The organism is Streptomyces sp. NPDC030809 (assembly GCF_055572195.1).
In genome coordinates this window covers 1-54,195 of sequence record NZ_JBVIDV010000039.1, presented here as the reverse complement: position 1 = coordinate 54,195, position 54,195 = coordinate 1, and the positions used below count along the sequence as shown (strand labels likewise).

Below are 54,195 nucleotides of genomic sequence, written 5' to 3'. Positions count from 1 at the left end.
CGGGTCTTCGCCACCCACCCCCGTGAACCGCAACCACCCCGGCGGCTCCGCCCCCGCACCCCGCGCCTCAAACGCCGGCGGGGCTTGATTTGGGGGCTCCGCCCCCGGGCCCCCGCGCCTCAAACGCCGGCGAGGCTGTTTTGCCCCCGCAGGGTCGGATTGGACCCGCAGCGGCGGATTGGACCCGCGGAGACGGATGGGCCCCGCAGGGGCGGATCGGACCTGCAGAGTCGGGTTGGACCCGCAGGGTCGGATTGGACGCGCAGGGGCGGATTGGACGCGCAAGGGTTGGGGCGGCATGTTGGGGAGGGGTGGTGGAGAGGGGGAAGGGTGTTTTATCTGCGGTTTGGGGAGGGGGATCTGCTCCGGTGCCGTTTCGCCGTCTCCCCCCGCTGGGAAACGCAGGAGGCCGTCCGCACCCTCCAGCGCCCGGCCCGCCAGGGCCACCACCTCCCCTGGCTGAAAAGCATCCGCGCATCCGCCACCGCCGAATCCCTCGACCTGCACCCCCTGTGGCTGCTGATGCCCCTCCGCGGCCACAGCCCCGACTTCCTCGGCCCGCCGCCCCTCGGCCCGGCCGCCCCGATCGGGCAGGAGCTGGAACGGATCCGGGCCGCCGCGGCCGACCCGGAGGCCGTGCGGGCGGACCTCGCCCGGTCGCTCGCCTGCACCCCCGGCGCGCTGCAGTCGGACACCGGCCGGGCCCTGCTCGACGACCCGGTGTCGGCCGTGGCCAGGCTGGCCGATCTGACGGAGCAGGCCTGGCACGTGCTGGTCGAGCCGTACTGGCCCCGGCTGCGGGCCCTGCTGGAGGCGGACGTGGTCTTCCACTCCCGGCGGCTGGCCGCCGAGGGCCTGGAGGGCCTGTTCGCCGGGCTCCACCCGGACCTGCACTGGGACGGGCCGGCCCGCACCCTGGTCCTGGACCGGCCCGCCCACCACGACCGGGAGCTCGGCGGCCAGGGACTGGTCCTGATGCCGAGCGCCTTCGTCTGGCCGGAGGTGGTCGGCGGCTTCGACCCGCCCTGGCAGCCGACCGTCGTGTATCCGGCCCGCGGGATCGGCGCCCTGTGGAGCGAGCCGCGCGAGCGGACCCCGCAGGCGCTGGCCCGGCTGCTGGGCCGGGCGCGGGCCGACGTGCTCTGCGCACTGGTGGAGCCGGCCTCGACCACCGCCCTCGCCGGACGCCTGGGCCTCGCCCCGTCCACGGTCTCGGCCCACCTCAAGGCCCTGGCCGGCGCCGGCCTCCTCCTCCCCCGCCGCCACGGCCACCAGGTCCTGTACGAGCGCACCCCCCTGGGCATCGCCCTGTCCGGGGACCCGGCCGCCCCCTGAAGGCCCCCCGGCGGGGGACGGGCGGTGTCGCGGGGCCCCGCCGGGGGTGATGCGTGTCACGATGAGCCGGTCCGCTACCCGCCCTGCCGCCCCGAAGGGTCCCGGATGTCCGGCCACCGACGCCACCGCCCCCTGGTCCTCGCCCTCGGCCTCGCCCTGCTGCTGCCGCAGGCCGCCGCCTGTTCCCGGGAGGAGGCGCCCGCCGGGCCCCGCCCGGCCGGCCGCACCCCCGCCGCAGCCGTCTCCCCCGGTGCGCCCGAGCCCCCCGAGTCCCCGTTCTGGGTGGACCCGGAGAGCGACGCGGCCCGCCAGGTGGCCCGCTGGGAGGCCCAGGGCCGCAACAGCGACGCCCAGGTGCTGCGGCGGATCTCGGAGCGGCCGATGGCGCTGTGGGGTGCGGGCGAGGACCCGGGGCCGGAGATCCGGCGGGCGGCGGCCGCGGCCCGGGCGGCCCGGCGCACCCTCGTGCTCACCGCGTACAACATCCCGTACCGGGACTGCGGGCAGCATTCGGCGGGCGGGGCCCCGGACGGCGAGGCCTACCGCCGGTGGATCGGCGCCTTCGCCGACGCCATCGGCGGCACCCCCGCGATCGTGGTGCTGGAGCCCGACGCGATCCCGCACATCATCGACGGCTGCACCCGGGCCGACCACCACGGCGAGCGCTACGCCCTGCTGGCGGAGGCGGTGGCCCGGCTGAAGCAGCAGCCGAGGACCCGGGTCTACCTGGACGCCGGCAATCCGGCGTGGATCCCGGACCCGGAGAAGCTGGTCGAGCCGCTCTTCAAGGCGGGGCTGGAGAAGGCGGACGGCTTCTCGCTGAACGTCTCCAACTTCCAGCCGGACGCGGCGGGCCGGGCGTACGGGGCGCGCATCTCGAAGGCCACCGGCGGCAAGCACTTCGTGATCGACACGAGCCGCAACGGGGACGGCCCGCTGCCGGGCGACCGCGCCGAGGCCTGGTGCAATCCGCCGGGGCGGGCGCTCGGGGCCCCGCCCACGGACCGCACGGGCGACCCGCTCGTCGACGCCTACCTGTGGATCAAGCGGCCGGGCGAGTCGGACGGGCAGTGCCGGGGCGGTCCGCAGGCGGGGACCTGGTGGCCCGACTACGCCCTGGGGCTGGCCCGCCGGGCCAAGGAGTGACGGCCCCGGGCGGCCCGGCCTACCGAGCGGCCCCGGGCGGCCCGGCCTACCGAGCGGCCCGGGGAGCCCGGCGTACCGGACCGCCCGGACCGCCCCGGCGCGCGGGTCCCGCGTACGCCGTCCGCCTGCTCAGAGCCCCGGCCGCAGCCGCCGCGGCCGGTCGTCGCTGCCCGGGGCCACCGGCTCCGCGGGCCTGACCTGGATCCACTTCGCCACCGAGGGCGTGCCGTCGGCGTCGGTCACGAACAGCATGTACCAGCCGGGCGGGACCAGGGTCGGGTCGCCGGGCACCTTCACGGTCACCGAGCCGGCGCTCTTGGTCAGTTCCAGCTCGATGGAGCGCTGCTCCACGTCGGTGGTGTGGGTGACGGCGCTGGGCCGCATCAGCCGGGCCCGTTCGATCCGCGCCGGGTCGGGGGTCTTGAAGGTGGCCCGGCCGTTCTGGTCCACCTCTTGCGGCCCGTCGCCCAGCCGGGGCCGGCGCTTCGGGTCCCGGTGCAGGTAGGGCGGGGTGTAGACCTCCAGGCGGGTGTCGAACTTGCCGAGCTTGGTGTTGTCCTTGTCGGCGAAGAGCGGGTCGGATCCGAAGGTGGCCACCCGCCCGTCGGGCAGCAGCAGGGCCTCGGAGTGGTAGTTGCGGCCCACCGTGGGGGCGGCCGCGGCCGTGAAGGCGTTCCTCCGCGGCCAGTAGAACTGGGCCTTGTGGATGTCGCTGGCCCCGCGGCCCCGGTAGTCGGAGGCGCCGCCGGTGGTGAACACCGAGTCGTCCGGCAGGATCACGGAGCTGAGGTAGCGGGTGCCCTGCGGCAGCCGCGGCCCGTCCTTGAAGGCGGGGGTGCCCTCCTTGAGGTCCACGATCGAGGTGCGGCCGGTGGCCTTGCGGGACTCGCCGACCCCGCCGCCGCCGAGCACCATGAGGCGCTGGTCCTGGGCGGGCGGCAGCAGCAGGGAGGAGGAGGTCTCCAGCTGGTCGGGGTCGGTGAGGCCGGGGAGCTTGCGGAAGGTGTTGGTCTTCAGGTCCCACAGGCCCGGTTCGCGGCCCTTCTCGGCGGGCCCGTAGCCGGCGTTGGAGCCGGTGTAGAGGAGCTTGCCGCCCTTGGTGAGGAAGAGGGCCGGGTAGGTGGGGAAGTACCGGAAGGGCCCCTTGGTCCACTTCTTGGTCTTCGGGTCGTAGATCTCGTTGTCCCCGGGGACCACGTCCCCGACGTCGTTGAGGCCGGAGACCGCGAGCACCCGGCCGTCCTGGAGGGTGACGAGGGTGGGGTACCAGCGGGCGTCCTTCATGGGGTCGACCGGGATGTACTTCTCCGCCTTGGGGTCGAACTCGTAGGCGGCCTTGATCCCCTGGAAGTCCTGCTTGTCCACGCTCAGCCGCTCGGCGAGCCCGTACACGTTGTCGGCGTCCTCGCCCTTGAGCCCGACCACCTCGTACTGCGCGGCCTGGGTGGTCAGGCCCTGCGGGCCCTCGGCCACGGCCTCCACGAAGACCCGGGCCTCGGACGCGGTCACCTTGGTCTTCCAGGGCAGCATGCGCCCGCTGCGGGCGTACGTGATCTCGAACTCGCGCTTGGCCTTGGGGACGGTGACGTCGAAGCGGGAGACGTACTCGACCCCGGAGGGCGAGCGGAAGACCGTGCCCTTCTTCAGCGTCACCGCCTTGTCGGGGCTCTCGTTCTTGACCCGCATGCCGCCGCCCGCGCGGGTGACCTTGCCGTCGAGCACCTCGTAGCGGGCGGTGCCGCCGGCCACCAGCAGCCGGCCGTCGGGCAGCTGGCTGTGGCCGGAGCAGAAGAAGTCCTCGGGGGTGGGGATCTTCTTGAAGGTGTCGGTGGCCGGGTCCCACAGGACGGTGTCGAAGGTGCCCTTGTCGAAGTTCTTCTGGTTGTTGCCGGACCCGGCGATGAGCAGCACCTTGCCGGTGTGCAGCAGGGCGGCGTGCATGGCGTTGACGCGGTACCCGGAGGGCATCCCGACCATCGACCAGGACCCGTACTGGATCTTGTAGCTGGCCTGTCCGGTCTTGTACGCCGTGTAGCGGTCCTCGGCGAAGGAGAGCGCGGCGGGGGCGTTGAGCCCGGCGAGGACGATCACCGCGCCGGCGCCGAGTGCGGTCTTCTTGAACTTCTTGGAAGGCCGGTAGGCCATGGCTCAGTTCCCTCCGGTCGTCGTGGCGAAGGCCGGCTCCGGCTCGTCTCCCGGCTCGCCGCCGAGCACCAGGGCCCGGGCGCGGGCCCGGCGGTCGCGGACGAGGGTCGCGGTCCACACCGCCACCGGCGCGAGCGAGATCAGGAGCGCGAGCACCGCCCAGATCCGCATCGCGGCGTGGGTGTGGCCGTAGCGGAGCGAGGCCGCCAGGGAGACCACGAGTACGGCGGCCCAGTAGAGGTGGATGCGGAAGGTGGTCATCCGGTCGGGGCTGGCGCCCTCCCCCTTGGGGGTGACGACGAACCGGCCGGGGGTCCGCAGCAGCGCGGCGCCCAGGGACTTCAGGTAGACGGGGGCGCAGATCGCGGACATCGCCATGCCGGCCAGGCCGCCCGAGCCCTCGGGCTCGTGGGGCGAGACGTTGTGCCGGCGGTTCCAGAGGTAGAGCCCGATCTGGAGGGCGGCGGCGTCGCTGTAGAGCATCAGCCAGACCGAGGAGGAGACCTGGGTGCCGGAGGCGCCGAACCACAGGAACAGGACGCAGCTGAGGATGCCGAGCAGCCAGTTCACCGCGGTCATCGGGTAGTAGACGAGCATCAGCGTGTAGTTGAGCCAGCGCCCGGGCGGCATCCGGAAGAAGCTCTTCCAGTACTGCTTGACGAGGGTCTCGTAGGTGCCGCGGGACCAGCGCAGCTGCTGGGTGAAGAAGTCGGTCCAGGAGGCCGGCCCCTCGCCGACGGCGAGCACGTCGGGGGTGTAGACCGAGCGCCAGAACCGGCCGGTGGCCCTGTTGCGCCGGCGGTGCAGCTCGAAGCCGGTGGCCATGTCCTCGGTGATGGAGTCGTACAGCCCGCCGACCGACTTCACGGCGCTGATGCGCACGGCGTTGTTGGTGCCGACGAACATGGGGGCGCCGTAGCGGTTGCCCGCGCGCTGGATCAGCGCGTGGAACAGGTACTGCTGGGACTCGGCGGCCCGGGTGACGTACTCGGTGTAGTTCCCGTAGACCTGCGGGCCGACCACGAAGGCCACGTCCGGGTCGCGGAAGTAGCCGAGCATGCGCTCCAGGAAGGCCGGCAGCGGCGCGTGGTCGGTGTCGACGGAGGCGAAGAACTCGTAGTCGTCCCCGTGCATGGCCAGCCAGGCGTTGTAGTTGCCGTGCTTGGTCTTCGCCCGGTGCGGGCCCTTGGCCCGGTTCCACTCGGGGACGCCTTTGCGGGTGAAGTGGCGCACGCCGAGCTCTTCGCACAGGAGGCGGGCCTCGGGGTCGTCGCCCTCGTCCAGCAGCCAGACGTCGAGGTGCCCTTCGTGCCGGACCCGGACGGCCGCCTCCAGGGTGGCCCGGACCATGGCCAGCGGCTCCTTGCCGGGCACGTACGTGGTGAGGAAGGCGACGCGGGTGCCCGGTTCGGGGGTGACGGGCACCGGGTCCCGGGCGACCAGGGTGGCGTGGGCGATGGAGAGCACGTTGACCACGGTGAAGAACATGATCAGCGCGATCGACCCGAGCATCACCCAGTCCAGGGCGACCAGCCACTGCTCGCCGCCCTCCCGCCGGGTCCAGTGCGTGGGCCAGACCAGGTAGAGGAGCAGCCCGGCCGCGGCGATCGGGGCCAGGGCCATCAGGAGGACCGCGCGTATTCGGTGCGGCCCCTGCGACAGCAGGGAGCGGTACTCCACCCGGTACCCGGCGGGATCCGGCTCCCGCAGCGGGCCGGCGAGTCGGCTGTGGGTCTCGTAGTCGTAGCCGTCCGGCTGCACGGCCCCTCCTGAGCTCGAACCCGAAAGTTGATACCCCTACAAAAATGGACGTACTGGGGCGTGTCGAACGGGATTCGGCCGAGCGGGGGAGTCTGACGCGAAGGCCCCGCGCACCGCCGTCCGGGTGTCCGGAAGGCGGTCTGCGCGGGGCCGGGGCGTACCGGGAGGGGCGGCGGTCAGGCCGCGGCGCCCTCCTTGCGGGCGCGGGCGGCGATCACACTGTCGGCCTCGTCGCGCTTGAGCAGCCTGTCGCCGTACAGCCCGCCGAAGGGCACCAGCGCGAGGAGGAAGAAGAGGGCCGCCTTCTTGAAGGGCCACTTCGCCTTGTTCCACACGTCGAGCAGGAAGAGCGCGTAGAGCACGAAGAGCACGCCGTGCAGGGCGCCGAGCGGCATCATCAGGTAGTCGATGTCCGAGATCCGGCTGAGCAGCGATCCGAAGATCAGCAGGGCCGGGAAGGACAGCGCCTCCGGTATGGAGACCAGGCGCAGTCGGTGCAGGGCGGAGGCGGTCTTGATGTCCACGGGGAACCTTCGGGCCGGGGGCTGGGGCCCCGCCATTCTCCCAGCCGGTTTGCCCGATCTTGACCGAGGGGTCCCGGTCCCGGTGCCGTGCGGGCCAATAGGCCGGGTGCCCCTGTTCGCGCGGGCCGGGGGCCGTTAACGTCTCCCCGTGGCTCAGTTCCGACTCCAAGGCAGCAAGGTGCTCGCCGTCGACCTCTCCGGCGATGCCGTCAAAGCGAAGAACGGCTCGATGGTCGCGTACGACGGCCAGATGGCCTTCAAGAAGATGACCGGCGGCGGTGAGGGCCTCCGCGGGATGGTGACCCGCCGGCTGACCGGCGAACAGATGACCGTCATGGAAGTGCAGGGGCACGGCACCTGCTACTTCGCCGACCGCGCGAGCGAGATCAACCTCGTCAACCTGCACGGGGAGAAGCTGTACGTAGAGTCCAGCAACCTCCTGTGCACCGACGCCGGCCTGCGCACCGGCACGACCTTCACCGGCCTGCGGGGCGGAGCGACCGGCAACGGCCTCTTCACCACGACCGTGGAGGGCACCGGGCAGGCCGCCATCATGTCCGACGGGCCGGCGGTGGTGCTGCGCGTCAGCGCCCAGTACCCGCTGTCCGTGGACCCGGGTGCGTACATCGCGCACACCGGCAACCTCCAGCAGCACTTCCAGTCCGGCGTGACCTTCCGCACCTTCATCGGCGAGGGCTCGGGCGAGGCCTTCCAGATCCGCTTCGAGGGCGAGGGGCTGGTGTACGTGCAGCCCAGCGAGCGCAACACGATCGGGGGCGACGTCTGATGCCGTTCCGCGAGATCAACTCGAAGATGATCGAGGCGCAGCTGGTACCGGGCCAGCGCGTCTACAGCCAGCGCGGCGCGATGCTCGCGTACCGCGGCGAGGTGTCCTTCACCCCGGACATCACGGGCGGCCAGGGCGGCGTCATGGGCATGATCGGCCGCCGGGTGGCCAACGAGCAGACCCCGCTGATGACCGTCGAGGGCCAGGGCACGGTGATGTTCGGGCACGGCGGCCACCACATCCAGGTGATCAACCTCCAGGGCGACACCCTCTACGTGGAGGCGGACCGGCTGCTGGCGTTCGACGGGACCCTCCAGCAGGGCACGATGTTCATGGGCTCGCAGGGCGGGGTCATGGGCATGGTCCGCGGCCAGGTGACCGGCCAGGGCCTGTTCACCACCACCCTCAAGGGCCACGGCGCGGTCGCCGTGATGGCCCACGGCGGGGTCATCGAGCTCCCCATCACCCCCAACCGGCCGGTCCACGTGGACCCGCAGGCGTACGTGGCCCACCACGGGGACGTACGGAACAAGCTCTCCACCGCGCTCGGCTGGCGGGACATGGTGGGGCGCGGCTCGGGCGAGGCGTTCCAGCTGGAGCTGTCCGGACACGGAGCCGTGTACGTCCAGGCCTCGGAGGAGAAGCTGTGAACTACGGACCCGCACCCTCCTACGGACCCGGCCCCGGCTACGGCCCCGGCCCGGGCGGCCCCGGCCCCGGCGGTCCGGGCTTCGGCGGCCCGGGCGGCCCGAACGTCCTGGACCCGTACTCGCTGCCCTCCGACGACAACGTCAACCCGTACACCTTCTGCGTGGAGCTCCAGGGCAGCCAGTGGTTCCTGCAGAAGGGGAAGATGATCGCCTACTACGGGCGCATCGAGTTCAACGGCATCGGCCACGGCCGCTTCGACCGGCTGCTGCGCACGAGCTTCCACTCCCCGCTGCACGCGAGCGACTGGGTGGTGGCGGAGGGCTCGGGCAAGATGCTGCTCGCCGACCGCGCCTTCGACGTCAACTCCTACGACCTGGACAAGGGCAACCTGACGATCCGGTCCGGCAACCTGCTCGCGTACCAGCCGAGCCTGGCGCTGAAGCAGTCGATCGTGCCGGGATTCCTGACCCTGATCGGAACCGGGAAGTTCGTGGCGGCGTCCAATGGTCCGGTGGTCTTCATGGAGCCGCCGCTGCGGGTGGACCCGCAGGCGCTGGTGGGATGGGCCGACTGCCCGTCCCCGTGCCACCACTACGACCACGGCTACATGCAGGGCGTGATGGGCGGCCTGCGCCAGCTCACGGGCATCGGGGGCACCTCGGGCGAGGAGCACCAGTTCGAGTTCGTGGGCGCGGGCACGGTCCTGCTCCAGTCGACCGAGCTGCTCATGGCCGAGCAGCCGGTGGGCGCGGTGCACGCCGAGCCCGGGGTGCCCGGACACGGCCAGGGTCCGCTGGGGCAGCTCGGCAACCAGCTGGGCGTGCCCCGGATGCCCGGGCAGCTGGGGGACCTGCAGCGCCGCTTCGGACTGTGACCGGTAGCCTGCCCTGGGTTACGGGACGCGGTCCGGGGATCGTTCATCTTTGTACGGAATTCAACATCTTAGGGTAGAGTCCTCATATGGAGACTGAGACGGCAACCCGTTGGCTGGACGACGCCGAGCAGTGCGCCTGGCGCACGTACCTGGACGTCAACAGACTGCTGACGTACCAGATGGAGAAGGATCTCCAGCCGTTCGGACTGACCAACAACGACTACGAGATCCTGGTCAACCTCTCGGAGTCCGAGGACCACCGGATGCGGATGAGCGACCTCGCGACCGCCACGCTGCAGTCGAAGAGCCGCCTGTCCCACCAGATCACCCGCATGGAGTCGGCCGGGCTCGTGGTCCGCGTGAACTGCGAGTCCGACCGGCGCGGGCTGTACGCGGTGCTGACCGAGCAGGGCATGGAGACCATGCGCAAGGTCGCCCCGCACCACGTGGCCTCGGTGCGCCGGCACTTCATCGACATGCTGAGCCCCGAGGCGCTCGCGGGCCTGCACGCCTCCCTCAAGCCGGTGGCGGAGCAGCTGCGCGACAGCCGCGGCAAGATCTGAGCCGGGCGGGACCGGGCGCGCGAACCTAGACTGGCGTACGCCCGTAATGTCCCGGATGAGGGAGATCTACGCCATGTCGAAGCGCGGCAACAAGCGGCGAGCCCGCAAGAAGAAGGGCGCCAACCACGGCAAGCGCCCCAACACGTAGCGGCTCCGCCGCACCCTGCCGAAGGGGCCGGACCCGTCCTCCGACGGGCCCGGCCCCTTCGCGTTCGCCACACGCCGTCCGCGTCGCCCCTTCGCGCAGTTCCCCGCGCCCCGGACGGGCGCCCCCGGGGGCCGGGGAACGGCGCGGAGCAGGGGGTGCAGGACGCGGGGTCAGGCGGCCGTGAGGTGGGACAGGAGTTCGTCCGCCGCCGCGTACGGGTCCAGACCCCCCGCAACCACCCGCTCGGCCAGCGCATCCAGATGCGCATCCCCCCGCAGGTCCCCGATCCGCGACCGCAGCGCGGTCACCGTGATCGTCTCGATCTCGTGCGCGGCCCGCGCCCTCCGCCGCGCGGCCAGCACCCCGTGCTCCTCCATCCACGCCCGGTGCTTCTCGAGCGCCTCGACCACCTCGTCGACCCCCTGCGCCCGCGCGGCGACCGTCTTGACGATCGGCGGCCGCCAGTCCGCGGGCCCGCGGGCCTCGCCCAGCCCCAGCATGTGGTTCAGCTCGCGGGCGGTCGCGTCCGCGCCGTCCCGGTCCGCCTTGTTCACCACGTACACGTCGCCGATCTCCAGGATGCCCGCCTTGGCGGCCTGGATGCCGTCCCCCATGCCCGGGGCGAGCAGCACCACGGACGTGTCGGCCTGCGAGGCGATCTCCACCTCGGACTGCCCGACACCGACCGTCTCGACCAGCACCACGTCGCAGCCGGCCGCGTCCAGCACGCGGATGGCCTGCGGGGCCGCCCAGGCCAGCCCGCCGAGGTGGCCGCGGGTGGCCATGGAGCGGATGTAGACGCCGGGGTCGGAGGAGTGCTCCGACATCCGCACCCGGTCGCCGAGCAGGGCCCCGCCCGAGAAGGGCGAGGAGGGGTCCACGGCGAGCACGCCCACCCGCTTGCCGGCCCGCCGGTAGGCGGTGACCAGCGCCGAGGTGGACGTGGACTTGCCGACGCCCGGGGACCCGGTCAGGCCCACCACGTACGCGTTGCCCGTGAGCGGCGCCAGCGCCGCCATGACCTCGCGCAGCTGCGGGGACGCCCCCTCCACCAGTGAGATCAGCCGGGCCACCGCCCTCGGCCGGCCCTCCCGGGCCTGTGCCACCAGCTGGGGGACGTCCACCGCCATGCCTGCCTGCCTCCTCGTCCGGGTGTTACGGGGTCACGCCTGCGGAACGCGCACGATCAGGGCGTCGCCCTGGCCGCCGCCGCCGCACAGGGCGGCCGCGCCGACGCCGCCGCCGCGCCGCTTGAGCTCCAGCGCCAGGTGGAGCACCACCCGGGCGCCGGACATGCCGATCGGGTGGCCCAGGGCAATCGCGCCACCGTTGACGTTCACCTTTTCCGGGGTCACGCCCAGGTCCTTCATTGACTGGACGGCGACCGCGGCGAAGGCCTCGTTGATCTCGATCAGGTCCAGGTCGGAGACCTCCAGCCCCTCCTTCTTCAGGGCGTGCAGGATCGCGTTCGACGGCTGCGACTGGAGGGAGTTGTCGGGGCCGGCCACGTTGCCGTGGGCGCCGATCTCGGCCAGCCACTCCAGGCCCAGCTCCTCCGCCTTGGCCTTGCTCATCACGACCACCGCGGCGGCGCCGTCGGAGATCTGCGAGGAGGTGCCGGCGGTGATCGTCCCGTCCTTGGCGAATGCGGGGCGGAGCTTGCCGAGGGACTCCGCCGTGGTCTCGGGGCGGATGCCCTCGTCCTGGGCGAAGACGACCGGCTCGCCCTTGCGCTGCGGGATCTCCACGGGGGTGATCTCGGCCTCGAAGACGCCGTTCTTCTGCGCGGCGGCGGCACGCTGGTGGGAGGCGGCGGCGAACTCGTCCTGCGGGGCGCGCTCGATGCCGAGGCGGCCGTTGTGCTTCTCGGTGGACTCGCCCATGGCGATGTTCTCGAACGCGTCGGTCAGGCCGTCGTACGCCATCGCGTCGAGCATCTCGATCGCGCCGTACTTGTAGCCCTCGCGGGACTTCGGGAGCAGGTGCGGGGCGTTGGTCATCGACTCCTGGCCGCCCGCGACCACGATGTCGAACTCGCCGGCGCGGATGAGCTGGTCGGCGAGGGCGATGGCGTCGAGACCCGAGAGGCAGACCTTGTTGACGGTCAGCGCGGGGACGTTCATCGGGATGCCCGCCTTGACGGCCGCCTGGCGGGCCGGGATCTGGCCCGCGCCGGCCTGGAGCACCTGGCCCATGATCACGTACTGGACCTGGTCGCCGGAGACGCCGGCGCGCTCCAGAGCGGCCTTGATGGCGATCCCGCCGAGCTCGGCACCGGAGAACGACTTGAGGGAACCCAGAAGACGTCCCATGGGCGTGCGGGCCCCGGCGACGATCACCGACGTGGTGCTGTTCGTTCCGGACATGAGGCGAATCCCCTTTCAACTGGGGAGACTGAGGAGTGAACGAGGGTTTACCTGAATGTACTCAGCGGTACCACCGCCGTCACCGGGCAGCCGGTGTGATCGCCCGCACGTTGCGTAACCGCGGGCCGACCGGTCCACTGGGGGCATGCTGACAAGGATCGACCACATCGGGATCGCCTGCTTCGACCTCGACAAGACCGTCGAGTTCTACCGTGCCACGTACGGCTTCGAGGTGTTCCACACCGAGGTCAACGAGGAGCAGGGCGTCCGCGAGGCCATGCTCAAGATCAACGAGACCTCCGACGGCGGGGCCTCCTACCTCCAGCTCCTGGAGCCCACCCGCGAGGACTCCGCGGTCGGCAAGTGGCTCGCCAAGAACGGCGAGGGCGTCCACCACATCGCCTTCGGCACCGCCGACGTGGACGGGGACGCCGAGGCCATCCGCGGCAAGAACGTCCGGGTCCTGTACGACGAGCCCCGCACCGGTTCGATGGGCTCGCGCATCACCTTCCTGCACCCCAAGGACTGCCACGGCGTCCTCACCGAACTGGTCACCTCCGCCCCCGGCCACTGACCTCTCCGCCCTGAGCACTGACCCCCGGATTCCACGGCCGGTAGAGTGGCCGTGGCTCGGCCGGGGTTTGGTGCTGTGTTGCGGGGTTGGGACCTCCTGACCGGCAGCGGGAATCTGACACCATGCCCCGGGGGCGCCGTTCAGCGGGCGGACGGCGCTCTTGGGAGAGAGCTTGCGACCAGGGGACGGATGGGACCGCGCCGTGCGGGGCTACGAACGCCAGGAGAGCCATCAGGCTGAGGCCGACCATCTCTCGCGCTTCGAGGCCGAGATGGAGCGGCTGAAGAAGGAGCGCGAGAAGGCCGTCCAGCACGCCGAGGACCTCGGCTACCAGGTCGAGGTGCTGCGCGCGAAGCTCCACGAGGCGCGCCGCAACCTCGCCTCCCGGCCCGCCTACGACTCCGCGGACCTCGGCTACCAGGCCGAGCAGCTGCTCCGCAACGCGCAGATCCAGGCCGACCAGATGCGCACCGACGCCGAGCGCGAGCTGCGCGAGGCCCGGGCGCAGACCCAGCGCATCCTCCAGGAGCACGCGGAGCACCAGGCCCGGCTCCAGGCCGAGCTGCACGCCGAGGCCGTCAGCCGCCGCCAGCGTCTGGACCAGGAGCTCAACGAGCGCCGCCAGACCGTCGAGTCGCACGTCAACGAGAACGTGGCCTGGGCCGAGCAGCTGCGCGCCCGTACGGAGGCCCAGGCGCGGCGCCTGATGGAGGAGTCCCGCGCCGAGGCCGACCAGGCCCTCAATGCGGCCCGCGCCGAGGCCGCCCGCGTGGCCGAGGAGACCCGCCGCCGGATGTCGGCGGAGGCCGAGGCGGCCCGTACCGAGGCCGAGGCCACCCTCGTCCGCGCCCGCAAGGAGGCCGAGCGGCTGCTGACCGCCGCCTCCGCGCAGGCCCAGGAGGCCACCGAGCACGCCGAGCGGCTGCGCTCCGCCACCTCCGCCGAGGCCGAGCAGACCCGGCAGCAGACCCTCGACCTCGGCCGGGTGGCCGAGCAGCGGGTGCAGGAGGCCGACGGGACGCTGCGCGAGGCGCGCGCCGAGGCGGAGAAGCTGCTCGCCGAGGCCAAGGAGACCGCCGAACGGCAGCTCGCCTCGGCCGAGTCCGTCAACGAGCAGCGCACCCGCACCGCCAAGGAGCAGGTCGCCCGGCTGGTCGGCGAGGCCACCAAGGAGGCCGAGACCCTCAAGGCCGAGGCCGAGCAGCTCGTGGCCGACGCCCGGACCGAGGCCGAGCGCATCCGCGTCGAGGCCGGCGAGCAGGCCCGTACGGCCGCCGCCGAGGACACCGCGGCCCAGCTCGCGAAGGCGGCCCGCACCGCGGAGGACGTGCTCAACAAGGCGTCCGAGGACGCCCGGGCCACCACCCGCGCCGCCACCGAGGAGGCCGAGCGGATCCGCCGCGAGGCCGAGGCGGAGGCCGAGCGGCTGCGCACCCAGGCCGCGGCCACCGCCGAGCAGCTCAAGGGCGCGGCCAAGGACGACACCGAGGAGTACCGGGCCAAGACGGTCGAGCTCCAGGAGGAGGCCCGCCGGCTGCGCGGCGAGGCCGAGCAGCTGCGCGCGGAGGCGGTCGCCGAGGGCGAGCGGATCCGCGGCGAGGCCCGCCGCGAGGCCGTCCAGCAGATCGAGGAGGCGGCCAAGACCGCCGAGGAGCTGCTGACCAAGGCGAAGTCGGACGCCGACGAGCTGCGCGCCGGGGCCGGCGCCGAGAGCGAGCGGGTCCGGTCCGAGGCCATCGAGCGGGCCACCACCCTGCGCAAGCAGGCCGAGGAGACGCTGGAGCGGACCCGGGCCGAGGCCGAGCGGCTGCGGACCGAGGCCGAGGAGCGGGCCGAGGCCGTCCGCGCCGAGGCCGAGGACGCGGCCCGCGAGCGCCGCGAGGAGACCGACCGGGTGCTGGCCGCCCGGCGCGAGGAGGCCGCCGCCGAGCTGGCCCGCCTCCAGGAGGAGGCCGAGGGCCGGCTCGCCGGCGCCGAGGAGACCCTGCGCGATGCCCGCGCGGCCGCCGAGGGGATCCGGCGGGAGGCCGCCGAGGAGGCAGAGCGGCTGCGCACCGAGTCCGCCGAGCGGATCCGCACGCTCCAGGGGCAGGCCGAGGAGGAGGCCGTACGGCTGCGCGACGAGGCCGCCGACGACGCGGCCCGGTCCCGCGCCGAGGCCGAGACCGCCGCGGTGCGCCTGCGGGCGGAGGCCGCCGCCGAGGCGGAGCGGCTGCGCGCCGAGGCCCAGGACACCGCGGACCGGCTGCGCGCCGAGGCCAAGTCGGCCGCCGAGCGGGTAGCCGAGGAGGCCGCCGAGGCGCTGGCCGCCGCCCAGGAGGAGGCCGCCCGGCGCCGCCGCGAGGCCGAGGAGACCCTGTCCGCGGCCCGTGAGGAGGCCGGAAACGAGCGCGCCCAGGCGCGGGAGCAGAGCGAGGAGCTGCTCGCCGCGGCCCGCAAGCGGGTCGAGGAGGCCCAGGCGGAGGCGCAGCGGCTGGTCGAGGAGGCCGAGCAGCGGGCCGCCGAGCTGGTGTCGGCGGCCGAGACCACGGCCCGCGAGGTCCGCGAGTCGGTGGCCGGGCTGCACGAGCAGGCCGAGGAGGAGGTCGCCGGGCTGCGCAGCGCCGCCGAGCACGCGGCCGAGCGCACCCGTGCCGAGGCGCAGGAGGAGGCGGACCGGGTCCGCGCCGACGCGCACGCCGAGCGGGAGCGGGCCGCCGAGGACGCGAACCGGATCCGCACCGACGCGCGGACCGAGACGGACGCCGCGAAGGCGCTGGCGGAGCGTACGGTCACCGACGCGATCGCCGAGGCCGAGCAGCTGCGCAGCGACACCGCCGAGTACGCGCAGCGGGTCCGCACCGAGGCCACGGACGCCCTGGCCGCCTCGGAGCGCGATGCCGCGCGCACCCGTGCCGACGCCCGCGAGGACGCCAACCGGATCCGCTCCGAGGCCGCCGCCGAGGCCGAGTCCGTACGGGAGAAGGCCGCGGAGGACGGCGAGGCCGTGCGCGCCGAGGCCGCGCAGGTGCTGGAGGACGCCCGTGCCGAGTCCGCCCGGCTGATCGGCGAGGCGACGGCCGAGACCGAGCGGATGACGGTCGAGACGCAGGCCGCCAACGACCGCACGGTCGGGGAGGCCGCCGAGGAGGCCGAGCGGCTGCGCACCGAGGTCCGCGAGGAGGCCGAGCGGCTGCGCACCGAGGTCCGCGAGGAGGCCGAGCGGCTGCGCACCGAGGCCGCGCAGGCCCTCGACGAGGCCCGCGCGGAGGGCGGCCGGATCATCGGCGAGGCCACCGCGGAGGCCGAGCGGGTCACCGTGGCGGCCGGCGAGACGCTGGCGACGGCGGAGCGCGAGGCGGAGCAGACCCTCGACGAGGCCCGTGCCGAGAGCAACCGGCTGCGCACCGAGGCCGCCGAGCAGGCCGACCGGCTGGTCGCCGAGGCCACCTCGGAGACGGACCGGCTGCTGGCGGAGACCCGCAAGGCGAACGACCGCACCGTCGGCGAGGCGGCCGCGGAGGCCGAGCGGCTGCGCGCCGAGGCGGCGCAGACCCTGGCATCCGCCCAGGAGCACGCCACCCGTACCCGCGAGGAGTCCGAGCGGCTCAAGGCCGAGGCGGCCGGCGAGGCCGAGCGGCTGCGCACGGAGGCCCGCGAGGAGTCCGAGCGGCTGCTCGACGAGGCCCGCGAGGCGGCGAACAAGAAGCGCACCGAGGCGGCCGAGCAGGTGGACCGGCTCATCGGCGAGACCGCGGCCGAGGCGGAGAAGCTGACGGCGGAGGCGCAGAAGACGGCGCTGGCGACGACCACGGCGGCCGAGGAGCAGGCCGATTCGATGGTGGACGCGGCCCGCAAGGAGGCCGCGCGCATCACCGCGGAGGCCACCGTCGAGGGCAACTCGCTGGTGGAGAAGGCCCGTACGGACGCGGACGAGCTGCTGGTCGGTGCGCGGACGGACGCCGCGGCCATAAGGGAGCGGGCGGAGGAGCTGCGGTCCCGGGTCGAGTCCGAGGTGGAGGAGCTCCACGAGCGGGCCCGCCGGGAGTCGGCGGAGCAGATGAAGACCGCGGGCGAGCGGGTGGACAAGCTGGTCAAGGCGGCCACCGAGCAGAGCGAGGAAGCCGAGCGCAAGGCGAAGAACCTGGTGTCGGAGGCGAGCAGCGAGGCGAGCAAGGTGCGCATCGCCGCGGTCCGCAAGGCCGAGCAGCTGCTCAAGGAGGCCGAGCAGAAGAAGGCCGAACTGGCGCGCGAGGCCGAGCGGCTGCGTGCGGAGGCTGCGGCCGAGGCCGAGCAGATGGTCGCCGAGGGCCGGCGCGAGCTGGAGGTGCTGGTGCGCCGCCGGGAGGACATTCAGGCGGAGATCTCCCGTGTCCAGGACGTGCTTGAGGCGTTGGAATCATTCGAGGCGCCTACGGGTGGCGGGAAGACCATCGGTTCGCAGGGCGGTCCGGCCGGGGGCGGGGTCAAGGCCGGAGCGGCCGCGGGTTCCACTCGTTCGGGTGGCAAGTCGTCTGACGGCTAGCCAGCGAGACTGGATGTGTGCTCCTGATGAAGTTTCAGTCGAACGAGTGACAAGCATTCCGTCGCCTTGCCACTCAAAAGGGGTGTCATTGTCCAGATCAAACGCGGATTGACTCGATGACACGCCGTCCCGGCGCCTAGGATTCCCCTTAACACCTCACCTAGCACCCTCATCGGTCTCATTCGACAGGAACCCCATGAGCGACACTTCCTCCCCCTTCGGCTTCGAGCTCGTGCGGCGTGGTTACGACCGCGGTCAGGTGGACGACCGCATTTCCAAGCTCGTCGCCGACCGTGACAGCGCCCTGTCCCGCATCAACTCCCTGGAGAAGCGCATCGAGGAGCTCCACCTCGAGACGCAGAACGCCCAGGCCCAGGTCAACGACGCCGAGCCGTCGTACGCCGGTCTCGGCGCCCGGGTCGAGAAGATCCTGCGGCTCGCCGAGGAGGAGGCGAAGGACCTGCGCGAGGAGGCCCGCCGCGCCGCGGAGCAGCACCGCGAGCTCGCCGAGTCGGCGGCCCAGCAGGTGCGCAACGACGCCGAGTCGTTCGCCGCCGAGCGCAAGGCGAAGGCCGAGGACGAGGGTGTCCGCATCGTGGAGAAGGCCAAGGCCGACTCCGCCACCCTGCGGGCCGAGGCCCAGAAGGACGCCGCCTCCAAGCGCGAGGAGGCGGACGCGCTCTTCGAGGAGACCCGCGCCAAGGCCGCCCAGGCCGCCGCGGACTTCGAGACCAACCTGGCCAAGCGCCGCGAGCAGTCCGAGCGCGACCTGGCCTCCCGCCAGGCCAAGGCCGAGAAGCGCCTCGCCGAGATCGAGCACCGGGCCGAGCAGCTGCGCCTGGAGGCCGAGAAGCTGCGTACGGACGCGGAGCGCCGGGCCCGCCAGACGGTGGAGACCGCGCAGCGCCAGGCCGAGGACATCGTGGCCGACGCGAACGCCAAGGCGGACCGCATCCGCAGCGAATCCGAGCGCGAGCTCGCGGCCCTCACCAACCGCCGCGACTCCATCAACGCGCAGCTGACCAACGTCCGCGAGATGCTGGCCACGCTGACCGGTGCCGCCGTGGCGGCGGCCGGCTCCCCGATCGACGACGAGCCGGTCACCCGCGGGGTCCCGGCGCAGCAGAGCCGCTAGCCCCCCGCCGTTCGCGGCACCACACCCCCGTGCGGCCAAGGGCCCCCTACGTCACTGCGGTGGCGGGGGGCCCTTGGCCGTTCTAGCGTGAGCCGCATGATTGAGCTGGAGGGCCTCACGAAGCGATTCGGGACGAAGACCGCGGTGGACCACCTCAGCTTCCAGGTCAGGCCGGGGGTGGTGACGGGCTTTCTGGGGCCCAACGGGGCGGGCAAGTCGACGACGATGCGGATGATGCTCGATCTGGACAATCCGACCAGCGGAACGGTCCGGATTGACGGCCGGCACTACCGGGAGCTGGACGAGCCCCTCAAGTACATCGGGGCCCTCCTGGACGCCAAGGCGATGCACGGCGGGCGCAGCGCCTACAACAACCTGCTGTGCCTGGCCCAGTCCAACCGGATCCCGGCGAGCCGGGTGGCGGAGGTGCTGGACACGGTGGGCCTGACGGCGGTGGCGCGGAAGAAGTCGAAAGGTTTCTCGCTCGGCATGGGACAACGGCTGGGAATCGCCTCCGCGCTGCTGGGTGATCCGGAGATCCTCATGTTCGACGAGCCCGTCAATGGTCTGGACCCGGAGGGAATTCACTGGATCCGCAATCTCATGAAAGGGCTCGCGGCCGAGGGGAGAACGATCTTCGTTTCCAGCCATCTCATGAGCGAAATGGCACTCACCGCAGATCATTTGATCGTCATCGGCCAGGGACGGCTGCTCGCGGACACCTCGATGGCCGATTTCATCCACCGGAACTCGCGCAGTTTCGTGCGGGTGCGCTCCCCGCAGCAGGAGCGGCTGCGGGACCTGCTGCACGCGGCCGGGGTCACCGCGGTCGAGGCCGGCGGCGGGGCGCTGGAGGTGGACGCGCTCACCGCCGAGCAGGTGGGTGAGCTGGCGGCCCGCGACGGGCTGGTCCTGCACGAGCTGAGCCCGCAGCGGGCTTCGCTGGAGGAGGCGTTCATGCGGATGACCGCGGGCGCGGTCGAGTACCACGCCCACTCCCCCGGCGCCGGTCCGGAGGCCGGTCCGGACGGGCTGCCGCTCCCGGCGGCGTCCGGACCGCCCGGGTCCGCCCCCGCGGCCGCGGACACCCCGCGCTGGGGTTCCTCGTACGACGAGCGGTTCGGGGGGAACTGACCGATGGCCTCCGTACCCGCCGTCCTCGCCTCCGAGTGGACCAAGATCCGCACGGTGGCCTCGACCACGTGGACGCTGGTCAGCGCCCTCGTGGTGACCGTCGCGCTCAGTGCCGCGCTGTGCGCCCTGACCAGGTCCCGGTTCGAGCACCTGTCCGAGCTGGAGCGGGCCACCTTCGACCCCACCCTGGTCAGCTTCTCGGGGATGGTCCTCGGGCAGCTGGCGATGGTGGTCTTCGGGGTCCTCGTGGTCGGCACCGAGTACAGCTCGGGCATGATCCGCACCTCGCTGGCCGCGGTCCCGCAGCGCACCCTCTTCCTCTTCGGCAAGATCGCGGTGGCCGCCGCGCTCGCGCTGGTGATCGGGATGGCGACCAGTTTCCTGTCCTTCTTCCTCGGCCAGGCCCTGCTGGGCGGCCACCGGACCTCGATCGGGGAGCCGCACGTGCTGCGGGCGGTGGTGGGCGCCGGGCTCTACATGGCCCTGATCGCCGTCTTCTCGATGGGCGTGGCGGCGATGCTGCGCAGCTCGATGCTCTCGCTGGGCATCCTGATGCCGTTCTTCTTCCTCGTCTCGCAGATCCTGGCCGCGGTGCCCGGGGCCAAGGAGGTGGCCCGCTACTTCCCCGACCAGGCCGGCTCCAAGATCATGCAGGTGGTCCCGCAGGCCATGGGCAGCGACCCGGCCCCCTACGGGCCCTGGGGCGGGCTGGGGATCATGCTGCTGTGGGTGGTCCTCGCCCTGCTCGGGGGCTGGCTGGTGATCAAGTACCGGGACGCCTGAGGGGGCCGGGCGCGCCCGGCTCCCCGGGGCCCGCCCCCTAGGGATGTCAGGGACAGTTCAGGGTTGTATCAGGGTCTTCCCCCGCCTTCGGGACGGGACGGAACCGTCAGCCCGCAGATAAGCTCTTAACCCTTACGCGGACGAAAGCCGTCCGGGCCTGGCACGGGGCAGAGCAAGGGCAGAGCAATGATCGAGGCAGTCGGCCTGACCAAGCGCTTCGGCGCGAAGACCGCCGTCGACCAGCTGTCGTTCCAGGTCAGGCCGGGTCTCGTGACCGGCTTCCTGGGGCCGAACGGCTCGGGCAAATCGACCACCATGCGCATGATCGTCGGCCTGGACCGGCCCACTTCCGGTCAGGTCACGATCAACGGGCAGCCCTTTCGCGAGCTGCCGAACGCCCAGCGGCACGTCGGCGCCCTCCTCGACGCCAAGGCGGTCCACGGCGGCCGCCGGGCCCGCACCCACCTGCTCGCCCTCGCCCAGCTCTCCGGGATCCCGGAGCGCCGCGTGGACGAGGTGCTGGGCGTGGTCGGCCTCCAGGACGTGGCCCGGCAGCGGACCAAGGGCTTCTCCCTCGGCATGGGCCAGCGGCTCGGGATCGCGGCCGCCCTGCTCGGCGACCCCCAGGTGCTGCTGTTCGACGAGCCGGTCAACGGGCTCGACCCCGAGGGCATCCTGTGGGTGCGCAACCTCATGAAGCAGCTGGCCGCCGAGGGCCGCACCGTCTTCGTCTCCTCGCACCTGATGAGCGAGATGGCGCTGACCGCCGACCACCTGATCGTCATCGGCCGCGGCCGGCTCCTCGCCGACATGGGCGTGAGCGAATTCATCTCCCGCAACTCGGCCGACTTCGCCCGGGTGCGCCCGGCCGGCTCCGGCCGGGAGGAGCGGGACGCGCTCGCCGCCCTGCTCGACGGCGCGGGGGGCCGGGTGCTCACCGAGCCGGACGGCGCCCTGCGCGTCACCGGCATCCCGCTGCCGCGGATCAGCGACCTCGCCCACGAGGCGGGCCTGCGGCTGTGGGAGCTCTCCCCGCACCGCGCCTCCCTGGAGGAGGCGTACATGCGGATGACCCAGGGCGCGGTCGAGTACACCTCGTCCGAGGACCCGCGCGCCGAGCTGTGGGAGCCGGAGCCCCAGGGGCTGCGGCCCTGGCCCGAGGAGGAGCCCCCGCAGGTGCCCGCGGAGGGCTGGTACGCGCCCCCGCCCCCCGGCAGCGGCGGCAAGCCGTTCCTGATGCCGGCCCGGCCCGGCGACCTGGCCCAGGCCCCGGCCTCCCCCGCGGCCCCGACCACCCCCGAGGACCCCCGATGACCGCCCCCGCCGCCGGCGCCCGCCCCGACGGGTACACCTCGCCGCTGCCCGCCACCCGGCCCACCCTGGCCCATGCCGTGGCCTCGGAGTGGACGAAGATGGTCTCGGTCCGCTCCACCCTGTGGACCCTGGGCTCGCTGGCCGGGCTGGTGACCGGGATCGGCGCGATAGCGATCCTCAACACGGCGGACACCGACTACGCCCAGGTCCCCTTCCTCACCCCGGCACTCTTCGGCCTCTTCGTCGGCCAGCTCAGCGTGATGGTGCTCGGCGTGCTGACGATCACCTCGGAGTACGGCACCGGACTGGTGCGCACCACCTTCACCGCGGCCCCCGAGCGGCACCGGGTGCTGACCGCCAAGTTCCTCGTCTTCACGGGTCTTGCGTTCTCGGTGACCGCCGCCTCCGTGCTGCTGGTGGGCCTGGCCACGGCCCTGTTCCACAGCGGGCCGGGCGCGGGCCGGCACGGGGCCGAGGAGTGGGTGCACGCGCTCGGCGGCAGCCTGTACGTGACCCTGCTCGGGGTGCTCGGCCTGGCGGTGGGCGCCATGCTGCGGCATTCGGCGGGGGCGATCGCGGTGATGCTCGGCGTGGTCACGCTCCCGCCGGTGCTCGGCGGGTTCCTCACCGTCTGGGAGAGCACGCAGGGCCTGTCCCGGCTGGTGCTGCGCTACAACGCGCCGGTGGCCCTCGGCGACATGTTCGGGCTGCCGATGGCGGGCGAGGACGCCGGGGCGCAGCCGGTGCGGCAGCTGGTGCTGCTCGCGCTGGTGACCGCGGCCGCGGTGGCGGGGGCGTTCGCGGTGACGGCCCGCCGGGACATCTGAGGCCGGGCGCCGCCCGGGGGCCGGGCGCCCCGGCTCAGTGGCGCGGAGCGTTGCGGGACCGCTGCACCCGCGAGGTGCGGCGGTCCTTCGCGTTCCAGCAGGCCTTGTGCCAGTGCCGGCGGTCGTCCACACCGCCGTACTCCGGCCAGGCCACCACGTGCGGCACCCCGGAGGGGATCTCCTGGTCGCAGCCCGGGCAGCGGTACCGCTTGCCCTGCGCGCTCGCGCCGGACACCTGCCGGACCTTCCAGTCCTCGCCCTGCCACTCCTCCGTGCGCTCCAGGCCGTAGCGGTCCACGCCGGCGCTGTCGCGCTCCGGCGGATTCTCGCCGCCCCGGGGGCGGTTGTGGCGCGGTGACACGTATACCTCACGTAGCTGCGGCGGACGGGGATTTTCCTCCAGACTACGCGGCGCGGTCCCCGGTGCCCCCATCGTGGCAGGCGGAGGGCGGCACTCCGCAGCTCTCCCAGGAGTGATTCCCCGACAATCTCAATAACTTCCGTCTCCACCCGTGCCCTTGGCACGTGTCAGACGTTGTTGCCATCGGGGGGAACCCGCGTCAGCCGCAAGGAGGCAGAGGGCGATGCGTGTCGGAGCTTTTGTACTGGCGGCCCAGTTCCCGGGCCAGGGGCAGGGGGAGGCGCTGCACCGCGCGGTGCGGACCGCCGAGGTGGCCGAGGAGGCGGGGCTCGACTCCGCCTGGGTCGCCGAGCACCACTTCATCCCGTACGGGGTCTGCCCGTCCGCGGTGACCCTCGCGGCGCTGATGCTGGGCCGCACCCGGCGGCTGCGCGTGGGCACGGCCGTGAGCGTCCTGCCCACCCAGCACCCGGTGGCGCTCGGCGAGCAGGCCGCACTGCTGCACCTGACCTCGGGGGGCCGGTTCACGCTCGGGGTGGGCCGCGGCGGGCCGTGGGTGGACCTGGAGGTCTTCGACGCCGGGCTCGGCGCGTACGAGAACGGCTTCCCCGAGTCCCTCGACCTGCTGCGGCGCTGGCTGGCGGAGCCCCGGGTGGGGGCCCGGGGCGACCGGTACTCCTTCCGCGAGGTGGCTGTCGTACCGCGGCCGGCCGAGGCCCTGGACAGGGACGGCAGCGGGCCCGAGGTGGTCGTCGCCTGCACCTCCCCCGCCTCGGTGCGGCTGGCCGCCGAGCGCGGGCTGCCGATGCTGCTGGGCATGCACTGCGGGGACGAGGACAAGGCCGGGATGGTCGCCCTGTGGCGGGAGACCGCGCTCGCGGCCGGGCACCCGCGGCACGCCGTGGCCGCCGCCGGGCACGTCTCGGCGGGGGTGGCCCAGCTCGCCGACCGGACCGAGGACGCGGTGGAGACCCTGGTGAAGGCCATGCCCGGCTGGCTGCGGCAGGGCCTGGCGGCGTACGAGACCGTGGACGGACGGCCGCGCACCATGCGGGACCCGGTGGAGTACACCGAACTGCTGTGCCGACTGCACCCGGTGGGCACTCCGGAGCTGGCCGCCGACCGGCTCGCGGCCACGGCCGAGCGCACGGGGATCACCCGCTTCGCGCTGCTCGTCGAGGGCTCGGGGGACCTGGCCGCCACCGAGGAGAACGTACGGCGGCTGGGGGCCGAGGTCCTGCCGCGGCTCGGCTGAACAGCGCGCTGAAGGGGGTGTGCCCGGAGCACACCCCCCGGGGACCGCCACCCTCGTCCCGCGCGTTCCGCGGGCCGCGAGCAGCAGCGGAGTACTAGCAGTCCCGCAGTTCCGGCGACTGGTTGAGCAGCTGTCCGCGGATGGACGTGAACTTGGCCAGCCTGTCGTCAGCCGCCGGGTCCAGCGGGAACACCGCCAGCCGGTGGCAGTTCTGGAACGCCAGGCGCACCCCGAAATGCCGCTGCAGGGCACCGCGTATCGCGTCACTCGCAAGGGCGCGCAGCAGCTGGCCGCGTGCCTGCTCGTCCGGCGGGGGCGTCTGGTTGTCGGCGAACTCCCCGCCGTCCACCTTCAGCCGGTCCACCAGTGAGCTGACCATCTCCCATGCGTACGGCAGGGAGGTCCGGACGCAGTCGACGAAGGCGGCTTCGTCGACCTCGCCTCGCTCGGCCTGTTCGAGTAGGGCCGGTGAGACGTCGAGCGACATGAGTTCTCCTCTCGCGACCCCGGGCGACCGAGGTCTTACGGGCAGGGAAGGAGGCGGCGACGCAGCGTGCACGGCCGACGACCTCCCGCTTACACGGTAGGCGCCCCTCGGGTGCGGCACCAGGAGAATGCGCATACAACGAGCCACCAGCGAAGGGGGCTTTCAGGGGCGAATCGCGCCGGGGCGGGTCGGTCGAGTAGCGTTGCGGACCATGCGTCTCGTCATCGCCCGCTGCTCCGTCGACTATGCGGGCCGGCTCACCGCCCACCTGCCCTCCGCACCCCGTCTGATCCTCGTGAAGGCCGACGGCAGTGTGTCCATCCACGCGGACGACCGGGCGTACAAACCGCTCAACTGGATGTCCCCGCCGTGCACCCTCAAGGAGGGCAGCGGGGACGAGGCCGGCGTCTGGACCGTCGTCAACAAGGCGGGCGAGAAGCTCATCATCACGATGGAAGAAGTCCTGCACGACTCCTCCCACGAACTTGGCGTGGACCCGGGCCTGATCAAGGACGGCGTGGAAGCGCACCTCCAGGAGCTGCTGGCCGACCGGATCGACACCCTCGGCGAGGGCTACACGCTGATCCGCCGCGAGTACATGACGGCGATCGGGCCGGTGGACATCCTGTGCCGGGACGGCGAAGGGGCCACGGTGGCCGTCGAGCTGAAGCGCCGCGGCGAGATCGACGGGGTCGAACAGCTCACCCGCTACCTGGAACTGCTCAACCGCGACCCGCACCTGGCGCCGGTGAAGGGCATCTTCGCGGCCCAGGAGATCAAGCCCCAGGCGCGCGTGCTGGCGAACGACCGCGGGATCGAGTGCGTGGTGCTCGACTACGACGCGCTGCGCGGCATCGAGGACGACAAGCTGCGGCTGTTCTGAGGCGCTTGCGGCGTACGCCCGGCACCCCGTAGTCCCCCGGCCCCGGCCGGGCGGCGACTACGGGGTGCTGCCGTTTCCGGCGGAGGTGCCGGAGGCCGTGCCGGTGCCGGTCGTGGTGCCCGTACCGGTGCCGGTGCCCGTGCCGGTGGTGCCTGCGGTGTCGGTGCCGCCCGTGTCGGTGCCGCCGGTGTCCGTACCGCCGGTGTCGGTGCCACCGGTGTCCGTACCGCCGGTGTCGGTGCCCCCGGTGTCCGTACCGCCCGTGTCCGCACCGCCCGTGTCGGTGCCCCCGGTGTCGGCGCCGCCCGTGTCCGTACCGCCGGTCCCCGGCGTGGCCGTGCCGCCGCCCGGGGTGCCGGTCGTGGCCGGCGGGCTGGGGTGCGAGCTGCCGCCCGGGCCGGACGGGCTGGGGCTGGTGCCGGGCCCCGTGGCGCTCGGCGAGCCGCCGGGGCCGGGAGTGCCCGAGGGGCCGCCCGTGGAGCCGCCCGCGTCCCCGGCTCCGCCGGACTGGCCGGCCGCGCCGGCGCCGGGGGTGAATCCGCCCTCGGGCTGCCGGGTGGTGGCGTTCTCCGGCTCCTCGGTGCCCGGCTTGCCGCTCTGTCCGCCGCTCACCGACTGGCCGCTGCGCTGCCCGCCGCCCGAGGGCTGCTCCGCCCCGCCGAGGCCGAGCGCGACCACCGTGCCCAGGACGGCGACCACGACGGCCGCGCCCGCGGCCGCGAACAGGTTGCGCCGGGTCCCGCGCAGCAGGGACGGGCGGGCGGAACCGGCCGGCCCTTCGGGGGGCAGGACGGGCACCACGGGGCGCGGCGGGGTGGCGGTGACCTCGCTGGGCGGGGTGAGCGTGGGGAACGCGTGCTTGACGGGTTCCGGGGCGGGCGGGGTCTCCTCGCCCATCGGCGGCAGGCCGGTGAGGCCGGTCCGGGGCAGGGCCTGGGTCAGGGCCTCGGAGGGCTTGGGGGCCTCCAGCACCAGCGGCGGCGAGAGGGGGGCGGAGCCGCGCGGCCCGCCCTCGCGGTCGTCGACCAGGGCCAGGGCGCGGCGGCCGGCGACGGTGCCCCGCTTGTCGGAGAGCGCCCCGCGCAGGCCGATGGAGGCCTCCAGTTCGGCGCGGGCCCGGTCGAGCTGGCCGTTGCAGAGGGCCAGGATGCCGCGCTCGTGGTGGAAGTAGGCCTCCTCCGCGACCTCTCCGGCGATCCGCGCGGCCTCCTGCCCGGAGCGCAGGATCCGCTCCCACGCGCCCCACTGGAGTCCGGCGGCGAAGGCGGGGGCGGCGGTGCGGGCCAGCTCCAGGGCGGCGGCGATGCCCTCCTTCTCCTGCTCGGGGGCGCCCGGGACCAGGGCGGCGAGGACGGCCAGGACGGCGTCGGCCTCGGCGGCGGCCCGCTCGGGGGTCACCGAGCCGTGCCCGGTCCACCAGGCGTAGTGCCGGGCCGCGGTGAGGGCCTGCTCCGCGGCCTCGTCCCCGTACCCGGCCTCCTCCAGCTGCGGGAGCACACCGGGGGCCAGCCGGTGGCGGGAGCCGACCGGGGTGAGCAGTCCGCAGGCGAGGAGTTCGCCGACGGCGGCGTCGGCGTGGGTGTCGCCGACGAGCGCGGGCAGGTGGGCCTGGTGCGGGACCTCCCCGCCGAGCGCGACGGCGAAGCGGAGGGTGGCGCGGGCGGACTCGCTGAGGCGGGAGGCGAGCAGCACGGCGGGCGCGGCGGCCTGGCCGAGGGTGGGCAGGCCGACGTGGGCCCGCTCGCGGGTGCGCTCCCCGAAGACCCCCGGCTCCTCCCCGTCCTCGTCCTCGTCCACGTGGTTGATGGCGTCGCGCTGCCGCAGCAGGGCGGCGGCCTGGACGAAGTGGCGGGGCAGGCCCTCGGAGGCGAACCAGAGGTCCCCGGCCCAGTCCTTCTCCTCGTCGGTGAGCGGCCGCATCGCGGCGCGCTCCAGGAGTTCGGTGGCGGCGGCCTTGGTGAGGCCCGCCAGGGTGAGGTCTTCGAGGTGCTCGGCGGGGCCGGTGTCCCCGGCGGCCGGGCTGTCGGGGGCGACGGCGAGCAGGAAGGCGCACTCGGGGGTGGCGCGCAGCAGCTCCTCCAGCCCGGTGCCGCCGAGCTCCAGGTCGTCGATGACGACGACGGCGCCGATCTCGGCGGTGCGGGCGAGGAGTTCGGCGAGGTCGGGGCGGCGCAGCGGGGCGTCGAAGACCGCGGCGTACAGGGCGTGGAGCAGGTCGCCGGCGGTCTGCCGGTGGCCGGAGAGCCGGACCACCCCGTCGGGGGCGAGTCCGGCGCAGTCGGCGGCGACCGCGTCGAGGAGGGCGGACCGGCCGGATCCGGCGGGCCCGAGGACGCGTACGGAGCGGCCGCGGGCGAGCAGGCGCAGCAGGCGCTCGCGGTCCTCGTCGCGTTCGAGGAGGGGCAGGGCGGGGAGGAGGGTGCCGGCGGGTACGGGCGGCAGCGCGGCCTCGGCGCGGGCGGCGCGGTCCTCGGCGGTGCGCCGGGCGGCGGTGAGCGCGGGGGCGTCGGGCCGGCGCGGTTCTATCTCGCTGCCGTCGACGGGGTTGACCGTCAGGGATATGTCGCCGCAGTCGAGCCGGGTGATCCGGGCGGGTCCGGGACGGCGCGCCTGCGTCGCGTCGCCGCCGTCGCCCGCTGCCCCGAGCCCCTGTATCCGGTCCATGACCAAAGCCCCCCGATCGCGTCGTGCGCCGTCGTTCCTCCCGGCCTTCGCACACTCCGCTGTCGCATCTGGTCCGGCGTCCGCCCGTGGGTTCACCAAGAGCCGACGGCCGAACCCTAGACGTACGCCCAGTATCCGGGAACAGCCGGGGTCCCGTCCGCACGGGACCATCACGTTACGGACTCGGACGTGCCGGCGGGGAGGAGGCGGTGCGGAGACCGCGCAGGGGGGCGGCGGGGAGCCCGCGGGCTCAGACCCGGGGCAGGGACTCCGCCGCCAGTCCGCCTTCGATGGCGAGGATCCGGTGCAGCCGGGTGGCGACGAGCAGCCGCTGCATCTGCGGGGGCACCCCGCGCAGGACGAGCCGGCGGCCGGTGCGCCCGGCCCGGCGGTGGGCGCCCATGATGACGCCGAGTCCGGTCGCGTCCCAGGAGTCGAGCCCGGTGAGGTCCAGGACGAGGTCGCCGACTCCGTCGTCGAGGGCGGAGTGGAGGGCCGTTCGGGCGTCCGCCGCGCTGCGCACGTCGAGGCGGCCCCCGACAGCGAGTTCGGCGTGGTCGCCCCTGATGTGCATGTGTGCTCCCCGGCAGGTGCTGCGTACGTGTGGTCCGTAGGTCGGCAACTCTCACTGGAAGTGACTGCCTTGCGGGCAGGGAAGTTGCCGACCGTGAGCGAACCGATACTTAATTCACCCTCCAGGGTGAGGCAGTCGAACGGTCGCGCTCGCTCAGTGCTTGTAGAAGCCCTGTCCGCTCTTGCGGCCGATGTCACCGGCATCGACCATGCGCCGCATCAGCTCCGGCGGCGCGAACTTCTCGTCCTGGCATTCGGTGTAGATGTTGCTGGTGGCGTGCATCAGGATGTCGACGCCCGTCAGGTCTGCGGTCGCCAGCGGCCCCATCGCGTGGCCGAATCCCAGCTTGCACGCGATGTCGATGTCTTCGGCGGAGGCCACGCCCGATTCGTAGAGCTTTGCCGCTTCGACGACGAGGGCGGAGATCAGGCGGGTGGTGACGAAGCCGGCCACGTCGCGGTTGACGACGATGCAGGTCTTGCCGACGGACTCGGCGAAGGAGCGGGCGGTGGCCAGGGTCTCGTCACTGGTCTTGTAGCCGCGGACGAGCTCGCAGAGCTGCATCATCGGGACCGGCGAGAAGAAGTGGGTGCCGACGACCCGCTCGGGGCGCTCGGTCACGGCGGCGATCTTCGTGATCGGGATCGCGGAGGTGTTGGAGGCGAGGACCGCGTCCTCGCGGACGATCTTGTCGAGGGAGCGGAAGATCTCGTGCTTGACCTCCAGCTTCTCGAAGACGGCCTCGACCACGATGTCCGCGTCCGCGACGGCGTCGAGGTCGGTGGTCGTGGTGATGCGGGCGAAGGCCGCCTCGGCGTCCTCGGCCGCGAGCCTGCCCTTCGAGACGAACTTGTCGTACGAGGCCTTGATGCCGTCCGTACCACGCGTCAGCGCGGCGTCGGTGACGTCGCGCAGGACGACGTCCCAGCCCGCCTGGGCGGACACCTGAGCGATACCGGAACCCATCAGTCCGGCACCGATGACGGCAAGCTTCCCAGCCACTGCACACCTCTGGATCTCTGTCGATTCTCCGGCCTCTCCGGCGGAGACTAGCGCCCGTGAGCTGCCGTGTGACCGGGAAGTAACACGCGTCACGTCTCAGATGACGGACATCACACCGGTACGGCCCATCCGGGCGCGGCAGCCGTGCAGTTGAGCGCCGCCCCGGACCGCCCGGGCCGCCTCCGGCCCGGATCTGACTAGGCTGGCGGCATGGTGAATCTGACGCGCATCTACACCCGTACCGGCGACAAGGGCACCACCGCCCTGGGGGACATGAGCCGCACCGCCAAGACGGACCTGCGCATCTCCGCGTACGCAGATGCCAACGAAGCGAACGCCGTCATCGGGACCGCCATCGCGCTCGGCGGGCTCGCGGACGAGGTCGTCGCGGTCCTCACCCGGGTGCAGAACGACCTCTTCGACGTGGGTGCCGACCTGTCCACGCCGGTGGTCCCGGACCCGGCCTACCCGCCGCTGCGCGTCGAGCAGTTCTACGTGGACCGGCTGGAGGCGGACTGCGACCGCTTCAACGAGCAGTTGGAGAAGCTGCGCAGTTTCATCCTGCCCGGCGGCACCCCGGGGGCGGCCCTGCTGCACCAGGCGTGCACGGTGGTGCGGCGGGCGGAGCGCTCGACCTGGGCCGCCCTGGAGGTCCACGGCGAGACCATGAACCCGCTGACGGCCACCTACCTCAACCGCCTGTCGGACCTCCTGTTCATCCTGGCCCGCATCGCGAACAAGGAGACCGGCGACGTCCTGTGGGTTCCCGGCGGCGAACGCTGAGGACCGGGGCGGGGACTCAGCGGCCGGCGCCCACGGCCTTCTCCTGCTTCGGGAAGAAGGTGTACGAGAGGGCGATCACGAGGTTGATGCCGATGACCCAGAGCATCTTCGTCTGCCAGCCGTGCAGGGGGGCGGCCGCGGCGCCGCCGACGAACCAGGCGGCGGCCTGGAGGAGGGCCCAGGCCACGGCGGCCGAGAGGATCCAGCGGCCCGCGGACTGCCACTCGTACACCGTGCGCGCCTGGCCGCCGGCCGGGGCCTTGGCGGGCGGCGGGCCGCCCGCCCAGCGGTGCGCGACGTAGGCGTCGACCCGGCGGATGGTGTGGCGGCCGAGGCCCACCGAGAAGCCGATGTAGACGGCGGCCAGGCCGTGCTTCCAGTCCGGCTGGGCACCGCCGCGGAGGTCGATCACGGTGACCACGAGGAGCAGCAGCTCCAGCAGGGGCTCGCAGAGGAGGACGGCGGCCCCGGCGCGCGGCATCCGCGCCACGTAGCGCAGGGCCAGCCCGGCGGCGAGCAGCAGCCAGAACGCCACCTCGCAGGCGATGATGAGCGCGACGATCACGACGTCCTCCGGGTCTCGGGCGGTCGGGGTGCGTCGGCCGGCTTCCGGCCGCACTCCCACTGTCGCCGGGCGGCGGCGCCCGCACCTCCTCTCCGGTGGTGAACCGCGCCTGCATCCTTCGATGTACGCGGCGGGGCCGGCCGGAGTCCGGAACGGTGACGCGTACCGGCTCCGGACCCTGTTGGATGGCGGGGTGACCCTCCCCCGCCCGCACCGCCACGACGTGCTGATCGCCGCGGTCAGCCTGCTGATCGGCCTGGTGCTGTACGCACTGGGCCTGCACCTGAACGCCGGGCGCCGGCTGGTGCCCGAGTGGGTGGTCCTCGTGCCGCTGGCGGTGACGGCGGGACTGGAGCTGCTGCGGCGCACCGCCCCGCGGACGGCCCTGCTCGTGGGCAGCTGCGCGGTGGTCGCGGACCAGGTCACGGTCGGCAGCATGGCCACGGTCATGATGTTCACGGACCTGATGTACGCGGCCGTGGTGTACGGCAGTGCGCGCATGGCCCGGCGGCTGCCGTTCACGACGGCCGGGATCACCATCGCGGTGACGGTGGCCGCGGTGGCCTGGTGGCAGGACGCGGAGGCGCTGATGCTCGGCGTGGTGACGTCGATCATCTGCTTCTTCCCGGCGGTCACGGGCGCGGCGGTGCGCAGCCACCGGGACACCGCCGAGGCGGCCCGGCTGCGGGCGGAGCAGACGGCGCTGCTGGCGGAGATGGACCGCAAGCAGGCCGTGACCGCGGAGCGCGCCCGGATGGCGCGGGAGCTGCACGACATGGTGGCCAACCACCTGTCGGCGATCGCGATCCACTCGACCGCCGCGCTGTCGATCGACTCGCCGGAGACCAGCCGGGAGGCGCTGGGGGTGATCCGGGAGAACAGCGTGCAGGGGCTGGCGGAGATGCGGCGGCTGATCGGGCTGCTGCGGACGGCGGGCGGGGACGGCGAGGCGGTGGCGGCGCCGACCCTGGACGGGCTGGAGGCGCTGCTGGAGCAGGCCCGGCGGAACGGGTCGGCGAGCGGGCTGGAGTTCGTCCTGCACGACGAGCGCCCGGCGGCGGGGACCAGGGGCGGCGGGCTGCCGGCGCCGGTGGACCTGGCGGCGTACCGGATCGTGCAGGAGTCGCTGACCAATGCGATCAAGCATGCGGCGCCGGGGCGGGTCGAGGTGCGGCTTGCCCTGGCGGGAGGGGTGCTCACGGTCCGGATCGACAGTCCGTGCAGTGAGCACCGCTCCGGTCCGAGAGCACCGGGCTCGGGTGCGGGGCTGGTCGGCATGCGCGAGCGGGCGGCCCTGCTCGGCGGGGAGTTCGAGGCCGGGCCGGAGGGTCCGGACCGGTGGCGGGTGCGGGCCGAGCTGCCCGCCGACGAGAAAGCGGTGAAGGCATGACGATCCGGGTGCTGGTGGCCGAGGACCAGCAGGCGGTACGGGCCGGGCTGGTGCTCATCCTGCGCAGCGCGGGGGACATCGAGGTGGCCGGCGAGGCCGCGGACGGCGAGGAGGCGGTCCGGCTGGCCCGCGAGCTGCGTCCGGACGTGGTGCTCATGGACGTGCAGATGCCCCGGCTCGACGGGGTCTCGGCCACCCGCCAGGTGGTCGCCGAGGGCCTGGCCGACGTACTCGTCCTGACCACCTTCGACCTCGACGAGTACGTGTTCGGGGCGCTGCGCGCCGGGGCGGCCGGCTTCCTGCTGAAGAACACGGAGGCGGCGGACCTGATCGCGGGGGTGCGGACGGTGGCGGGCGGGGAGGGCCTGATCGCACCGGCCGTGACCCGCCGCCTGATCGCCGAGTTCGCGGCCCCGCAGCCGGTCCGGCGGCCGGACGCGGCCCGGGAGGCTGCGGTGGCGGCGCTGACCCCGCGGGAGCGCGAGGTGCTGTCCTGCCTGGGCCAGGGGCTGTCGAACGCGGAGATCGCGGCCCGGCTGGAGATGGCGGAGGCCACGGCGAAGACGCACGTCAGCCGGCTGCTGGGCAAGCTGGAGCTGCGTAGCCGGGTCCAAGCGGCCGTGCTGGCACAGGAGTTGGGGATCTAGCCAAGAAGCGGCGAAGCCCCGCCGGGTAAGGTCTGGACCTCTTGACGCTTGGTCCAGACCTTTCTAGTCTCACCGCAACACTGTGGTGAGCGTGCCATGACAAAGCGTGCTCACGGGCGGCGCAGGTCCCACCCCCATGTCGTTGTCGACCTCCCGATGCCGACGGACCTACGGAGGAGCACCCTTGAGCACAGCACCCCCGCGCACGCGCATCCTGTCCAGAATGGCGGCGACCGTTGCCGCCTTCGCCCTCCCGCTGGCCGGCCTGGTGGGCCTGGCCTCCCCCGCCGAGGCCGCCGGCTCCGCGACGGCGACCTACACCAAGGTCTCCGACTGGGGCAGCGGCTTCGAGGGCAAGTGGACGGTCAAGAACACCGGCACCACCACCCTGACCAGCTGGACCGTCGAGTGGGACTACCCCGCCGGCACCCGGGTCACCTCCGCCTGGGACGCCACCGTCACCAACAGCGGCAACCACTGGACCGGCAAGAACGTCAACTGGAACGGCACCCTCGCCCCCGGCGCCTCCGTGAGCTTCGGCTTCAACGGCACCGGCAGCGGCGCCCCCTCCGGCTGCAAGATCAACGGCGCCTCCTGCGACGGCACCCAGCCGCCCGGCGACAATCCCCCCGGCGCCCCCGGCACCCCCACCGCCTCCAACGTGGGCGAGACCTCCCTCACCCTGAACTGGGCCGCCGCCACCGACGACAAGGGCGTCAAGAACTACGACGTCTACCGCGGCTCCACCAAGATCGCCACGGTCACCGGCACCACGTACGCGGACTCCGGCCTCACCAAGGCCACCACGTACACCTACACCGTCACCGCCCGCGACACCGCCGACCAGACCGGCCCCTCCTCCGGCAGCCTGACCGTCGCCACCACCGGCGGCACCGTCCCGCCGGACCCGGGCGGCAAGGTCAAGCTCGGCTACTTCACCGACTGGGGCGTCTACGGCCGCAACTACCACGTGAAGAACCTGGTGACCTCCGGCACCGCCGGAAAGATCACCCACATCAACTACGCCTTCGGCAACGTCCAGGGCGGCAAGTGCACCATCGGCGACGCCTACGCCGACTACGACATGGCGTACACGGCCGACAAGAGCGTGGACGGCGTGGCCGACACCTGGGACCAGCCGCTGCGCGGCAGCTTCAACCAGCTGCGCAAGCTCAAGAAGCAGTACCCGAACCTCAAGGTCCTGTACTCCTTCGGCGGCTGGACCTGGTCCGGCGGCTTCGGCCAGGCCGCCGCGAACCCGGCCGCCTTCGCCGACTCCTGCTACGCCCTGGTCGAGGACCCCCGCTGGGCCGACGTCTTCGACGGCATCGACATCGACTGGGAGTACCCGAACGCCTGCGGCCTGTCCTGCGACACCAGCGGGGCCGCGGCCTTCAAGAACCTCATGGCGGCCCTGCGCGCGAAGTTCGGCGCCAACAACCTGGTCACCGCCGCCATCAGCGCCGACGGCTCCAACGGCGGCAAGCTCGACGCCGCCGACTACGCCGGCGCCGCCCCGTACGTCGACTTCTACAACGTGATGACGTACGACTTCTTCGGCGCCTGGGACGCCAAGGGCCCGACCGCCCCGCACTCCCCCCTGACCTCGTACAACGGGATCCCGATCCAGGGCTTCAACTCCGAGGCCGCGATCACCAAGCTCAAGGGCAAGGGCATCCCCGGCTCCAAGCTGAACCTCGGCATCGGCTTCTACGGCCGCGGCTGGACCGGCGTCACCCAGGACGCCCCCGGCGGCACCGCCACCGGCCCCGCCCCGGGCACGTACGAGCAGGGCATCGAGGACTACAAGGTGCTCAAGACCAGCTGCCCGGCCACCGGCACCGTCGCCGGGACCGCCTACGCCAAGTGCGGCAGCAACTGGTGGAGCTACGACACCCCCGCCACCATCGCCGGGAAGATGACCTGGCTGAAGAACCAGGGGCTCAAGGGAGCCTTCTTCTGGGAGTTCAGCGGGGACACCGCGAACGGCGAGCTCGCCAACGCGATCCACACCGGCCTGCAGTAGCAGCCGCCCGCCGGGAGGACCGAAGCCGGGGAGAGGGGTCCGCCCCCCGCTCCCCGGCTTCACCCGTGGGCCCGGCCGCGCGGACGGGCCGTACGGCTACTCCTCGTCCCACTCGCAGGTGGCGATGCCCTGGTCGATCTGGACCGCCGAGCTGCCGGGCGGGCAGGTGTGGACCACGTAGTCGTCGTTCTCGCACACGGTGTACAGGCCGCCGGGCAGCGCCCAGGTGCCCTCCTCGCACAGCACTCCGGGGGCGGCGGCCGCCGAGCCGGCTCCGAGGCTCAGGGCGCCGGCGGAGAGGAGCAGGGTGGCGAAAGCGGCGGGAACACGGGGGAACGGCATCATCGCGGGGCCTCGATCCTGTGACGGCGGCAGTTGGCGCATCACAAACGAGACACATGCGTACAGGTCACCCGAATTCGGCCGTTCAGGGCCGTCCGGGCGGAAGGCGAGGGTGCGGGCGGCGCTCAGGCCACGTTGACGCGCTGCCCGGGCGGAGCCGCCTCGAGCCAGGCCAGGAACCCGGTCAGGGCGTCCTCGCTCATCGCCAGCTCCAGGCGCACCCCCTGGTGGAGGCAGCCGAGCACGACGGCGTCGGAGAGCAGGGCCAGCTCCTCCTCGCCCTCGGGGGCGCGGCGGGCGAGCACCTCGATCGACGAGCGCTCCAGCAGCCGGCGCGGCCGCGGGGAGTAGCTGAAGACGCGGAACCACTCGATGCGGTCACCGCTGTACCGGGCCACCCCGTAGACCCAGCCCTTGCCGGACAGGTCGGTCTCCTCGGGCACGTCCCAGCGCAGGCTGCAGTCGAACGTGCCGCCGGAGCGCTGGATCAGCCGCCGCCGCAGTCCGAAGACGAAAAGGCCGATCACCACCAGGGCGACGACCAGGCCGCTCACAAGCAGAGCGAGGAGCATCTTCACCGACCTCCTCGCTCATCCGAATGACGCAATGGAACAGCACCAGCACCTGCATCGCCTCAGCCGCGACCCCGCCTGGAAAATTCCAGCGGGCCGCGGCTGAGGGGTAAAGCTCTACCGGTTCCGGGGTCAGGACCCCGTCACCGCACGCAGCCGGACTTCGGCGCGACGCTCGGCGGCGGCGTTGGCCTCCGACTTGGCGCGCTCCAGTGCCCGCTCCGCACGCTGGACATCAATCTCGTCGGCAAGCTCGGCGATCTCGGCGAGCAGCGACAGCTTGTTGTCCGCGAAGGAGATGAATCCGCCGTGCACAGCGGCGACGACGGTGCCGCCCTCGGTCGTACGGATGGTCACCGGGCCCGACTCCAGCACACCGAGCAGCGGCTGGTGACCGGGCATGACGCCGATGTCGCCGGACGTGGTGCGCGCGACAACGAGAGTGGCCTCGCCGGACCAGACACTGCGGTCCGCGGCGACCAGCTCGACGTGCAGCTCAGCAGCCAAGGTGGCTCCTCGGGTCTCCACCCGGCGGGTCGGCCGGGTGTTGGGTCAAATTCTAATGGGCGTGGGGAGAGGGACGGGACGCACCCGCCCCTCTCCGGCAATCAGCGCTGCTCAGGGAGCAGTGCTTCAGGAGACGCCCAGCTCCTTGGCGTTGGCCTTGAGGTCCTCGAGGCCACCGCACATGAAGAACGCCTGCTCGGGGAAGTGGTCGTAGTCACCGTCGCAGATCGCGTTGAACGCGGCGATCGACTCGTCGAGCGGAACGTCCGAACCGTCCACGCCGGTGAACTGCTTGGCGACGTGGGTGTTCTGCGACAGGAAGCGCTCGACACGACGGGCACGGTGGACAACGAGCTTGTCCTCCTCGCCCAGCTCGTCGATACCGAGGATCGCGATGATGTCCTGGAGGTCCTTGTACTTCTGCAGGATCCCCTTGACGCGGGTCGCGGCCTCGTAGTGGTCCTTGGCGATGTACCGCGGGTCGAGGATGCGGGACGAGGAGTCCAGCGGGTCCACGGCCGGGTAGATGCCCTTCTCGGAGATCGGACGGGAGAGAACCGTCGTCGCGTCGAGGTGGGCGAAGGTGGTCGCCGGGGCCGGGTCGGTCAGGTCGTCGGCGGGGACGTAGATCGCCTGCATCGAGGTGATCGAGTGACCGCGGGTCGAGGTGATGCGCTCCTGGAGGAGACCCATCTCGTCGGCCAGGTTCGGCTGGTAACCCACCGCGGAGGGCATGCGGCCGAGCAGGGTCGACACCTCGGAACCGGCCTGGGTGTACCGGAAGATGTTGTCGATGAAGAAGAGCACGTCCTGCTTCTGAACATCGCGGAAGTACTCCGCCATGGTCAGGCCGGCGAGGGCGACGCGCAGACGGGTGCCCGGGGGCTCGTCCATCTGGCCGAAGACGAGGGCGGTCTTGTCGATGACGCCCGAGTCGGTCATCTCCTCGATGAGGTCGTTGCCCTCACGGGTACGCTCACCGACACCCGCGAACACCGACACACCGTCGTGGTTGTTGGCGACGCGGTAGATCATCTCCTGGATCAGAACGGTCTTGCCGACACCGGCACCACCGAACAGACCGATCTTTCCACCCTTGACGTACGGGGTGAGGAGGTCGATGACCTTGACACCGGTCTCGAACATCTCGGTCTTGGACTCGAGCTGGTCGAAGGACGGGGCCTTGCGGTGGATCGCCCAGCGCTCGGTCACCTCGGCGTTGGCCTCGGGGACGTTGAGCACCTCACCCAGGGTGTTGAACACCTTGCCCTTGGTGAAGTCGCCGACCGGGACGGTGATGCCCGCGCCCGTGTCGGTCACCGGGGCCTGGCGGACCAGGCCGTCGGTGGGCTGCATCGAGATGGTGCGGACCAGGCCGTCACCCAGGTGCTGGGCGACCTCGAGGGTCAGCGTCTTGAGCGCGCCCTCCTCGGCCGGGTCGGCGACCTGAACGGTCAGCGCGTTGTAGATGTCGGGCATCGCGTCGACGGGGAACTCCACGTCGACGACCGGGCCGATGACCCGGGCGACGCGGCCCGTGGCGGCGGCCGTCTCAACAGTGGTCGTCATTACTTGTCACTCCCCGCGGTCGCGTCGGCAAGGGCTGCGGAGCCACCGACGATCTCGCTGATTTCCTGGGTGATTTCGGCCTGGCGGGCCGCGTTGGCAAGCCGGGAGAGGTTCTTGATGAGCTCTCCGGCGTTGTCGGTCGCCGACTTCATCGCGCGGCGGCGGGCGGCGTGCTCGGAGGCAGCCGACTGCAGCAGCGCGTTGTAGATGCGGCTCTCGACGTAGCGCGGCAGCAGGGCGTCGAGGACGTCCTCCGCCGACGGCTCGAAGTCGAACAGCGGAAGGATCTCGCCCTTCGCACCGCTCTCCTCCGCAGCCTTGTCGAGGCTCAGCGGCAGCATCCGGTCGTCCACCGGGTTCTGCGTCATCATCGACACGAATTCCGTGAAGACGATGTGCAGCTCGTCGACGCCGCCCTCGGCCGTCTCCTTGGAGACCGCCTCGATGAGGGGCGCCGCGACCGCCTTCGCGTTCGCGTAGCTCGGGCTGTCGGTGAAGCCGGTCCAGCTGTCCGCGACCTTGCGCTCACGGAAGCTGAAGTAGGCCACGCCCTTGCGGCCGACGATGTAGGTGTCGACCTCCTTGCCCTCGCCGCGCAGCCGCTCCGTCAGCCGCTCCGCAGCCTTGATGGCGTTGGAGGAGTAGCCGCCGGCCAGACCGCGGTCGCTCGTGATGAGCAGGACCGCGGCACGGCTCGGGGCCTCGGCCTCGGTGGTGAGCGGGTGCTTGGTGTTGGAACCGGTCGCCACCGCGGTCACCGCGCGGGTGAGCTCGGTCGCGTACGGCGTGGAGGCCGCCACCTGGCGCTGCGCCTTGACGATGCGCGAGGCGGCGATCATCTCCATCGCCTTGGTGATCTTCTTGGTCGCGGTGACGGATCGGATGCGACGCTTGTAGACCCGGAGCTGCGCTCCCATGAGTCAGGTCCCTTCCGTCGTCACTTGGAGACGTTGACGGCCGCCGGAGCGTCCTCGCCCAGGAGCTTGCCGTCCGAGGTCTCGAACTGCTTCTTGAAGTCGGCGATCGCGTCGGCGATGGACTGCAGGGTGTCGTCCGACATCTTGCCGCCCTCGGCGATCGAGGTCAGGAGGTCCTTGCGGTTGACCCGCAGGTGCTCCAGCAGCTCCGACTCGAAGCGGCGGATGTCCTCGACCGGGACGTCGTCCATCTTGCCGGTGGTGCCGGCCCAGACGGAGACGACCTGCTCCTCGACGGGCATCGGCTGGTACTGGCCCTGCTTCAGCAGCTCGACCATGCGCTTGCCGCGCTCCAGCGAGGCCTTCGACGCGGCGTCCAGGTCGGAACCGAAGGCGGCGAACGCCTCCAGCTCGCGGAACTGGGCGAGGTCCACGCGGAGGCGGCCGGAAACCTGCTTCATGGCCTTGTGCTGCGCGGAACCACCGACGCGGGAGACCGAGATACCGACGTTCAGGGCCGGACGCTGGCCGGCGTTGAACAGGTCGGACTCCAGGAAGCACTGGCCGTCGGTGATGGAGATGACGTTGGTCGGGATGAACGCCGACACGTCGTTCGCCTTGGTCTCGACGATCGGCAGACCGGTCATCGAGCCGGCGCCCATGTCGTCGGAGAGCTTGGCGCAGCGCTCCAGCAGACGCGAGTGCAGGTAGAAGACGTCACCCGGGTAGGCCTCACGGCCCGGCGGGCGGCGCAGCAGCAGCGACACGGCGCGGTAGGCGTCGGCCTGCTTCGACAGGTCGTCGAAGATGATCAGGACGTGCTTGCCCTGGTACATCCAGTGCTGGCCGATGGCGGAGCCGGTGTACGGCGCCAGGTACTTGAAGCCGGCCGGGTCGGACGCCGGGGCGGCGACGATGGTCGTGTACTCCAGGGCACCGGCCTCTTCCAGCGCGCCGCGGACGGACGCGATGGTGGAGCCCTTCTGGCCGATGGCGACGTAGATGCAGCGGACCTGCTTGTTCACGTCGCCCGAGCGCCAGTTGTCGCGCTGGTTGATGATCGTGTCGACGGCCAGGGCGGTCTTGCCCGTCTGGCGGTCACCGATGATCAGCTGACGCTGGCCACGGCCGATCGGCACCATCGCGTCGACGGCCTTGTAGCCGGTCTGCATGGGCTCGTGGACCGACTTGCGGACCATGACGCCGGGGGCCTGCAGCTCGAGGGCGCGGCGGCCGTCGGTCGCGATCTCGCCGAGACCGTCGATCGGGTTGCCGAGCGGGTCGACGACGCGGCCGAGGTAGCCCTCGCCGACGCCGACGGAGAGGACCTCACCGGTGCGCTGCACCGGCTGACCCTCCTCGATGCCGCTGAACTCGCCGAGGACGATCGCGCCGATCTCGCGCTCCTCGAGGTTGAGGGCGAGACCGAGGGTGCCGTCCTCGAACTTCAGCAGCTCGTTCGCCATGGCGGAGGGCAGGCCCTCCACCTTCGCGATGCCGTCGCCGGCAACGCTGACCGTACCGACCTCTTCGCGCGAGGCCGCGTCCGGCTTGTACGACTGGACAAAGTTCTCCAGTGCGTCCCGGATCTCCTCCGGCCGGATCGTGAGCTCCGCCATCTGGGTTCCCTGCTCTCCTTGTTGGGCCTGAAGCTTCTTAGGGGTCTGGGGGCGACCCCCAGGAATCTTCTGCAAGTTCTGCACGGCCCAACCGGGCCGCTGGAAATGCTTTTTGCTGTGGTGGCTTGGTCAGCCGGCCATGCGGCGGGACACCTCGGCGAGGCGCTCCGCAAGGCTGCCGTCGATGACCTCGTCACCGACCCGCACCGTGATCCCGCCGAGGACCGCGGGGTCCACGTCCAGGTTCAGGTGCATCTGGCGGCCGTACAGCTTGGCCAGGACCGCACCGAGACGCTGCTTCTGCACGTCGCTGAGCGGCACCGCGGTGGTCACGGTGGCGACCATCCGGTTCCGGCGCGCCGCGGCGAGCGTGGAGAGGGACTCGAGTCCCGCTTCCAGGCTACGTCCCCGCGGGTGCGTCACGAGACGCGTGACCAGGCGCTCGGTGACCGCGTTCGCCTTGCCGCCGAGGAGGCTGCGGAGCAGCTCGCCCTTCGCGGAGGCGGTGGCGGCGCGGTCGGTCAGCGCGGCACGCAGCTCGGTGCTGGAAGCCACGATCCGTCCGAAGCGGAACAGCTCGTCCTCGACGTCGTCGAGCACGTTGGCCTGCTGGGCGCCGGTGAGGTCGGCGGTGTCCGCCAGCTCCTCCAGCGCGTCCACCAGGTCGCGCGACTGCGACCAGCGGGACCGCACCATGCCGGACACGAGGTCGGCGGTCTCGCCGCCGACCTGGCCGCCGAACAGGCGCTGGGCCAGCTCGGCCTTGGCCTCTCCGGCCTGCGCCGGGTCCGTGATGACCCGACGCAGCGACACCTCGCGGTCGAGCAGCGCGGTAACGGCGGCCAGCTCACCGGCGAGCTTCTGCGCGTCGACGGACGTGTTGTCCGTCAGCGCGTCCAGACGCTCACGAGCGGTGGCCAGCGCCTCGCGGCTCGCTCCGTTCATCGGGCGGCCTCGGCCTTCTCCTCGAGCTCGTCGAGGAAGCGGTCGATGGTGCGGCTCTGCCGGGCGTGGTCCTCGAGGGACTCGCCGACGAGCTTGCCGGCCAGGTCGGTGGCGAGCTTGCCCACGTCCTGGCGCAGCGCCTGCGAGGCGGCCTTGCGGTCGGCCTCGATCTGGGCGTGGCCGGCAGCGATGATCTCCTCACGCTGCCGCTGGCCCTCTGCGCGCAGCTCTTCCTTGAGCGCAGTGCCCTGCTCGAGCGCCTCCTGGCGCAGGCGCGCGGCCTCGTGCCGGGCCTCGGCGAGCTGGGCCTTGTACTGCTCCAGCACGCTCTGGGCCTCGGTCTGAGCCGCCTCGGCCTTCTCGATACCGCCCTCGATCGCCTCACGGCGCTCGTCCAGAACCTTGTTGATGTTCGGGAGGAGCTTCTTCCAGAAGACGATGAAGACGATGGCGAAGGCGATGGTGCCGACGAGCAGCTCGGGGCCCGGCGGGATGAGCGGGTTCTGCTCTTCCCCGGACGCCAGCTGAACCAGGTTGGCGATCACATCAGTGCCTTTCGTCGAATGCGTCAGTAAGAAGTGATTACTTACCGAACACGAACGGCATAACGATGCCGATGAGGGCGAGCGCCTCACAGAAGGCGAAGCCGAGGATCTGGTTGGCGCGGATCAGGCCGGCAGCCTCGGGCTGGCGGGCGAGGGCCTGGGTGCCGTTGCCGAAGATGATGCCGACGCCGACGCCGGGGCCGATGGCCGCGAGGCCGTAGCCGATGGAGCCGAGGGAGCCGGAAACGGCAGCGAGGTTCTGGAGAGCGGACATGCCGGTTCTTCCTTCTCTTTCACGGACCGGTGGGGGTTGGCCACCGGACGACTGGGGTTTGCGGGGCGGGTTGGCTCAGTGGTGCTCGGCGAGAGCGCCCTGAATGTAGGAGCAGGCAAGGAGCACGAACACGTACGCCTGGACCGCCTGCACGAAAAGCTCGAAGAGGATCATGACCATGGTCATGACGAAGGAGACACCGGCGGCGGGGATCATCACGCCGTTCAGCAGGTACCAGGAGGCAACCGTGAACATGACCAGCATCAGGTGACCGGCGAACATGTTCGCGAACAGTCGCACCGCGTGGGTGAAGGGGCGCACGATCAGGTTCGAGAAGAACTCGATGACCATGACGAGCGGAAGAACCGGGCCGAGCGACTTGTCGTATCCGGTGACGTTCTTGAAGAAGCCGACGAAGCCGTGCTTCTTGAAGGTCAGCGAGACCCAGACCACGTACACGATCAGCGCGAGCACGACCGGGAAGGCGATGATCGAGGAGACCGGGAACTGGGCCAGCGGGATCACGGACCAGATGTTCATGATCCACACGAAGAAGAACAGCGAGACCATCAGCGGGACGTACTTCTCGCCCTCGCGCTTGCCCAGCGTCTCGTAGACGATGCCGCGGCGGACGAAGTCGTAACCCGCCTCGCCGACCATCTGGAGCTTGCCCGGCACGACCTTCGGCTTGGCGAAGGCGGCCCAGAAGAAGCCAATGACCAGCAGGGTGGTGATGAGCGCGAGCAGCATCACCTTGTTGAACTCGTACCCGCCGACGTTGAAGATCGGCTGGAACAGGAAGGAGTGCAGGCCCGGAGCGGGGAAGCCGCAGCCGTTGTCGGCCATGATGCGGCAGCTCCAGTCAAAGGCAAGCTGGGTCTGGTCAGCACTCACCGCGGGCTCCTTCAGCGTGGCGCATAGGTACGGCAACCTCGTTGTGTCGGCGCGGCGTGAGGCCGCGGTTCGGCACGGGACTGGTCTTACAGGTGTGGGGGCGGCTGGCAGGCATTGAGCCTCGCGCTTGAGCAGGCGTCAGCTCAGATGCCCGCGCCCGCGATGCCGCAGTTGGCACCGGACGATAGCAGGATCCCGAACGCACACTTATCCCGCCCCTACCTTTCACGACGAGGACCCCGTGTTTTCGGGCTTCTCGCCCTTGTCGGAGTCGGGATCGACATAAAAGATCTTGGCCTTCATGTGCGCACGCGCCTGGGCGGCCATCCACACGACGGTGGTGGCGACCAGGGTGGCGGCGAAGGCCCGGGGGTTGAACAGCGTCGTGTCCTTGAACACGGCGACGAAGATGAACAGCAGCAGCAGCTGAGCGGTGTAGAGCATCAGCCCCATGGCCTGGAACAGCTGCGGCAGGGTCTTGGCGGTGCGCTGCAGCACCAGTACGCCGATCCCCATGAAGAGGATGACGATCAGCGTTCCGACGACGGCCCCGATCGCGCCCTTGCCACCCGCGACGACACCGCTGACGACCGTGGCGATGGCGCCGGCGGCAGCGGTGGGTACGGCGGTGTGCAGCAGGGACCGGGTGTCTTCAGAGCGCATGGCGAATTGCTCCGCATGGTGGTGGGGGCACGGGACTCGTTCGGGGACGAGCGTAAGCCCGGTTCGAGGGCGAGCCTCGGGCCGAGGGACCGTCGCACTACGGTCCTTCGGCTCTGTCGCCGGGTTTAGTGAACGGTATCACAAACTATTTGATGAGGTCTTTACCTGCTGGGTGTGCTCGCTGTCACACATGAGAGTGAACATGCGCGTCTGTGCACAGAAGGCCGCCGGTTTGTCTGGTAAAGGCGCCACAAATCCTGATTCCGTTTCTGCCCCGGGGAGCCCTCCCCCGGCGGGCGCGCGCCAAAGGAGGCCCCCGAACGGCGCGATGTTGACCCCCGTACGGAGGCCTCCCCGGACATGCCCGCGGGCCCCGCGCGGTGGGTGCGTGCGGGGCCCGCGGTGGGAGTGTTCACCGGGTGTTCAGCGGGGGGAGCCCGCCTTGCTGCGGTCGGGGAGGTGGGAGCGGGCGCCGATCGCGGTGGCTCCGTTCGCGCCGGAGACGCCGACCATCGCCGGGCGGGGGCCCGGCTCCGCAGCCGCGGGATCGGCCAGGGCGGCCTCTGCGGCGGCCTCGGCGGCCCGCTGCGCGTGCCGGTAGCGGGGCGGCACCAGCCGCTCCGCCCAGCGCGGTGCACGGGGCGTGAAGCGCGGCAGCAGGAGCAGCACCAGGCCCACCGCGCTCAGCCCGACGAGCGCGAAGACGATCCACATCGAGGCCGAGTGCACCGAGTAGGCCACCGCACCGAAGGCGATCAGGCCCGACCAGAAGTACATGATCAGCACGGCCCGGCTGTGCGAGTGCCCGATCTCCAGGAGCCGGTGGTGCAGGTGCCCCCGGTCGGCCGCGAACGGGGACTGGCCCTTCCAGGTGCGCCGCACGATCGCGAGGACCAGGTCGGCCATCGGGATCGCGATGATCGTCAGCGGCAGCAGCAGCGGGATGAAGACGGGCAGCATCGCGTGGGTCGCGTTGCGCTCGCCGTCGAACCACAGCGCCATCGCGTCCGGGTCCACCTGCCCCGTGATGGAGATGGCCCCGGCGGACAGCACCAGGCCGATGAGCATCGAGCCGGAGTCGCCCATGAAGATCCGCGCGGGATGCATGTTGTGCGGCAGGAAGCCCAGGCACATGCCCATGAGGATGGCCGCGAACAGGGTGGCGGGGGCCGCGGCCTCGATCCCGTACCCGAACCAGAGCCGGTACGCGTACAGGAAGAACGCCGCGGAGGCGATGCAGACCATGCCGGCCGCCAGGCCGTCGAGGCCGTCCACGAAGTTCACGGCGTTGATGGTGATGACGACCAGGGCCACCGTGAGCAGGTTCCCCTGCCACTGGGTGAGCGAGACCGTCCCGAATCCCGGGATGGGCAGCCACAGGATGGTCAGGCCCTGCATGACCATCACACCGGCCGCGATCATCTGCGCGCCGAGCTTGATCAGGGCGTCGATCTCGAACTTGTCGTCGAGCACGCCCACCAGCCAGATCAGGGCGGCCCCGGAGAGCAGGGCCCGCGGCTCGTTCGACAGCTCGAAGACCCCGTTGAGGTTCTCCAGGTGGTCCGCCACCAGCAGGCCCGCGCACAGGCCGCCGAACATCGCGATCCCGCCGAGCCGCGGAGTGGGCTCCCGGTGCACGTCTCTGGCACGGATCTCGGGCATGGCACCGGCCGCGATCGCGAACTTTCGCACCGGTCCGGTGAGCAGATAGGTCACCGCGACCGTGACGCACAGCGTCAGCAGGTATTCACGCACGGGCTGCCCCAGATGATTTCGCCGGCCATCTCAGCCCCACACATTAGCTTCGATGCCCCCGGCCTTGAGGACACACCGGGGGCGGTATCCGGTTGCAGAGGGCCCGCAGTGTCCTCAGTCGGACGGATACGGGGGAAATCTCCCCGCCAGCTCGGCGACCTGCGCACGCACCGTCTCGTCCCCGCGCAGGGCCGCCCCGAACAGGGCCGCGACCCGCTCCATCTCGGCCGGGCCCATGCCCTGCGTGGTCACCGCCGCCGTGCCCAGGCGCAGCCCGCGCTGGTCCCCGTAGGGCAGCGCGCAGGTGTCGAGGACCATCCCGGCGGCCGCGAGCCGGCCACGGGCGGTGCGGCCGTCGAGGCCGAGCGGGGCCGGGTCCGCGGTGATCAGGTGGGTGTCGGTGCCGCCCGTGGTGACGGCCAGCCCCTCCCCCGCCAGCGCCGCGGCGAGAACCCTCGCATTGGTGACGACCTGATGGGCGTACGCGGTGAACGGGATGCCGGCCGCCTCGCCGAAGGCCACCGCCTTGGCCGCGATGGTGTGCATCTGGGCCCCGCCCTGGGTGAACGGGAACACCGCCCGGTCCACCCGCTCGGCCAGGTCGGCACCGCACAGCAGCATGCCCCCGCGCGGGCCGCGGAGCACCTTGTGGGTGGTGGCGCAGACGATGTCGGCGTACGGGACCGGGCTGGGCGCCGCCCCGCCGGCCACCAGGCCGATGGGGTGGGCCGCGTCGGCGATGAGGTAGGCCCCCACGTGGTCGGCGATCTCGCGGAAGGCCTCGTAGTCGGGGTGGCGGGGGTAGGAGATCGAGCCGACGACGATCGCCTTCGGCCGGTGCCGGCGGGCGAGGGCGGCGACCTGCTCGTAGTCGATCAGGCCGCTCTCGGCGTCCACCCCGTAGCCGACGAACTCGAACCAGCGGCCGGAGAAGTTCGCCGGGGAGCCGTGCGTGAGGTGGCCGCCGTACGCGAGCCCCATCGCGAGCACGGTGTCCCCGGGGCGCAGCAGGGCCGCGTAGGCGGCGAGGACGGCGGCGGAGCCGGAGTGCGGCTGCACGTTCGCGTGCGCGCTGCCGAACAGCGCGGTGGCCCGTTCCACGGCGATCCGCTCGGCCAGGTCGGCGTACTCGCAGCCGCCGTGGTGGCGGGCGCCTGGATAGCCCTCGGCGTACTTGTTGGCCAGCGGGGAGCCCAGGGCGGCCAGCACGGCGGGCGAGGTGAAGTTCTCCGCGGCGATCAGCTGGAGGCCGGTGGCCTGGCGCTGCCGCTCTCCGGCGAGGACGTCCGCGATGGCGGGGTCCTGGCGGCGCAGGACCTCGTCCACGGCGGCTGCGGGCCTGGCGGAATGGCTGACGGTGGTCATGGCGCGGCTCCGGCGCTGGGAGGGCAGTACGCCCACTGTAGGCCGCCCGGTCCGCATACGCACCGAAAATCGGACTTTACGCCCGCGTGCGCGTCGAGGGGGTCAGCGCGGGGAGCCGACTCCCGTCAGGGCCGTGACCACCGGGTCGAGGGCCTGGTTGATCTCGTCGCCGATGGAGCGGAAGAACGAGATCGGGGAGCCGTACGGGTCGTGCACCTCGTCCGCCTCGGCGGAGGGTGCGAGCAGCCAGCCCCGCAGCGCCGCCGCGGCCCGGACCAGGGCGCGGGCCCGCTCGGCCACGCCCTCGTCGAGGGGCGGCAGGGTGGCCGGGTCTATCGCGCGCACCAGCCGGGTGAACTCCTTCAGCGTGAAGGTGCGCAGGCCCGCGGAGTGGCCCATGGAGATGACCTGGGCGCGGTGGTCGCGGGTGGCGGTGAGGACCAGGTCGGCGCGTATGACGTGCTCGTCGAGGAGCTCCCGGCCGGTGAAGCCGGACGCGTCGGCCCCGAAGTCGGCGAGCACGGCGGCCGCATTGGCCTCCATGGGTGCGCCTTCGTGGCCCCAGGTGCCCGCGCTCTCCACGATCAGGGCGCCGGCCGACCGGTCCCCGCCGAGCCGGTCGGCGAGGGCGTGCCGGGTGAGCCGCTCGGTGATCGGCGAGCGGCACACGTTGCCGGTGCTGACGTGGAGGATGCGGAACGCGTCCGTGCCGGCTATGCCACGCCCCTGAGGGCTCACGGGGCCACCTCGAGGTCGGGTACGACCTCCCGCAGCTGCTCGGCCGACAGGGCGCCTTCCCGGAGCAGGACCGGCACCTTGCCGGTGACGTCGACGATGGACGAGGGCTGGATGCCGGGGGTGGGCCCGCCGTCCAGGTAGACCGAGACGGAGTCGCCGAGCATCTCGCGGGCGGCGTCGCAGTCCTCGGGGGCCGGGTGGCCGCTCAGGTTCGCGGAGGACACGGCCATCGGGCCGACCTCGGTCAGCAGCTCGATGGCGACCGGGTGCAGGGGCATCCGGATCGCGACGGTGCCGCCGGTGTCGCCGAGGTCCCACTGGAGCGAGGGCTGGTGCCGGGCCACGAGGGTGAGCGCGCCGGGCCAGAAGGCGTCGACCAGCTCCCAGGCGGCCTCGGAGAAGTCCGTGACGAGCCCGTGCAGGGTGTTCGGGGAGCCGATGAGCACGGGGGTGGGCATCGTGCGGCCGCGGCCCTTGGCGGCGAGCAGGTCGGCCACCGCCTCGGAGCTGAACGCGTCGGCCCCGATGCCGTAGAGGGTGTCCGTCGGCAGTACGACGAGTTCCCCGCGGCGGACGGCGGACGCGGCCTCGCGCAGGCCCGTCTTGCGGTCCGTCGCGTCGTTGCAGTCGTATCGCCGGGCCATCAGCGGGCCTCCTCGTGCAGGGTGGTGGGGGCGGTGCGGGGCTTCGTCACGGCAGGGCCTTGCGGGCGGTGGCGAAGCGCGGGCGGTTGTTCAGGTCCGGGTGGTCGGCCGCGTCGGCCCAGCCGCGCTCCTCGGCGAAGATCCACGGGACCTGGCCGCCCTGGGTGTCGGCGTGCTCGACGACGACGACCCCGCCGGGGCGCAGCAGCCGGTGCGCGGTGCGCTCCAGGCCGCGGATGGTGTCGAGGCCGTCCTCGCCGGAGAACAGGGCCATCTCGGGGTCGTGGTCGCGCGCCTCGGGGGCGACGTACTCCCACTCGGTGAGCGGGATGTACGGCGGGTTGGAGATGACCAGGTCCACCTGCCCGTCCAGCTCGGGCAGGGCGGTCAGGGCGTCGCCCTGGTGCACGGTGACCCGCGAGCCGGCCGCGTTCTTGCGCGTCCAGACCAGTGCGTCCTCGGACAGCTCCACGGCGTGCACGCGCGAGCGGGGCACCTCCTGGGCCATGGCGAGGGCGATCGCGCCGGAGCCGGTGCAGAGGTCCACGATCAGCGGCTCGACCACGTCCATGGCCCGTACGGCGTGTATGGCCCAGTCCACGACGGACTCGGTCTCGGGCCGGGGCACGAAGACCCCGGGGCCGACCTGGAGCTCCAGGTAACGGAAGAAGGCCCGCCCGGTGATGTGCTGGAGCGGCTCGCGGGCCTCGCGGCGCGCGACGGCCTCCCAGTACCGGGCGTCGAAGTCGGCGTCCTTGACGGTGTGGAGCTCACCGCGTTTGACCCCGTGCACCCAGGCAGCGAGCTCCTCGGCGTCGAAGCGCGGTGAGGGCACGCCGGCGGCGGCCAGCCGCTGGGTGGCCTGGGCCACCTCCGCGAGCAGCAGGTTCACGCTTCCTCCACCGGGGTCGTACGCGGGGTTGAACGGGGGTCTGGCCGGGTGCTTACTGCGCGGCCGCGAGCTTGGCGGCGGAGTCCGCGTCCACGCAGGCCTGGATGACCGCGTCGAGGTCGCCGTCGAGCACCTGGTCCAGGTTGTACGCCTTGAAGCCGACCCGGTGGTCCGAGATCCGGTTCTCCGGGAAGTTGTACGTACGGATCTTCTCGGACCGGTCGACGGTCCGCACCTGGCTGCGGCGCGCGTCGGCGGCTTCCTGCTCCGCGGCCTCCTGGGCGGCAGCGAGCAGCCGGGACCGCAGGATGCGCATGGCCTGCTCCTTGTTCTGGAGCTGGCTCTTCTCGTTCTGGCAGGAGGCGACGACACCGGTCGGGAGGTGCGTGATGCGCACGGCCGAGTCGGTGGTGTTGACGGACTGGCCGCCGGGGCCCGAGGACCGGTACACGTCGATGCGCAGGTCGTTCGCGTTGATCTCCACGTCGACCTCCTCGGCCTCGGGGGTCACGAGGACGCCGGCGGCGGAGGTGTGGATGCGGCCCTGGGACTCGGTGGCGGGCACGCGCTGCACGCGGTGCACCCCGCCCTCGTACTTCAGGCGGGCCCACACGCCCTGGCCGGGCTCGGTGGCGCCCTGGCCGCCCTTGGTCTTCACGGCGACCTGGACGTCCTTGTAGCCGCCGAGCTCGGACTCGGTGGAGTCGATGATCTCGGTCTTCCAGCCCACCCGTTCGGCGTAGCGCAGGTACATGCGCAGGAGGTCGCCGGCGAACAGGGCGGACTCGTCGCCGCCCGCGCCCGCCTTGATCTCCAGGAGCACGTCCTTGTCGTCGCTGGGGTCGCGCGGGACCAGCAGCAGGCGGAGCTTCTCGGTGAGCTCCTCGCGCTGCGCGGTCAGGTCCTTGACCTCGGCCGCGAAGTCCGGGTCGTCGGCCGCGAGCTCCTTCGCCGTGGCGATGTCCTCACCGGCCTGCTTCCAGGCGCGGAAGGTCCCCACGATGGGGGTCAGCTCCGCGTAGCGCTTGTTGAGCTTGCGCGCATTGGCCTGGTCGGCGTGGACCGAAGGGTCGGCGAGCTGCTTCTCGAGGTCGGCGTGCTCACCGACCAGTTCCTCGACCGCTTCGAACATCGGGTGCTCCTGGGGTGGAAAAAGGCTTGGGGGCTGCGGGACGACAAAGGCGCCGGTGCGGCCGCCCCCGTGTGGACAGGGGCGGCCGTCGACCGGCGCCGCGGCTCGCTACTTCTTGGAGCCGGCAGCCTTGCCGAAGCGGGCCTCGAAGCGGGCCACACGGCCACCGGTGTCGAGGATCTTCTGCTTGCCCGTGTAGAACGGGTGGCACTCGGAGCAGACCTCGGCACGGATGGTGCCCTCGGTCAGGGTGCTACGGGTGGTGAACGACGCGCCGCAGGTGCAGCTGACCTGGGTCTCGACGTACTCGGGGTGGATCTCGCGCTTCAAGGTGTCTCCTAGTTTCGGGAGGGCGCCGGGTCGCAGGCGGCGGAATTGCACGCTGCGTGAACCGGGGCCGACGGACCAGTCTGCCAGGACCGGGCCGCCTGTTCAAAATTCGGGAACGCTCCCCTCAACGGGGGCGGCCCGGCATCTATTCCTTGACCAGGGAACCGGCGGTGCCCTTGTCCCCCGCGGACTTTTCGGTGGCCGAGGCCGGGATGGGCCGGTCGGCCAGCAGGGCCTGCCAGACCTGCCGGGACTCGGTCTCCAGGGGGACCACCCGGTTGGGGTCGATACGGTCGGCGCCCACCGGCAGCGTGATCATCTGGAGGTCGTGGGAGTCGATCTCCGCGAGGCCGGAGGCGAAGCCCATCAGGTCCCTGACGCTGCTGAGCTTGCTGTCGGTGGTGATGGCCTTGGTGCCGGTGTCGGCGAGGTCGAGCAGCCGCTTGGGGTTGTCGAACACCCCGATGCTCTTGACCTGCTTGATGAGCGCCTTGATGAAGGCCTGCTGGAGCTGGATGCGGCCGAGGTCGCTGCCGTCGCCGACGCTCTTGCGGGTGCGGACCAGGCCCAGGGCCTGTTCCCCGTTCAGCCGGTGCGGGCCCGCCGCGAGGTCGAGGTGGCTGGCCTTGTCCTTGATGGGCTTGGTGGTGGTGACCTCGACCCCGCCGAGCTTGTCGATGATCTTCTTGAAGCCCGTGAAGTCGACTTCGAGGTAGTGGTCCATGCGGATCCCCGACATCTGCTCGACGGTCTTCACCGCGCAGGCCGCGCCGCCGATGGTGAAGGACTCGTTGAACATGCTGCGCTCGCCGCCGGGGTCGGTCGAGCCGTCCGGGGTCTTGCACGAGGGGCGGGTGACCAGGGTGTCCCGCGGGATGGAGATGACGCTGGCCTTCTTGTGGCCCTCGTACAGGTGGACGATCATCGCGGTGTCGGAGCGGGCCGAGCCGCCGTCGTCCCGGCCGTACTCGGAGTTCGCGCCCCCGCGCGAGTCGGAGCCGAGGACGAGGATGTCCATGGAGCCGTTGTCGATGTCCGCGGGCCGGTCGTCGCCGAGGGCGGCGTCGATGTCGACGCTCTTCAGGTTCCCGTCGAACTTCACCCAGAAGTAGCCCATGCTCGCGCCGCCCAGGACGACCGCGCCGGCCGCGGTCCACGCGACGACGGCGAGGACCCGGCGGCCCCCGCTCGCCTTCTTGCGCCTTCGGCCGCGCCCGGCCGTGCGTATGCCGGCCCGGCCGCTGCTCTGCTCGGTCATGCTCTCCTCGGTTCTCCGGATTCCCAGCCCCCGGCGTGTCGCCCTCCTGCGGTGCACAGGGGGAGACGGGAGGCGAGGGCAAAGGGTTGCATGACGGCCTGTGCCCACCGTGCGGGCACGGTGGGCACAGGGAGCGGTCCGGATCGGGCCGAGATCAGCCCGTTACACGGGCTGGCCTGGGGCTTTAGCCGAAGAGGTTGTACGCGTTCCAGCCACCGCCGAAGGCGACACGTGTGGCGAAGGTCGCACCCGACTTGCCGGTGCCCTTGTAGAGCCACATGGTGCCGGCGCTGTCGCGGGCGAGCAGGTCGGCCTTGCCGTCGTTGTTGACGTCACCGGTCATGGAGATCTGGTTGTAGATGTTCCAGCCGGTGCCGATCTTGACGCGGGCGCCGAAGGCTCCGGTGCCGGCGGTGCCGGTGCCCGGGTACAGGTACAGCGTGCCGGCCGAGTCGCGGGCGACGAGGTCGGCCTTGCCGTCGCCGGTCAGGTCGCCGGAGCCGCGGACGGTGCCGTAGACCTGCCAGCCGAAGCCGGCCTTGACCGGGGCGTTGAACGCGCCGGCGCCGTTGCCCGGGTACAGGTAGAGGTCGCCGGCGGAGGTGACGGAGACCAGGTCGGGCAGGTCGTCGCCGGTCACGTCGCCGGGGGCGACGATCTGCTTGCGGGTGGACCAGTCCGTGTAGACCTTGGACTCGGTCTTGGTGGCGCCGTTGTACCAGTAGACGTCCCCGCCGGAGGAGCGGCGGCGGACGATGTCCTGGACCCCGTCGCGGTTCAGGTCGGTCTGGCGGAAGAGGTTGACGTTCGCCGCGTCGCCGAGGCTGCTGCCCTTGGAGAGCGAGGTCAGCTTCGAGGTGAAGGGGTACAGGTCGGTGTTCGAGGTGTTGCGCGCGAGCAGGTCGGCCGCGGCGTCCCCGTTCCAGTTCGCGTCGTAGACCTCGGCGCGCAGGGCGCCCGCGTACGAGGTGGCCTTGGTGTAGACCCCGTAGGCGCCGGCCTCGACGCAGCCGGTGACGCCCCAGGAGACGATGCCGATCAGTCGACCGTTGCGCACGAGCGGGCCGCCGGAGTCACCGTTGCAGGCGGTGGTGGTGCCGGAGTCGGAGCCGCTGGCGGGGGTGCCGGCGCAGACCATGTGGCCGCGGACGATGTAGTCGCCCCAGAAGGTCTCGCAGGTGCTGTCCGAGACCAGCGGCAGGTCCGCCTTCTTCAGCGTCTGGGAGATGGCCTGGCTGGTGGACGAGGTCCGGCCCCAGCCGTACACGGTGGCGGTGGCGCCGGCCGCGTACTGGCCCGTGTCGGTGGAGCGGGCCAGCGGCAGGTTCTTGGCCGAGGTCTTCGACGCCAGGGTGAAGACCGCGGTGTCGTTGTCGAAGGTGACGCCGTCGTAGGACGGGTTCATCCACTGGCGCTTGATCTTGTGGACGGTGCCGCCGTGGGCGTCGACCGTGCCGTCCGTGTAGACGGTCGCCAGCTGGGTGGCGCCGGTGATGACCATGCCGCCCTTGGTCCAGTCGATGCCCTCGACGCAGTGCGCCGCCGTGACGATCTTCGTGGGCGTGACCACGGAGCCGCCGCAGAAGCTGCCGTTCTCCGAGTCGTTCGGGTCGAACCACAGCAGCTGCGCCATCCACGGCGCGCTGGAGATGGTCGTGGAACCGCCGCCGATGATCATCGGGGTCCGCTGCGGCCGGCCCGTCTGGTTCTCGGCGAGCGTGGCGCGGAACGCGTCGTTCATCTGCTGCCGGACCTGGGACCGCGTGGGCGGCGCCGGGGACTCGGCGGCCTGGGCGGTACCCGCGGCCGTCAGACCGGCGCCGGCCAGGGCGAGTACGGACACGGCCACGGGGGCCACGAGCCGGCGCTTGCCGGACGGGCGGCCGCCACGGGTGCGTATGTGCACGCGTCATCCTTATCGAATAGGCCGGCGGGGGGGGGGGGGGGGGGGGGGGGGGGGGGGGGGGGGGGGGGGGGGGGGGGGGGGGGGGGGGGGGGGGTGTGGGGGGGTTCGGTGGGAGGGGGA

Annotated in this window: 51 protein-coding genes; 20 read left to right on the top strand and 31 right to left on the bottom strand. The window is 72.1% G+C overall.

Annotated features, from left to right (window positions below):
- Positions 1 to 330 precede the first annotated feature (330 nt).
- Both ACZ407_RS33790 and ACZ407_RS33785 read left to right on the top strand, forming a co-directional pair.
- Entirely contained in the window at positions 331 to 1,335 is a 1,005-nt protein-coding gene (locus ACZ407_RS33790; RefSeq protein WP_468135141.1) for an ArsR/SmtB family transcription factor, read from the top strand.
- Between the two features lie 105 nt (positions 1,336 to 1,440).
- The gene (locus ACZ407_RS33785; protein WP_468135139.1) at positions 1,441 to 2,481 is read left to right on the top strand and encodes a glycoside hydrolase family 6 protein; all 1,041 of its coding nucleotides are present in this window, start codon (positions 1,441 to 1,443) and stop codon (positions 2,479 to 2,481) included.
- Between the two features lie 129 nt (positions 2,482 to 2,610).
- Here ACZ407_RS33785 and glxA read toward each other — a convergent pair whose 3' ends face one another.
- The 3 genes from glxA to ACZ407_RS33770 form a co-directional block, all read right to left on the bottom strand.
- Positions 2,611 to 4,626: a radical copper oxidase GlxA gene (glxA, locus tag ACZ407_RS33780; protein ID WP_468135137.1), complete on the bottom strand. Its 2,016-nt coding sequence runs from the start codon at positions 4,624 to 4,626 to the stop codon at positions 2,611 to 2,613.
- 3 nt (positions 4,627 to 4,629) lie between these two features.
- Entirely contained in the window at positions 4,630 to 6,387 is a 1,758-nt protein-coding gene (locus ACZ407_RS33775; RefSeq protein WP_468135135.1) for a glycosyltransferase family 2 protein, read from the bottom strand.
- 176 nt (positions 6,388 to 6,563) lie between these two features.
- Positions 6,564 to 6,911 (bottom strand): DUF3817 domain-containing protein, encoded by a 348-nt coding sequence (locus ACZ407_RS33770; RefSeq protein ID WP_468135133.1) that lies wholly within the window; start codon positions 6,909 to 6,911, stop codon positions 6,564 to 6,566.
- Between the two features lie 148 nt (positions 6,912 to 7,059).
- Here ACZ407_RS33770 and ACZ407_RS33765 point away from each other — a divergent pair, with 148 nt between their 5' ends.
- The 5 genes from ACZ407_RS33765 (at position 7,060) to ACZ407_RS33745 (ending at position 9,934) form a co-directional block, all read left to right on the top strand.
- The gene (locus ACZ407_RS33765) at positions 7,060 to 7,698 is read left to right on the top strand and encodes an AIM24 family protein (protein ID WP_468135131.1); all 639 of its coding nucleotides are present in this window, start codon (positions 7,060 to 7,062) and stop codon (positions 7,696 to 7,698) included.
- Positions 7,698 to 8,348, top strand: coding sequence for an AIM24 family protein (locus tag ACZ407_RS33760; protein WP_468135129.1), 651 nt, complete (start codon positions 7,698 to 7,700; stop codon positions 8,346 to 8,348). The genes ACZ407_RS33765 and ACZ407_RS33760 overlap by 1 nt, the downstream gene beginning before the upstream one ends.
- A 107-nt stretch (positions 8,349 to 8,455) precedes the next feature.
- Positions 8,456 to 9,223 (top strand): AIM24 family protein, encoded by a 768-nt coding sequence (locus tag ACZ407_RS33755; RefSeq protein ID WP_468135147.1) that lies wholly within the window; start codon positions 8,456 to 8,458, stop codon positions 9,221 to 9,223.
- Between the two features lie 86 nt (positions 9,224 to 9,309).
- Entirely contained in the window at positions 9,310 to 9,786 is a 477-nt protein-coding gene (locus tag ACZ407_RS33750) for a MarR family winged helix-turn-helix transcriptional regulator (RefSeq protein WP_468135127.1), read from the top strand.
- 73 nt (positions 9,787 to 9,859) lie between these two features.
- Positions 9,860 to 9,934: a 50S ribosomal protein bL37 gene (locus tag ACZ407_RS33745; protein WP_372460710.1), complete on the top strand. Its 75-nt coding sequence runs from the start codon at positions 9,860 to 9,862 to the stop codon at positions 9,932 to 9,934.
- 170 nt (positions 9,935 to 10,104) lie between these two features.
- Here the strand turns inward: ACZ407_RS33745 and meaB are convergent, their stop codons facing one another.
- Together meaB and ACZ407_RS33735 are read right to left on the bottom strand one after the other, a co-directional pair.
- Positions 10,105 to 11,064, bottom strand: coding sequence for a methylmalonyl Co-A mutase-associated GTPase MeaB (gene meaB / locus ACZ407_RS33740; RefSeq protein WP_468135125.1), 960 nt, complete (start codon positions 11,062 to 11,064; stop codon positions 10,105 to 10,107).
- A gap of 33 nt (positions 11,065 to 11,097) precedes the next feature.
- Positions 11,098 to 12,300: an acetyl-CoA C-acetyltransferase gene (locus ACZ407_RS33735; protein ID WP_468135123.1), complete on the bottom strand. Its 1,203-nt coding sequence runs from the start codon at positions 12,298 to 12,300 to the stop codon at positions 11,098 to 11,100.
- A 145-nt stretch (positions 12,301 to 12,445) separates the two neighbouring features.
- Between ACZ407_RS33735 and mce the strand changes: the two genes are divergently transcribed.
- The 7 genes from mce (at position 12,446) to ACZ407_RS33700 (ending at position 22,571) form a co-directional block, all read left to right on the top strand.
- A complete protein-coding gene (gene mce / locus ACZ407_RS33730; RefSeq protein ID WP_468135121.1) occupies positions 12,446 to 12,874 on the top strand; it encodes a methylmalonyl-CoA epimerase in 429 nt (142 codons plus the stop codon).
- Between the two features lie 202 nt (positions 12,875 to 13,076).
- Positions 13,077 to 17,378, top strand: a complete 4,302-nt coding sequence (scy, locus tag ACZ407_RS33725) for a polarized growth protein Scy (protein ID WP_468135145.1) — start codon at positions 13,077 to 13,079, stop codon at positions 17,376 to 17,378.
- 196 nt (positions 17,379 to 17,574) lie between these two features.
- A complete protein-coding gene (locus ACZ407_RS33720; protein ID WP_468135119.1) occupies positions 17,575 to 18,513 on the top strand; it encodes a cellulose-binding protein in 939 nt (312 codons plus the stop codon).
- Between the two features lie 96 nt (positions 18,514 to 18,609).
- A complete protein-coding gene (locus ACZ407_RS33715) occupies positions 18,610 to 19,647 on the top strand; it encodes an ABC transporter ATP-binding protein (protein WP_468135117.1) in 1,038 nt (345 codons plus the stop codon).
- Positions 19,648 to 19,650: 3 nt separating this feature from the next.
- The gene (locus ACZ407_RS33710; protein WP_468135115.1) at positions 19,651 to 20,430 is read left to right on the top strand and encodes an ABC transporter permease; all 780 of its coding nucleotides are present in this window, start codon (positions 19,651 to 19,653) and stop codon (positions 20,428 to 20,430) included.
- Between the two features lie 186 nt (positions 20,431 to 20,616).
- Positions 20,617 to 21,744: an ABC transporter ATP-binding protein gene (locus ACZ407_RS33705; RefSeq protein WP_468135113.1), complete on the top strand. Its 1,128-nt coding sequence runs from the start codon at positions 20,617 to 20,619 to the stop codon at positions 21,742 to 21,744.
- Complete coding sequence (locus ACZ407_RS33700) at positions 21,741 to 22,571, top strand: ABC transporter permease (RefSeq protein WP_468135111.1); 831 nt, start codon at positions 21,741 to 21,743, stop codon at positions 22,569 to 22,571. The genes ACZ407_RS33705 and ACZ407_RS33700 overlap by 4 nt, the downstream gene beginning before the upstream one ends.
- 34 nt (positions 22,572 to 22,605) lie before the next feature.
- On the opposite strand, the gene ACZ407_RS33695 is transcribed toward ACZ407_RS33700, so the two are convergent.
- Positions 22,606 to 22,932: an ATP/GTP-binding protein gene (locus ACZ407_RS33695; protein ID WP_468135109.1), complete on the bottom strand. Its 327-nt coding sequence runs from the start codon at positions 22,930 to 22,932 to the stop codon at positions 22,606 to 22,608.
- A gap of 223 nt (positions 22,933 to 23,155) precedes the next feature.
- On the opposite strand from ACZ407_RS33695, the gene ACZ407_RS33690 reads away from it, so the two are divergent.
- Positions 23,156 to 24,187 (top strand): LLM class flavin-dependent oxidoreductase, encoded by a 1,032-nt coding sequence (locus ACZ407_RS33690; protein WP_468135107.1) that lies wholly within the window; start codon positions 23,156 to 23,158, stop codon positions 24,185 to 24,187.
- Between the two features lie 94 nt (positions 24,188 to 24,281).
- On the opposite strand, the gene ACZ407_RS33685 is transcribed toward ACZ407_RS33690, so the two are convergent.
- Positions 24,282 to 24,674 carry an SCO5389 family protein gene (locus tag ACZ407_RS33685; protein ID WP_468135105.1) on the bottom strand — a complete coding sequence of 131 codons (393 nt, stop codon included), beginning with the start codon at positions 24,672 to 24,674 and terminating at the stop codon, positions 24,282 to 24,284.
- 211 nt (positions 24,675 to 24,885) lie between these two features.
- Here ACZ407_RS33685 and nucS point away from each other — a divergent pair, with 211 nt between their 5' ends.
- The gene (gene nucS, locus ACZ407_RS33680) at positions 24,886 to 25,557 is read left to right on the top strand and encodes an endonuclease NucS (RefSeq protein WP_468135103.1); all 672 of its coding nucleotides are present in this window, start codon (positions 24,886 to 24,888) and stop codon (positions 25,555 to 25,557) included.
- A gap of 57 nt (positions 25,558 to 25,614) precedes the next feature.
- Here the strand turns inward: nucS and ACZ407_RS33675 are convergent, their stop codons facing one another.
- The 3 genes from ACZ407_RS33675 to ACZ407_RS33665 form a co-directional block, all read right to left on the bottom strand.
- Positions 25,615 to 28,221, bottom strand: a complete 2,607-nt coding sequence (locus tag ACZ407_RS33675; RefSeq protein WP_468135101.1) for an ATP-binding protein — start codon at positions 28,219 to 28,221, stop codon at positions 25,615 to 25,617.
- A gap of 250 nt (positions 28,222 to 28,471) precedes the next feature.
- Entirely contained in the window at positions 28,472 to 28,795 is a 324-nt protein-coding gene (locus ACZ407_RS33670) for an STAS domain-containing protein (RefSeq protein WP_468135099.1), read from the bottom strand.
- A 153-nt stretch (positions 28,796 to 28,948) separates the two neighbouring features.
- Entirely contained in the window at positions 28,949 to 29,797 is an 849-nt protein-coding gene (locus ACZ407_RS33665) for a 3-hydroxyacyl-CoA dehydrogenase family protein (protein WP_468135097.1), read from the bottom strand.
- Positions 29,798 to 30,007: 210 nt separating this feature from the next.
- On the opposite strand from ACZ407_RS33665, the gene ACZ407_RS33660 reads away from it, so the two are divergent.
- On the top strand, positions 30,008 to 30,580 hold the full coding sequence (locus tag ACZ407_RS33660; RefSeq protein WP_468135095.1) for a cob(I)yrinic acid a,c-diamide adenosyltransferase: 573 nt from the start codon (positions 30,008 to 30,010) through the stop codon (positions 30,578 to 30,580).
- Positions 30,581 to 30,596: 16 nt separating this feature from the next.
- On the opposite strand, the gene ACZ407_RS33655 is transcribed toward ACZ407_RS33660, so the two are convergent.
- Positions 30,597 to 31,145 (bottom strand): hypothetical protein, encoded by a 549-nt coding sequence (locus ACZ407_RS33655; protein ID WP_468135093.1) that lies wholly within the window; start codon positions 31,143 to 31,145, stop codon positions 30,597 to 30,599.
- Between the two features lie 193 nt (positions 31,146 to 31,338).
- On the opposite strand from ACZ407_RS33655, the gene ACZ407_RS33650 reads away from it, so the two are divergent.
- The 3 genes from ACZ407_RS33650 (at position 31,339) to ACZ407_RS33640 (ending at position 35,208) form a co-directional block, all read left to right on the top strand.
- Positions 31,339 to 32,535, top strand: coding sequence for a sensor histidine kinase (locus tag ACZ407_RS33650; protein ID WP_468135091.1), 1,197 nt, complete (start codon positions 31,339 to 31,341; stop codon positions 32,533 to 32,535).
- Positions 32,532 to 33,182: a response regulator gene (locus ACZ407_RS33645; RefSeq protein ID WP_468135089.1), complete on the top strand. Its 651-nt coding sequence runs from the start codon at positions 32,532 to 32,534 to the stop codon at positions 33,180 to 33,182. Before ACZ407_RS33650 ends, ACZ407_RS33645 begins: the two co-directional genes overlap by 4 nt.
- 136 nt (positions 33,183 to 33,318) lie before the next feature.
- On the top strand, positions 33,319 to 35,208 hold the full coding sequence (locus tag ACZ407_RS33640) for a glycosyl hydrolase family 18 protein (RefSeq protein WP_468135087.1): 1,890 nt from the start codon (positions 33,319 to 33,321) through the stop codon (positions 35,206 to 35,208).
- A gap of 96 nt (positions 35,209 to 35,304) precedes the next feature.
- Here ACZ407_RS33640 and ACZ407_RS33635 read toward each other — a convergent pair whose 3' ends face one another.
- The 20 genes from ACZ407_RS33635 to ACZ407_RS33540 all read right to left on the bottom strand — a co-directional run bounded on the left by ACZ407_RS33635 (position 35,305) and on the right by ACZ407_RS33540 (position 54,075).
- Positions 35,305 to 35,553 carry a hypothetical protein gene (locus ACZ407_RS33635; RefSeq protein WP_468135085.1) on the bottom strand — a complete coding sequence of 83 codons (249 nt, stop codon included), beginning with the start codon at positions 35,551 to 35,553 and terminating at the stop codon, positions 35,305 to 35,307.
- Between the two features lie 122 nt (positions 35,554 to 35,675).
- A complete protein-coding gene (locus ACZ407_RS33630) occupies positions 35,676 to 36,122 on the bottom strand; it encodes a DUF2550 domain-containing protein (protein WP_226733335.1) in 447 nt (148 codons plus the stop codon).
- Between the two features lie 132 nt (positions 36,123 to 36,254).
- The gene (locus ACZ407_RS33625) at positions 36,255 to 36,629 is read right to left on the bottom strand and encodes a F0F1 ATP synthase subunit epsilon (RefSeq protein ID WP_468135083.1); all 375 of its coding nucleotides are present in this window, start codon (positions 36,627 to 36,629) and stop codon (positions 36,255 to 36,257) included.
- 126 nt (positions 36,630 to 36,755) lie between these two features.
- Positions 36,756 to 38,198 carry a F0F1 ATP synthase subunit beta gene (gene atpD, locus ACZ407_RS33620; RefSeq protein ID WP_468135081.1) on the bottom strand — a complete coding sequence of 481 codons (1,443 nt, stop codon included), beginning with the start codon at positions 38,196 to 38,198 and terminating at the stop codon, positions 36,756 to 36,758.
- Entirely contained in the window at positions 38,198 to 39,115 is a 918-nt protein-coding gene (locus ACZ407_RS33615; RefSeq protein ID WP_468135079.1) for a F0F1 ATP synthase subunit gamma, read from the bottom strand. The genes atpD and ACZ407_RS33615 overlap by 1 nt, the downstream gene beginning before the upstream one ends.
- Before the next feature lie 20 nt (positions 39,116 to 39,135).
- A complete protein-coding gene (gene atpA, locus ACZ407_RS33610) occupies positions 39,136 to 40,734 on the bottom strand; it encodes a F0F1 ATP synthase subunit alpha (protein ID WP_468135077.1) in 1,599 nt (532 codons plus the stop codon).
- Positions 40,735 to 40,863: 129 nt separating this feature from the next.
- The gene (locus ACZ407_RS33605; protein ID WP_468135075.1) at positions 40,864 to 41,679 is read right to left on the bottom strand and encodes a F0F1 ATP synthase subunit delta; all 816 of its coding nucleotides are present in this window, start codon (positions 41,677 to 41,679) and stop codon (positions 40,864 to 40,866) included.
- Positions 41,676 to 42,224 carry a F0F1 ATP synthase subunit B gene (locus ACZ407_RS33600; protein ID WP_468135073.1) on the bottom strand — a complete coding sequence of 183 codons (549 nt, stop codon included), beginning with the start codon at positions 42,222 to 42,224 and terminating at the stop codon, positions 41,676 to 41,678. Before ACZ407_RS33600 ends, ACZ407_RS33605 begins: the two co-directional genes overlap by 4 nt.
- Before the next feature lie 37 nt (positions 42,225 to 42,261).
- Entirely contained in the window at positions 42,262 to 42,498 is a 237-nt protein-coding gene (locus ACZ407_RS33595) for an ATP synthase subunit c family protein (protein WP_226733328.1), read from the bottom strand.
- A 75-nt stretch (positions 42,499 to 42,573) separates the two neighbouring features.
- Positions 42,574 to 43,344, bottom strand: a complete 771-nt coding sequence (gene atpB / locus ACZ407_RS33590; RefSeq protein ID WP_468135143.1) for a F0F1 ATP synthase subunit A — start codon at positions 43,342 to 43,344, stop codon at positions 42,574 to 42,576.
- Between the two features lie 273 nt (positions 43,345 to 43,617).
- Entirely contained in the window at positions 43,618 to 44,055 is a 438-nt protein-coding gene (locus ACZ407_RS33585; protein ID WP_468135071.1) for a hypothetical protein, read from the bottom strand.
- Positions 44,056 to 44,478: 423 nt separating this feature from the next.
- Positions 44,479 to 45,810, bottom strand: a complete 1,332-nt coding sequence (locus ACZ407_RS33580) for an MraY family glycosyltransferase (RefSeq protein ID WP_468135069.1) — start codon at positions 45,808 to 45,810, stop codon at positions 44,479 to 44,481.
- Between the two features lie 114 nt (positions 45,811 to 45,924).
- Positions 45,925 to 47,175, bottom strand: a complete 1,251-nt coding sequence (locus ACZ407_RS33575) for a serine hydroxymethyltransferase (RefSeq protein WP_468135067.1) — start codon at positions 47,173 to 47,175, stop codon at positions 45,925 to 45,927.
- A gap of 102 nt (positions 47,176 to 47,277) precedes the next feature.
- On the bottom strand, positions 47,278 to 47,913 hold the full coding sequence (locus ACZ407_RS33570; protein WP_468135065.1) for an arsenate reductase/protein-tyrosine-phosphatase family protein: 636 nt from the start codon (positions 47,911 to 47,913) through the stop codon (positions 47,278 to 47,280).
- Positions 47,910 to 48,557 carry an L-threonylcarbamoyladenylate synthase gene (locus ACZ407_RS33565; protein ID WP_468135063.1) on the bottom strand — a complete coding sequence of 216 codons (648 nt, stop codon included), beginning with the start codon at positions 48,555 to 48,557 and terminating at the stop codon, positions 47,910 to 47,912. The genes ACZ407_RS33570 and ACZ407_RS33565 overlap by 4 nt, the downstream gene beginning before the upstream one ends.
- 46 nt (positions 48,558 to 48,603) lie before the next feature.
- Complete coding sequence (gene prmC / locus ACZ407_RS33560; protein WP_468135061.1) at positions 48,604 to 49,449, bottom strand: peptide chain release factor N(5)-glutamine methyltransferase; 846 nt, start codon at positions 49,447 to 49,449, stop codon at positions 48,604 to 48,606.
- A gap of 52 nt (positions 49,450 to 49,501) precedes the next feature.
- Positions 49,502 to 50,581 (bottom strand): peptide chain release factor 1, encoded by a 1,080-nt coding sequence (gene prfA / locus ACZ407_RS33555; protein WP_468135059.1) that lies wholly within the window; start codon positions 50,579 to 50,581, stop codon positions 49,502 to 49,504.
- Positions 50,582 to 50,689: 108 nt separating this feature from the next.
- Complete coding sequence (rpmE, locus tag ACZ407_RS33550) at positions 50,690 to 50,911, bottom strand: 50S ribosomal protein L31 (protein ID WP_030492616.1); 222 nt, start codon at positions 50,909 to 50,911, stop codon at positions 50,690 to 50,692.
- A gap of 145 nt (positions 50,912 to 51,056) precedes the next feature.
- Positions 51,057 to 52,169, bottom strand: a complete 1,113-nt coding sequence (locus tag ACZ407_RS33545) for an LCP family protein (protein WP_468135057.1) — start codon at positions 52,167 to 52,169, stop codon at positions 51,057 to 51,059.
- A 184-nt stretch (positions 52,170 to 52,353) separates the two neighbouring features.
- Entirely contained in the window at positions 52,354 to 54,075 is a 1,722-nt protein-coding gene (locus ACZ407_RS33540) for a trypsin-like serine protease (RefSeq protein WP_468135055.1), read from the bottom strand.
- Between the last annotated feature and the right edge of the window lie 120 nt (positions 54,076 to 54,195).

Coding starts and splice junctions, on each gene's coding strand:
- ACZ407_RS33785 (WP_468135139.1), top strand. CDS start 1,441: ATGTCCGGCCACCGACGCCACCGCCCCCTGGTCCTCGCCCTCGGCCTC.
- glxA (WP_468135137.1), bottom strand. CDS start 4,626: ATGGCCTACCGGCCTTCCAAGAAGTTCAAGAAGACCGCACTCGGCGCC.
- ACZ407_RS33760 (WP_468135129.1), top strand. CDS start 7,698: ATGCCGTTCCGCGAGATCAACTCGAAGATGATCGAGGCGCAGCTGGTA.
- ACZ407_RS33750 (WP_468135127.1), top strand. CDS start 9,310: ATGGAGACTGAGACGGCAACCCGTTGGCTGGACGACGCCGAGCAGTGC.
- meaB (WP_468135125.1), bottom strand. CDS start 11,064: ATGGCGGTGGACGTCCCCCAGCTGGTGGCACAGGCCCGGGAGGGCCGG.
- ACZ407_RS33735 (WP_468135123.1), bottom strand. CDS start 12,300: ATGTCCGGAACGAACAGCACCACGTCGGTGATCGTCGCCGGGGCCCGC.
- mce (WP_468135121.1), top strand. CDS start 12,446: ATGCTGACAAGGATCGACCACATCGGGATCGCCTGCTTCGACCTCGAC.
- ACZ407_RS33720 (WP_468135119.1), top strand. CDS start 17,575: ATGAGCGACACTTCCTCCCCCTTCGGCTTCGAGCTCGTGCGGCGTGGT.
- ACZ407_RS33715 (WP_468135117.1), top strand. CDS start 18,610: ATGATTGAGCTGGAGGGCCTCACGAAGCGATTCGGGACGAAGACCGCG.
- ACZ407_RS33710 (WP_468135115.1), top strand. CDS start 19,651: ATGGCCTCCGTACCCGCCGTCCTCGCCTCCGAGTGGACCAAGATCCGC.
- ACZ407_RS33705 (WP_468135113.1), top strand. CDS start 20,617: ATGATCGAGGCAGTCGGCCTGACCAAGCGCTTCGGCGCGAAGACCGCC.
- ACZ407_RS33700 (WP_468135111.1), top strand. CDS start 21,741: ATGACCGCCCCCGCCGCCGGCGCCCGCCCCGACGGGTACACCTCGCCG.
- ACZ407_RS33690 (WP_468135107.1), top strand. CDS start 23,156: ATGCGTGTCGGAGCTTTTGTACTGGCGGCCCAGTTCCCGGGCCAGGGG.
- ACZ407_RS33685 (WP_468135105.1), bottom strand. CDS start 24,674: ATGTCGCTCGACGTCTCACCGGCCCTACTCGAACAGGCCGAGCGAGGC.
- nucS (WP_468135103.1), top strand. CDS start 24,886: ATGCGTCTCGTCATCGCCCGCTGCTCCGTCGACTATGCGGGCCGGCTC.
- ACZ407_RS33675 (WP_468135101.1), bottom strand. CDS start 28,221: ATGGACCGGATACAGGGGCTCGGGGCAGCGGGCGACGGCGGCGACGCG.
- ACZ407_RS33670 (WP_468135099.1), bottom strand. CDS start 28,795: ATGCACATCAGGGGCGACCACGCCGAACTCGCTGTCGGGGGCCGCCTC.
- ACZ407_RS33660 (WP_468135095.1), top strand. CDS start 30,008: ATGGTGAATCTGACGCGCATCTACACCCGTACCGGCGACAAGGGCACC.
- ACZ407_RS33645 (WP_468135089.1), top strand. CDS start 32,532: ATGACGATCCGGGTGCTGGTGGCCGAGGACCAGCAGGCGGTACGGGCC.
- ACZ407_RS33640 (WP_468135087.1), top strand. CDS start 33,319: ATGTCGTTGTCGACCTCCCGATGCCGACGGACCTACGGAGGAGCACCC.
- ACZ407_RS33635 (WP_468135085.1), bottom strand. CDS start 35,553: ATGATGCCGTTCCCCCGTGTTCCCGCCGCTTTCGCCACCCTGCTCCTC.
- ACZ407_RS33630 (WP_226733335.1), bottom strand. CDS start 36,122: ATGCTCCTCGCTCTGCTTGTGAGCGGCCTGGTCGTCGCCCTGGTGGTG.
- atpD (WP_468135081.1), bottom strand. CDS start 38,198: ATGACGACCACTGTTGAGACGGCCGCCGCCACGGGCCGCGTCGCCCGG.
- ACZ407_RS33615 (WP_468135079.1), bottom strand. CDS start 39,115: ATGGGAGCGCAGCTCCGGGTCTACAAGCGTCGCATCCGATCCGTCACC.
- atpA (WP_468135077.1), bottom strand. CDS start 40,734: ATGGCGGAGCTCACGATCCGGCCGGAGGAGATCCGGGACGCACTGGAG.
- ACZ407_RS33605 (WP_468135075.1), bottom strand. CDS start 41,679: ATGAACGGAGCGAGCCGCGAGGCGCTGGCCACCGCTCGTGAGCGTCTG.
- ACZ407_RS33595 (WP_226733328.1), bottom strand. CDS start 42,498: ATGTCCGCTCTCCAGAACCTCGCTGCCGTTTCCGGCTCCCTCGGCTCC.
- atpB (WP_468135143.1), bottom strand. CDS start 43,344: ATGGCCGACAACGGCTGCGGCTTCCCCGCTCCGGGCCTGCACTCCTTC.
- ACZ407_RS33585 (WP_468135071.1), bottom strand. CDS start 44,055: ATGCGCTCTGAAGACACCCGGTCCCTGCTGCACACCGCCGTACCCACC.
- ACZ407_RS33575 (WP_468135067.1), bottom strand. CDS start 47,175: ATGACCACCGTCAGCCATTCCGCCAGGCCCGCAGCCGCCGTGGACGAG.
- ACZ407_RS33565 (WP_468135063.1), bottom strand. CDS start 48,557: ATGGCCCGGCGATACGACTGCAACGACGCGACGGACCGCAAGACGGGC.
- prfA (WP_468135059.1), bottom strand. CDS start 50,581: ATGTTCGAAGCGGTCGAGGAACTGGTCGGTGAGCACGCCGACCTCGAG.
- ACZ407_RS33545 (WP_468135057.1), bottom strand. CDS start 52,169: ATGACCGAGCAGAGCAGCGGCCGGGCCGGCATACGCACGGCCGGGCGC.